The following is a 57,671-nucleotide window of genomic DNA, read 5'->3' as shown; positions in this document are numbered from 1 at the left end:
CTTTAAACCCATTCCGGGTCAGGAAGAAAGAAACCTTGACTTTTTGCTGAATTTCGGCGCCTGTATGAAAATTTCAAAAATCATCCCTGTAGATGAAATTATCGCACAGCTGTTTATGAATGAACAAAAAATTGAAACGATGCTTCATAATATCCGTTTGATTAAAAAACCGAACTCTACCGAACAACTATGTAACCATATTTTTAAACTTGCAGAAAAAAAGGAGAACAAATTATGATAGCAATTGGCAACGATCATGTTGGATTTGAATTAAAGGAAGCTGTATTGGAAGTTTTAAAAGAATACAAGCTAGAATATAAGGATTATGGGGCGTATTCCTCAGACCGTGCAGATTATCCTGTTTATGCTCAAAAAGTAGCATTAGCAATCGCCAATGGTGAATGCGACCGCGGAATTTTATTGTGCGGAACCGGTGTTGGTATTTCTATTGCAGCCAATAAAGTAAAGGGAATCCGTGCAGTTGTATGCACAGAACCCTATTCTGCACAATTAGCCAAAGAACATAATAATGCAAACATTTTAGCAATGGGAGCTCGTGTTGTTGGCCCCGAACTTGCAAAAATGATTGTAAAACATTGGCTGGATGCTGAATTTCAGGGAGAACGTCACGAAAGACGGGTCAATATGATTTCAGCCATTGAAGACGGACAAATATTGGAACCATAATGTTATGTTTTTATTTACATAGAGGAGAAAAATATTGCGTTACCTGATTATTTTAATTCTGATACCATTAATTCAACTGGGATTATCTTTTTTAGGAAAAGAATTTATTGCAATACAACATTCTTTTACCGCAATACATGGATTTTTATTATTACAGCAAATTTGTTCTGTGTTTTTACCCACATATTTATTGTTTCGCAAAAAAAGGTATCTCCCAAAAGAAGAATACACGGGTGTTAATTTCTCTGAAATTTTACATTTTGCTGTTATCGGAATTCTATTGCAATTGATAGGAGTGGCTTTGAATTTACCGCTTAATGTACTTTTGCGTAAACTCGGATGCTCTCCACCTTCAGCTTTACCAATCGCGAAAACTTTTTTACAATTTATGATACAAAGTGTGGTTGTTTGCTTGGTTCCAGCTGTGTTTGAAGAAGTTCTCTTCAGACGAATGATTTTCCTTGAAATCAAAAAAAAATCTTCGATTGCAGCTATTTTATTTTCCGCACTGTTCTTCTCGATGGCTCACATTGACTTTTATAATGTCCCTGCAACCTTGTTTATCGGATGCTTTTTAGGTATTGTGCGTATCACGGGAGCACCGTTAATCCTTTGCATCACAGCTCATTTTTTTGCGAACTTTTCAGCCTGTGTGTTAAATATCCTATTAAAATATCCAAAATTGAAACGTATTTTTTCTCTTTCTCTTCCCTTTTGGGTTTTTCTCTCTTTCATTATCTTTATTAAAATTTTTCCAAAGAAAAAAGAACTATCTGAACACAGTTTCATAAATTCTAAACCTTTTATTCGATATATCAGATCACTTTTAATGAATCCGTTATTTTACGTTTTCTGCATACTCTTTGTAACATTGGGGGTTAACCGATTGTGAAAACACCACACAGACCTACTAGCAGTAGAATAAAAAAAATCAGAAGAAGAAAAAAAATTAAAAAAATTATAAAATTAGTTATTTTTGTGGTAATCCTTACCGTAGTTATGTTTTGTTTTGACATGTTCGGTTGGTCCGGTTCTTCGGATTCGGTTACCATAGCCATATCTGAAAACGATAATGTAACCGTTGTTTGTGAAAAACTTGAAAAGTCCGATGTTATTTTAAATCAAAATTTTTTCAAACTTTATTATAAAATATCTAAATCGGATGTCACAATTCATCCCGGTGACATCAAAGTTTCAAAGAATAGCTCCTACAAAGAAATTGTGAAAGCAATTGCAAAGCCTCAATCAGATACAATCACGGTAACTATTCCGGAAGGATTTGAACTTCGGGAAATTGCCCAGCGCTTATTAGAAAAGAAATTGATTTCCAATGAAGATGAATTCTACACAGCTTTGGATGAATTCACTTTAACGCTCAATCAAGATGTTACCGTATCCGGAAAAGATATGTTAGCAGGATTTTTATTTCCCGATACATACGAATTCAAACAAAATGTATCTTGTGAATCAATTATCCAAAAGATGACCGACAACTTTAAATCAAAATGGACAGACGAACTTGACAAAAAAGCAAAATCATTAGATATGGATGTTGAAGAAGTTATCATTTTATCTTCTATTGTGGAACGAGAAGCACGCGAAGCAGAAGATTTCCCCATTGTAGCTGCTGTCTTCTTAAACAGATTGGAAAATAAAAAGCCCTTAGAATCCTGTGCAACCGTTCAATTTATTTTGCATGAAAGAAAACCTGTTTTATCGGTAGAAGATACTCATATTGAGTCTCCTTATAACACCTATCAAAAAGCAGGGCTTCCGCCAACACCGATTTCGGCTCCCGGTATGAGAGCCATTAACGCCGTTCTTAATCCAACCGAAACCGATTATCTATATTTTTTCACCGATCAAAATGGAGAAAATCATTATTCTAAATCCTATCAGGAACATATTTCTCTCATTCAACAGTTTGGTTTAACCCGATAAAATCCGAACAAAACCACAAAAAACTCCTGCAACTAAATTGGTTTGCAGGAGTTTTTTTCTTAAAAAAACAGTTCAAAAATGTATCAAAATAATCGCTTCTTTTGCTTTGGTTCGTAATTTAACCAATAAATGCCAAAACTAACCAGGACTAAAGCAACATATAATCTCCAGACAGGAAGACTACTGTTTTCCGTTAAGATTAATTGCGATAAAATCACGCCAAATACAGGAATCATAAATCCATACACTGCAACTTTAGACAAAGGATTATACTTTAATAAAATTCCCCATAAAGAATAAGCCACGGCAGATAATAATGCCAGATACAACAAAATATACCAAGAAATAAAATCTGAAAAAATAACTGTACCACCAAATAAAATGCCGATTGCCGTCATAATCAATCCACCGATCAAAAACTGATAACCACTAATCACAACAGGACTTTCTAAATCTGAGTAACGCTTTATCAAAGAAGCGGATACCCCGTAAGCAATTGTTGCCAACAGCACGAAGCCGTCTCCTAAAAAATTCATTGTAAAATCCAATCCGTCAAAATGTACTAACAAAATTCCCAAAAAACCAATCAGACACGCTAAAAGCTTTTTCAAAGTTAATTTTTCGGAACGAAAAATAAGCGTTGTAACCAAAATTGCAGAAAAGCTGCCGCACCCACTGCCCAAAGTCGCTTTTACTGCTGTCGTATTGGCAACTCCAATATAAAAGAATACATACTGAATTACTGTTTGAAACATTGCAACCCATGTAATTTTTCTGATGTTTTTAATTTTCGGAGCCACAAATCTACGACAGGTAATACAACTATATAATATTACCATACACCCTGCTAAAAAGAAACGGATTCCGGCAAATAACATCGTCGATGCAATTTTGTCATCAGGTATCATCAAAGGAGATCCAATTTTAATAAACGGAGTTGCGCTCCCCCATAGTGCACAGCAAAAGCAAGCAATCAGGGCGACACTTATTGGATTAGAAAAAAATGAATTTCTTTCAGAGTTCATACTGTTTCCTCGTATAAAGATTTTTTTATAAAGACTATATAATCAAGAAGCCAATCTTGTTTAGTGATTGCGACACATAAGGTTTAGATGAAACCCTTTTGGGTGTCAAGTTCGTGTTAAGTTAAGAACGAAAAAACTTATATTCTGCTTCTTGTTTCAGTTCGTTTAAGGCATCTTCCAAAGTAGAAAAAATCGACTTGTTTCCATAATCGACATCCTGCCAGAATGCTGGTGTTAAATCAAAACTGCATCTATAACTCCATTCTTCTTCGTCAAGCTGATATATTTTCTCAAGACGATAGCTAAAGAAACCTGTACCACTTTTCAACACTATATATCTCATTGCCTTATCTTTTGAATAAATAACCCTTACAATTTCATCGTCAAAACAATCAAGATTTTTGTCATAAAGCATTTTAACAATCTCGTTCCATTCAGGCATTTGAGGAACTGCCCGTTTTTCTTTTATAAATTTTCTAAAAAACTTTTTCACACTATCGCCTCCTTTCGACAATATTCGACATATCCATATAGCGAGGCATAAGGTTTAGATGCAAACAGCTTGTGCTAAGTTTGGACTAAAATGACTCTTTTTTAGCAAGCATTAAAACGGCATCTTTTAATCTACCATTTTCCAGATTAAGATTATCTATATAATCAGAACCCCATCTTCCCCAAAATGGATACATAATGCATGCCGCTAATTCATCAGCCGACATTCTTTCCATATCTACATTTTGGTCACGAAAAAAAGTGCAGAATTCACTTTTCCATATGTTGCCAATTATGCCGGGTGCATCTTTGCATTGTACATAGTGCATAAACGCTCTGTACCTATACTCAGACATTTCCTCAATCAAAACTTCTATAAAATCAGCTTCATATTTTAGTCTTATTGAGTTATCTCCGGTCGTAAGGCCCCAAACAACTTCACGATAGTTCTCCAGCATCTGGTCAACAACTCTTTCCCCATTCACAATTTTGAAATAAGAAACAGACTCATCCGAAAAATAGCTTAGAAATTCATCCCATATCAATGGTTCATACCATTTCATCATACACACACCTTTCATAAAAACATTTGATATTTTATACTGCAAATATTCATAATAAATTCCTTTTATTACAGTTTATCATATCGAATGTACCAAAAAACGGATATCCTTTTCAATATCTTTCAACAATTTTTGACATTTTGTAATGCATTGTGTTAATCCAAGACCAACAATTTTAATTTTATCTTCCATACGGCCAAATAAACCCATCAGCACTTCCTGTCGTTGAATATACAGTATCATAGGAATCAAAAATCCAATTGCCATCCTCATTTTTTGTAAAGTAATAAAGTAAACCAACTTCATTTATGTCATTTTCAAAAACAGCATATACTTTAGCGTAATCGTTGTTATACTTTAAAACTTTTATCTTGCAATCATCCAAATATCCTTCTCCGCCAATATCGTGTATTTTTATATTTCTAAAAAATTCACCATACTTATATGTATTATATTCACACATAGCAATTGAACCAATCCAAAATAATACAAATGCAGATATTATGATTAAAACAGTTATTTTAAGTTTTTTCATGATCACACTTCCATGATTACCCGATATTTTTCATTTGTAATTCAATTTTATTTATTATATCATAAAAAATAACTGTTGGCAAGTAGCATCCGAAAATACAAAAAAGGTGTTCCCAAGTTGGAAACACCTTTTTTTAAAACAAAGATTTAATTATTTGTTGTCTACGCCGTATGCATAAGCAATCAGGTCAACAACTTTATTGGAGTAACCCCATTCGTTATCGTACCAAGATACTAATTTCACGAATTTATCGTTTAATGCGATACCTGCATCAATATCAAAGATAGAGGTTCTGGAATCGTGGATCATATCGGAAGAAACAACTGCATCGTTAGTATAACCTAAGATACCTTTCATTTCGCCGTCTGCAGCTTCTTTTACAGCAGCTACGATTTCATCGTAGGTTGCAGGTTTTGCTAAAGTACAGGTTAAGTCAACAACAGATACGTCTAAAGTGGGAACACGGAAAGCCATACCGGTTAATTTACCGTTTAATTCAGGAATAACTTTACCTACAGCTTTTGCAGCACCGGTAGAAGAAGGAATGATATTACCAGCTGCTGCTCTACCGCCTCTCCAGTCTTTTTTGGAAGGACCGTCAACGGTTTTCTGAGTAGCGGTGGTGGAATGAACGGTAGTCATTAAACCTTCAACCAGACCGAATTTGTCGTTGATAACTTTAGCTAAAGGAGCTAAACAGTTAGTGGTGCAAGATGCGTTAGAAATGATTTTCATAGAGCTGTCGTAAGAAGTGTTGTTAACACCCATAACAAACATAGGAGCATCCTTAGAAGGAGCAGTGATAACTACTTTTTTAGCACCAGCTTTGATGTGAGCTTCTGCAGTTTCTAAAGTGGTGAATACACCGGTAGCTTCTGCAACGAAGTCTACTTTAGAAGCAGCCCACGGAATTTCTTCGGGTTTCATAGAAGCGTAAACGTCGATTTCTTTACCGTTTACAACTAATTTGTCACCTTTAATTTCGATATCGCCTTTGAACTGACCATGGATAGAGTCATATCTGAGCATATAAACCATGTATTCTAAGTCAATGAACGGGTCATTGATAGCAACAACGTCAACTTTGCCGTTTTCCATTGCAGCTCTGAATACTAATCTACCGATTCTACCGAATCCGTTAATACCAACTCTTGCTTTCATGATTAACACCTGTGCCGATTTTGCGGCACATTCCTTTCTTACATACTTGGCATTTTTGCCATATATAAATTTTTTTAACTGATTTAGATTTGGAATTGGTCACTCATTCCAAACAGCCTATTTATTATACTATATTGTGAAAAGAATATCAAGCTTTTTCTTGGAAATTTTTTGAAAATTTGGATTTTCGTTAAAATTCACAAGTTTTGACTTTTATTTTCCGATAGCTTTGTCTTTTAAGATAACGTCATGTGCGCCACCTTCCACAATACTGGTAGAGGAAACTAAGGTAAGTTTTGCTTTTTCTTGCAATTCTTCGATGGTTAATGCACCACAGTTACACATAGTGGATTTTACTTTTTTTAAGGTAACACTTACGTTGTCTCTTAAGGAACCTGCATAAGGAACATAGGAGTCAACGCCTTCTTCAAAAGATAATTTTGCCTGTCCGCCACTGTCATATCTTTGCCAGTTTCTTGCACGGTTAGAACCTTCGCCCCAATATTCTTTAAAATAGTTACCATTAATATTTACTTTCTGAGTCGGACTTTCATCAAAACGAGAGAAATATCTTCCCAGCATTACAAAGTCAGACCCCATCGCTAATGCTAAAGTAATATGGTAATCATGTACGATACCGCCATCAGAACAAATAGGAACATAAATGCCGGTTTCTTTAAAATATTCGTCTCTTGCTTTTGCAACATCAATCACGCTGGTTGCCTGTCCGCGACCGATACCTTTGGTTTCGCGAGTAATACAAATGGAACCGCCACCGATACCAACTTTAATAAAATCCGCACCTGCTTCTGCTAAGAAACGGAATCCTTCTGCATCTACAACGTTGCCCGCACCAATTTTGATTTTATCTCCGTATTTTGCTCTTGCAAATTCTAAGGTACGTTTCTGCCATTCGGTGTAACCTTCGGAAGAGTCGATACACAACACGTCTGCACCGGCTTCTACCAAAGCGGGAATTCTTTCTTCGTAGTCACGGGTATTAATCCCCGCACCTACAATATAACGTTTATCTGCATCTAATAATTCCAACGGATTTTCCTTATGAGAAGAATAGTCTTTACGGAATACGAAATACATCAGATTACCGTTATCATCCACGATCGGTAAAGAATTTAATTTATTATCCCAAATAATATCATTTGCTTCTTTTAAAGTAGTATTTTTATTACCGGTAATCAGTTTTTCTAATGGAGTCATCAGTTCAGAAACTTTCACATCCATAGAAAGTCTGGATACACGGTAGTCTCTGGAGGTGATCACACCTAACAATTTGCCGTTGGGTTTTCCGTTATCGGTAACTGCCACGGTGGAGTGACCTGTTTTTTCCAAAAGTTCTAAAATATCTGCTAAAGTCTGGTCGGGTTTAATATTAGAATCGCTGTATACAAAACCTGCTTTATGTGCTTTTACACGACGAACCATTTCTGCTTCTTCTTCAATGGTCTGGGATCCGTAAATAAATGAAACGCCGCCTTCCATCGCCAAAGCAACTGCCAGTTTTTCACCGGATACAGACTGCATAATCGCAGAAACCATTGGAATATTCAAACTAATCGGGCATTCTTCCTGCCCTTTTTTATATTTTACCAACGGCGTTTTTAGACTAACCTTATCCGGAATACATTCACAGGAAGAATATCCCGGAACTAACAGATATTCACTGAAAGTGTGAGATTGATTTTCAAAAAAATAAGCCACTGTTCTTCTCCTTCTTTCTCTTTTTGGAATCAAAAATGATTATTGAATCTATTTTACAACATTTCTCGAATCTTGTCAATATTTTTCCTAAGATTTATTCTACAAAGTCAAACTGGGTATCATCAATGATGATGGTATCCCCTTCTTTCGCTCCTTTTTCTTTCAAAGCAGCAATAATTCCTGATTTAATCAATGCTCTCTGGAGATACTGGAGAGATTCATAATCAGTAAAGTTGGTGGAATTAATCAGTTTTTCCGGTAAATCCCCTTCTAAAATGAAGACATCGTTTTCACGAATAATGGTAAAGGGTTCTTCTGATTCACGAATTAAGAGTTCCCTGTCTACTACTTCAACCGCTTCTTCCGGCGGAATCTGAGACAGGCGTTCTCTGGTATATGCCATCAACTCATCCACACCCTCACGGGTAGCACCTGAAATAAAGAATACTTTATATCCATCTGCTTCCATTTTTGCACGAAAATCATCCAACGTTTCTTTATCATAAACCAAATCAATTTTATTTCCTACCACAATCTGTTCCTTTTGGGAAAGACGCTCGGAATACTGTTTTAATTCTTCATTGATAGTCCTAAAATCTTCAATCGGATCACGACCTTCAAAACCGGAAACATCAATTACATGAAGAAGTAATCGTGTGCGTTCGGTGTGCCGCAAGAAAGCATGTCCCAAGCCAACACCTTCACTGGCACCTTCAATAATACCGGGAATATCTGCCATTACAAAGCTTTCCCCTTCTCCGAAATCCACAACGCCTAAATTAGGAATTAAGGTGGTAAAATGATAATTTGCAATTTTAGGTTTGCAGGAACTTACCATTGAAAGCAAAGTGGATTTTCCAACATTCGGGAATCCTAATAAACCAACATCTGCCAGCATCTTAAGCTCCAATTCAATATTTAATTCTTCCCCTTTTCTGCCGGGTTTTGCAAAACGGGGTGCCTGACGTTTGGGAGTTGCAAATTTAGCATTCCCAAAACCGCCTTTTCCGCCTTTCGCAATCACAACACGTTTTCCGTCTTCAGATAAGTCTGCCAGATAAACACCTAAGTCACTATCTTTAATTGCAGTACCAACAGGAACTTTAATGATTAAATCCGCACCGTCTTTTCCGGTACAGTTACCTCCTGCGCCGTTTCCGCCGTGCTCAGCAGCATACTTTCTTTTATAACGAAAATCCATTAAGGTTGATAAATTCCGATCCGCAACAAAAATAACGTCGCCACCTTTTCCTCCGTCACCACCGTCGGGTCCGCCGGATGCCACGTATTTTTCCCGATGAAAGGCAACTGCACCGTTTCCGCCATTACCGGCCTTAACGAAAATTCGCGCCATATCAACAAACATCAGGATTCCTCCCTTCTAATCTCTTCTATAATCTATCCAAAAATTCAAAACTAACTGCGAATCTGACCGTTTCCGTAAATAATATATTTTACCGTGGTCAGTGCTTCTAATCCCATTGGCCCTCTTGCGTGAAGCTTCTGGGTAGAAATACCAATTTCAGCACCGTAACCAAATTCAAATCCATCAGTAAAACGGGTAGAAGCATTTACATAAACCGCTGCCGCGTCTATCGATTTTAAGAATTTTTGTGAATTTTCATAGCTACTTGTTACGATACACTCAGAATGCTTCGTATTATGAGAATTGATGTGAGCAATTGCTTCATCGATCCCGGAAACAATTTTCACCGATAAAATTAAATCATTATATTCGGTGTAGAAATCCTCATCAGTTGCAGGATTTACAGAAATTAACTGCAAGGTTTTTTCGCAACCGCGAAGTTCTACGCCTTTTTCTTCCAATGCTTTTTTCGCCATGGGCAAAAATTTATCAGCAATTTTTTCAGAAACCAATAAACTTTCGCAGGCATTACATACAGACGGACGTTGGGTTTTGGCATTCACTAAAATCGAAAGAGCCATATCTAAATCTGCAGAATCATCCACAAAAGTATGACAGTTCCCTGTTCCTGTTTCAATTACGGGAACTGTTGCATTTTCTACTACAGTCTTAATTAAGCCTGCTCCGCCTCTGGGAATCAGCACATCCACAATGCCGTTTAATTTCATCATTTCCTTGGCAGTTTCACGACTGGTATCGGATAAAAGTTCAACTGTACTTTCAGGAAGTCCTGCCGAAACGATAGCTTCCTTCATCACTTTGGTTAAAGCCAGATTGGAGCAAAGCGCTTCCTTCCCACCGCGAAGCAAGGTAGCATTCCCAGTCTTTAAGGTTAAGCAAACTGCATCCACGGTAACATTAGGACGTGCTTCGTAAATAATACCAACCAAACCGAGGGGAACACGTTTTTTACCGATTACCAATCCGTTGGGACGTTCCGTCATATTGATAACTTCACCAACAGGGTCCTTTAATGCAGCAACCTGCCGAACACCTTTCGCCATATCACAAATACGTTCTTTCGTCAACCGCAGACGGTCAATCATTGTAGGACGAACACCGTTTACTTCTGCATTTGCAATATCTTTTTCATTTTCTTCTAAGATGTAATCAGTGTTGGTAAGTAAATAATCCGCAATCTTCAACAATGCATCATTCTTCTGAGAAATCCCTACAAGAGACAGTTGGTAACTTGCTTCTTTCGCTAACAAAGCTTGTTCTCTTAATTCCATTTATACCGTCTCCTTTCTGCTGTGAAAAGCGGTTCCAACCGGCTCTCCATCAATAATCTGATAAATAATTTCCGGATCATCACCTTGCGCAATTACAGTAGTAATTTCATCTTTTTTTGCAATTTCTGCCGCAAGTATCTTGGTATACATTCCGCCGGTTCCCATTTTTGAACCTGCACCACCTGCTTTTGCTTTTACTTCGTCCGTAATTTCGTAAATATCAGAAATCAGTTTAGCTTCAGGATTCATCTTAGGATTGTCATTATAATAGCCATCAATATCCGTTAAGATAATTAGTAAATCGGCACCTACTAACCGAGCTACATAAGCAGATAAGGTATCATTGTCGCCGAACTCAATCTCTTCGGTAGAAATTACGTCATTTTCATTTACAATAGGAATGACCCCCATTTCCAATAATGCAGAAAATGTGTTTTCTGCATTGTGACGGGAATGTTCATTATCAATTATATATTTGGTGATCAGAATCTGCGCAACATCCTGTCCGTACTGAGCAAAAAACTTATCGTAAATTGCCATTAACTGACATTGACCTACAGCAGCAGTTGCCTGTTTTTCTTTCACTTCGGTAGGACGCTTGGGAAGGTTTAGCTTTGCTACACCAACACCAATCGCACCGGAAGAAACCAGAACAACTTTTTTCCCCTGATTCTGAAGGTCGGATAATACCATTACCAATTTTTCGATTCTTCTGTAATTCATTTTACCGTTATCATAAGTCAAGGAACTTGTTCCGATTTTTATCACCACGGTATTTGAAGTTAACTGTCTCATACTCTAACTCTCTCCACGTGTCATTAAAAAATAAAAGCTTGAGAAATCTCAAATAGGTGGCATCAGGATGCAGCTTCTTCTGCTGTTGTCAAATCACTTTCGATGCCATTTAATTCGTTAATAATCACTTCCAAATCATTCATCGCTTTTCCAAAAGCTTCCCAATCATTGGTTTGAGACGCTTCCTGAACCTTGCGGAATGCATCGGTCACCTTCTGAACATCCGTAATATCTGAATTTTCAGGCTGAATTTGCTCAATTGGATTGATTGGATCCACCGGTTGTATCGGCTGAACGGTATCTTGCGAAGGCGTACCTGATCCAGCTGTCACTGTTTCCGTTTCCGGTGAATTCACAGAACCCTCCACAGGGAATAACGCTGCTACTGCTTCATCTAATGTCGGTCCGATAGCTATTTTACTGTCATAAGCAGCAACTACTTTCTTTAATTCCGGAAACGTATTTTTTCCGGCAGTAACATAAATAGGCTCTACATATAAAATAGAATTTTCAATCGGAACCGTAATTAAATTGCCGCGAATAATAGTAGATTCTCCGGACCCAAAAACAGACATAGCCCCATCAATCTCCGGGTCGGAATTGATACGTTTTTCTATTTGGAGCGGACCGTATACTGTGCTTTCCTGCGGAATCTCATACAATGTAAGTTTTCCATAGCAATCGCCGTCAGATCCGGCAGAAAACCAGGCAACCATATTATCTTTCCCCTCAACGGTAAACGGAATCATCAATTTCAAATTTTGTTTACCATCTGTAGTAACCATCTGATATGATGGCTTAACTGCAGATTTTTGCTGATCTTCAGAAATGCTGTCTTTCCAGGAAGATGTTTCTGAACGTATTTCTTTGGCAATCTCCCAATTATCAGAACGGTTGAAAAATGTAACAGCATCCTGAATATGATATTCTTTTAAAATCTCCGTTTGAATCTTAAAATAAGTTTCGGGATAACGCATACTATATTTTAAATCTTCAGGAAAATCCTCCTTCGTAAATACTTCCGGATATATTTTTTGATATACCGTGATTAACTTATCCGTAGGATCAGTAATGTAAATTTGAACTGTCCCGTCATAGGCATCTACCACCGCTTTTGCGGAATTACGAATATAGTTAAATTCATCCTCGAAGGATTCATTTTCAAGGATTTTTGCATAAGGAAAATAATTGGTGGTGGTATATGCATCCACAATCCATTTTAATCGACCGTTTGCATCTGCTAAAATATAAGGATTCTCATCAAAATTTAAAAAAGGTGCTGCAACTTTAACTCTATCTATTACATTTGTATTAATCAACAGTTTGCTTTCCGGAGTAATGTGCTTCGATGCAAATAACTGATAATCTCCATATCGAAACGCAAAAAGCATCCGATTCATAAACGTCATCGGAATTCCGGATTCACCACTGTATTCAGTTTCCACTTTTTGACCGTTTTTCAAGTGGTCAAACTCTTTAATCGCTGTATTCACAACCGAATAATCATCCCGATATTCACTGTAATAGATTCTGGGCTCTGAAACTTTAATATCTGTAACAGAAGATAAAATCGGCGTATCTTTTACATATAAAACCGGATGTCCCGCTTCGGTGATTTGATTTGCCGGAAAAGCAACTATACCGTAACCGTGAGTAAAATGCATTTTATCGTTACTGTATTGCTGTGATGTGGGAGATTCATCCAGTTTTCTCAATTCTCTGGGAGAAATCATCACAGCCTCTTTCTGTCCATCAATTTTGTAAGCAACAGTATCAACATCAAGGAACTCATAATAATTTCTGATACCCTGCAACTGTCCTAAAATATCTTGAGAAACAACAGGATCCAACAAAGAAATCTGACCGATTTCTTCGTTATGAGAAATCACATCCTGTGCCTGAAAGGTATTATCGATAGGGAAATTTTTTTTCTCAATATCAGCTAATCCATAGGCTGTACGGGTAGCGGTAATATGATGGCTGGTATACGGTGCTTCCACTTGTGCTTCCGCAGGATTTACTTGAAAATGTTGGGTAATCAACGCACTGGCTGTTACCGCAATCACAATTACGGGAAAAATCAATGCAGTATAGACGGAATATTTATATTTTCCTTTATTCACGAAAAAAAGAATACCGCCAACAATCAAAATACTGATATAGGGAACTGCCATATAATATTTTAACCAGATATTAACATGCGTAAAACCGGCACCGGTCATATTGGCAAACTCAGAAAACAGAATATCTTCCGCTCGGAAACGATAAGAAAGCAATCGGATCAAAATAATCATTAACAAGTTAAAAACAATATGAGATACAATCTTTTTATTTTTACCAAGTGCTTTTAAATTGGTAATTCCAAGTCTACCATAAAGCAAAACATAAAAAACTGCAACAAATCCGGCGATAAAAATGGCAAGCCCCATCAAACTGTCCAACACTGATATCAGAAACGGACGAATAAATACATAATAAGAAATATCCTGACCGAAAATCGGATCAGAAATTCCCCATTCGGTGGTATTTGCAAACATCAAAAAATTAGAATAAATGGCTTTATTAATCAGATTGCTTGCAATAATTGCGAAAATAAAGGAAATTAACCAAATAGGAAATACTGGTTCCAAAAAATGAAATGTCTCTTCATCTTCTTTCAGCATTGTTTTGCGAACCCTCATTAAACTAAAGAATATAGCAAACAGCACAATAATAAAGCTTGTAAACTGAACAATCGTCTGCGTCATTACGTTTCTTGAAAAAACAGATCCAAAATTAGATCCAATCTCTTTGATTTGAGTATACTCTACATAATAATTACAACCTGCTAAAACAAGCACCAACAACAATACCACAGAAAAGCCAATTGATAAGCCCACAATTGTTTTCTTCATTCCCTTAGTCACTGATATTCACCTCTTCATCGCAACAAAAAGTTTTTTAATCTGTTAGTCGAATAATTCCTCTGCATACGAAATAGGATCGAAATCCATTAAATCTTCTAACTGCTCCCCTACACCGATCATTTTAACCGGTAATCCTGTTTTCTGAACCAACGGAATAATAACACCGCCTTTTGCAGTTCCGTCAAGCTTTGTTAAAATCAATCCGGTAAGGCCTGCTGCTTCCGAAAAACTTTGCGCTTGAAGCAAAGCATTCTGTCCGGTAGCAGCTTCCACCACCAAAAGGGATTCTATGAATTCTGCTCCGGTCTGCTGTTTTAAAATACGATGCATTTTGGATAACTCATCCATTAAACCTTTTTTGGTCTGAAGGCGTCCGGCGGTATCACAAATTAATACATCTTTTCCTGTCTTTTTCAGATGTTCTGCCGCTTGATAAACCACAGATGCAGGATCTTGCTCAGCTTCTCCGCAGAAGAAATCTGCACCACTTCTTTGTGCCCAAACTTCTAACTGTTCGGTTGCAGCTGCACGGAAGGTGTCTGCTGCTGCCAGAATAACGGATTTTCCCTCTTTGGAAAACTGATGTGCAAGCTTTCCGGCAGTTGTGGTTTTCCCTGCTCCGTTTACACCTACCAAGATCATAATATAAGGTTTATTTTCTTTTTTCAAAGCATGATCCGGTGATAAAATTTCTGCTATAATCGCTTTCATTTCCTTTTTCACTTCATCCGCTTCAGTCAATCGCTTCTGCTTTACCCGTGCGCGCAATTCTTCAATAATATAAGCGGAACTTTCTGCGCTGATATCAGATAAGATTAAAATTTCTTCTAATTCATCATATAATTCTTCATCAATTTTTTTGAAGATTTTAAAGGCATTGTTGATTCCTTCTGACATTGCTTTTTTGGTTTTAGCAATTCCACGTTTAAATTTATCGATAAAAAACATCGCTTTTCTCCTTTAGTTTTCCATAATAACATCTTTCATTTTTAAGGAAACCAATTTGGTAACTCCTTTTTCCTGCATAGTAACTCCATACAAATTATCTGCATTTTCCATAGTACCTCTACGATGAGATACCAAGATGAACTGTGTTTTATTTTTGTAGCTCTTGATATACTCAGCAAAACGATACACATTGACTTCATCCAACGCCGCTTCAATTTCATCAAATACGCAAAACGGCAACGGTTTTAAACTCAATACAGAAAATAATAACGCAATAGCTGTGAATGCTTTTTCACCACCGGACAACAACGAGATACTTTCCAGTTTTTTGCCCGGAGGTTGTACGATAATTTCGATACCGCTTTCCAATACGTTATCAGGTTCAGTTAATTTCAAAGATGCATTTCCACCATTGAAAAGTGCTTGGAAAGTTTCTTTGAAGTTTTCGTGAATCAAATGAAACTGTGTGGTAAAATCTGTTTTCATAATGGAAAGCATATCCGAAATCAAGGTTTCCAATTCTTCCTTGGCATTTTTTAAATCTTCTTCTTGTTTTTTCATAAAGGTGTATCGTTCATTTACTTCACGATACTCTTCCACAGAGGATAAGTTGACATCTCCCAAAGATTTTATTTTGGATTTTAGTTCACTGATTTTTTTGCGTTCGTTTTCACTTTCGCCTTCTTCGGTAGAAACCAGTTCCAATCCTTGAGAATAAGTTAACTCATATTGTTCCCACAAATTCTCCGTGTAAACTTCAATATCATTCTGAATTTTTTCAGTTTTTACAGTTAATTTTGCGAGCTCCTGCTCTAACACCAACAAAGCATCACGAGCCTGCTTCTGCGCGTCTTGTTGCGCAATAAAGGTTTCATCAATAGATTCCTTTTGCAACCGAATCCCTTCCAGTTCCGCTATGGTGTTCTTCAAATATTGCTCTTCTTGCTGAATTTGTTCTTGCTTAAACGCAATATCTTCGGTTAAAGCTTCATTTCTTTGAATTAAATTATCAGCCTCATGATTTTTATGACGGAGCGCAGACTCGTATTCTTCTTTCTCAGTGAGAACCGTTTTCTGATGTTCTATCTCGTCACGAATTCCCTGCTCAATAAAGGTCAAATACGCTTTTTTCTGATTTAATTCTGTGAGTCCCTCAGAAAGAGTTTCTGCCTGAAGTTTTTTGGAATCAATCGAATAAGTAAGATCCGTTTCTTCCTGCACCATTTTTAAAAGGGTTTTATCAATTTGTTTGATTTCGTTTTTTAATTCGGCAATATTGGCGCTTTTTGATAAAAAACCCGCAGATTTTAAAATCTGTCCGCCAACAATAGATCCACCTGCATTAAAAACTTCTCCTGTCAGCGTAACAATTCTGAAACTATGCTGATATTTTCCGGAAATATGTGCTGCTGCCTGATAGTTATCCACGACCAGTGTTTTTCCCAAAAGCCCAGACACAACACCTTTAAATTTGTCCTGATAAGAAACTAATTCAGTGGCTTTTCCCACAACACCGTTTTCCCTTAAAGCCTCACCGAAATTATAATCTCGCTCTTTCACGGTTTTTACAGGTAAGAAGGTAACACGACCAAGTTCATGCTTTTTCAGATAGTTGATTGCCTGTTTGGCATCTCCCTCGTCTTCCACAACAATATTTTGCAAAGAATTTCCTAACACAGCATCAAATGCCAGTGCAGTTTTCTTATCTGCTTTGATAATATCTGCAAGTGTACCGTGAAGTGTAACATCGGGTAACAGTCCATTTTTGGAAGCCGAAAAAATTTCTTTAACGCTTTTTTGATAGCCTTCGTAGTTTTTCTCCATTTCAGAAAGATACATAACCTTTCCCTGCTTGGTATTTCTCTCTACGGTAAGCTCAGAACGTTTTTTACGGTTTTCTTCCAGGTGATTCTGAAGATCAGTAACATCCTGATATAATCCGTCAATTTCCTTCTGAAGATGAGAAAAAGTTTCCATTTCAGATTCAATATTCTGACGATTTTCTTTTAACTGATTAATTTTATCTTCACGGTCTGAAATCAGGGCTTCATACCGAGTTAAACGCATTTTATCGGTTTCTTTTTCGTTATGTAAACGTTCAATATCTCTGATATTACGTTCAATTTCCACCTGATATAAGGTGATCTGATTTTCAAATGCTGCAATATTGTATTCATAATCTTTTTCTTTTTTATGAAACTCTTCGGTCAACAAATCTGCTTCCCGACGCTTTTGGCTTAATTTCAAAGCCGCTTGATCCAAATCTTCAATACGCTTGGTTGCAACATTCATATCCAATGTCAGTTTTTGATTTTTAGCATCCAACTCTGACAACATTTCTCGGTATTTTTTGATATAGCTACACCAATAACGGATTTCTAAAATCCGAAGCTCGTCTTTTAATGCTAAGTAAGTTGCCGCTTTCTTCGAAGACTTTTCTAAACCAGGAAGACGCTGCTCCAGTTCAGACAAAATATCATTTAAACGAAGCAGGTTATCGTTTGTTTGATTCAATTTTCTTTCTGCTTCATCTTTTTTGTGGCGATATTTGGAAATTCCGGCAGCTTCCTCAAAAAAGTTGCGTCTTTCCTGTGGTTTTCCAGATATAATTTCATCAATTTTCCCCTGCCCGACAATGGAGTACCCATCACGTCCCAGACCGGTATCCATAAAAAGCTCATTGATGTCTTTCATTCTGCAAGGCGATTTATTAATGAAATATTCTCCTTCACCGGAACGATAAACCCGACGGGTAACCATAACCTCATCAAAGTCTATCTGTAAAGCGTGGTCAGAGTTATCTATTGTTACAGAAACTTCGGCATAATTCATAGGTTTTCTTCTGGCAGTACCGGAAAAAATAACATCCTGCATATTACCACCACGAAGAGACTTTGCACGGGATTCCCCCAAAACCCAACGAATTGCATCAGAAATATTACTCTTTCCGCTGCCGTTGGGTCCAACAATGGTGGTAACGCCCCCTGTAAAGTCTAATACTGTTTTATCGGGAAAAGATTTGAAGCCGTTTAGTTCAATGGTTTTCAAATACATACCGAAGTTTTCCTTTCCTGATGATCATTTTTTACTCCAAGTTAAATTGAATCATTTTATTATAACAAAAATTCGTGGAAAATGCAAGTGTTTTCCACGAATTTTTCTGTTATTTTTCTATTATTTTTTACCGTTTTTTTCAATAATTTTATATAAATCCTGATAGAGGTATAACGAACCGCACACCACAATCATTTTCCCCGTTTTTTTTGCTTTGGAAATTGCGGTCTGCAAATCCGCAAAGGCTGTTGCAATCACTCCGATGTCTGCACCGATTTTGCATAAATTTTCAGGTGTTTCACTTCGCTCATTATCTGCTACTGCAGTGAAATAAAATGCTTCTCCTGAAAATACAGCCAAACTTTCACGAATGTCTTTATCCTTCATAAATGCGGATACAAAAATCTTTTCGATGTTTGGATAATATCTGTCCAAGCTTTTTTTCAAAGCAAGCATACCATTCAGATTATGAGCACCGTCAAATAAAATGCCGTCTTCTACCAACTCCAGCCTACCAATATGACGTGCTTTTTCCACTCCATCTCGGATGCAATTTTCACTAACACCCAAACGTAAAGCAGTTTCTACAGCAAGACAAGCATTTTCAACTTGATGATAACCTGAAATACCACAAATAAGATTGTCAATTCCATCGTATGAAAAAGTTTCGCAAGCGTTTTGTAAAATTCCGATTTCAGGCGAACTGGTGACGTAAACAGGAGCTTTTTTCTCCTGGGCAACCTGTTTTAATACTGCCATAGTTTCCTCATCCTGAGGCAAAGTTACAAGAGGAATCCCCTCTTTGATAATCCCGGCCTTTTCATATGCAATTTTAGAAATGGTGTCCCCTAAATATGCCACATGGTCAACGGCAATTCTGGTAATCACAGTGCAAAGAGGTTTTGTTACAACATTAGTTGCGTCATAACGACCGCCAAGGCCTGTTTCCAACACGACAACATCACAGTTTTGCTCCAAAAAATAGCAAAATGCAACCGCGGTCCACACTTCAAACTGAGAAGGAATCTCTCCTGTTGCTTCTTTAACTGTGGGAAGATGGCTCTCAATTTTTAATAAAAGACGATTCAAATCTTTATCCGAAATTTCCTCACCGTCGATGGAAATTCGTTCATTCACCCGTAGCATATTGGGGGAAATAAATTTTCCGGTTTTTTTACCTGATTTGGTCAATATCGTTTGCAAAAAAGCACACACAGAACCTTTTCCGTTGGTTCCTGCCACGTGAATTACAGAAAGCTTATCCTGAGGATTCCCAACGCAGTTTAACAATGCTGAAATTCTCTCCAACCCCAAGTTAATAACTGTTTGAAAACTGTTGGCATAACTTACAAAATCTTGTTTGGTTGTCTGTTTCAACTTTTACACCTCTTTTAATTCCCTCACCTGAGGAGACAACACTTTAAAAAATAAATAACCTGTGATAATTTCAATAGGCGCTTTAATCATAAAAACAATGAAACGCTCCCATGCAACCGCATCTATTAAATGTATACCGCCACGGAAAATTGCGCCCCAAATACTTCCCAAAAATAAATCCACGAAAACGCCCTTGATTAACACACATAACAAAACACGAATCAGCGTTTTCTTCTTTTTATAAAGAAACAGTCCGTAAAACACGCCGTGTAAAATTGCATTGAGTGTCCAACCGAAAAAGAATGCCATTCCTTTGGCATTAAAGAGCATTCCGCCAATATCTGCTAAACCGCCTGTAATTCCGCCCCAAACGGGACCAAACATTGCACCTGCCACAGAAATGGGTAAAAAACCAAAATCCAAACGAGATACAGGAGTCTGAAAAGAAAGCACTCTGACCAACACAATGTTGAGTGCAATCAGGAATGCCAAAATGACCATTCTTCTTAAATTTGTAGTTTTAGACATAAAAAAATCCTTTCTTGTACCACACTACAAAAAGGACGCAAATAGCCGAATCAGGCTGAAAGAAACGGCTTGTGTATTCTTTTGTAGCAACGGAATGCGGAAATAACATCGCAGATTTTTTGGTGTTTTCACCACAACAATCTTTCGTAAAAGAGACAACTTCCCGTTCTCTTTTCACTTAACGCATTATTTCCTACTCTGCTTATTTTGGAATCAAATTCCAACGATAATAATCATACACCCAACCATCGATTTTGTCAATAGATAATTCTCTCTTTTCTTCGAAATAATACAATTTTTTCATAAAAAAAACGAATTGTGACACCCAATCACAATTCGCCTTTTCTCTTTATATTTTGCCACGTTTTAAATAGGCTAAGTATTCATCCTGCGTAAATAAGGGATGGAAGTTTTCAATAACTTTTTTTGCAGCTTTGGCACCATCTTTCAATAACTCAACTGCAGTGGCAGCTAAAATTTTAGCTGCTCCGATATAAGCAACATCGGGATTGTTTACCAAAAAATCTTTGGAATGAATGGTTCCCGAAAAACCACCAATGGATGGCTGAACAGTAGGAATCACACAACTTACATCCCCGATATCAGAAGACCCCACTGCAGGCACACCTGGTACTAAAGAATCTTCTCCCAACACCTCTTTGGCAACTTCGTCCATCACATCATTGATTTCATTGCTTTCTTTTAAGGGTAAAAAGCCAAGCATATCTTCAACGGTTGCTTCTGCACCAATCATCTGAGCCGCACCGTATACTGCACGGTTTACTGCATCACTACCTTTTCTGATGGCGTCGAAAGTGGCACCACGAACATAAGTTTCAATGCATACCTCATCAGGAACGGAATTCACCACGTCACCGCCTTTGGTGATAATGGGATGAATACGAATATGTTCTTCCTCGGTAAAGGTGTCACGGTTGGAATGGATCCCCAAAATGGCAAGTGCCGCCGCATTTAAGGCATTTACACCTTCATCGGGACGGCTTCCGTGTGCCGCTTTTCCGCGGAAGGTAATGGTTTTTGCCATAAAGCCAAGATTAGAGGTTCTGGAATAGAATTTTCCTTCGGGAGCTTCTGTTTGAGCGTGAATCATTAAGACGATATCTACATCACGAAAAGCACCTTCCAAAAAAAGCTGTTGCTTACCGCCAAAATATTCAATTTTCCCCTGTGATTTTAATTCCTTACGGGAAGATAAATCAATAAATTCCTCAGCAGGTACCGCCATAAAAGTAATTTTACCGCACAGTTCTTTGTAAACATCGCTTTTTTTGAGTCCAATTGCCGCACCAAGCATTGCCGCAATCTGGGCATGATGTCCGCAGGCATGAGCTTTCCCCTCTTCATCACAGAAAGGATGTCCTTTACAAATCAAAGAATCCATTTCTCCGATAATGCAAACATTAGGCCCTTCTTTTTTGGTATCCAAAGTGGCTTTTACACCGGTTAGGGCTAACGGATATTCATAAGAAATTTCTAAATCCTCAAAGGTTTTTCTTACCAAAGCAGATGTTTTTTCTTCAAAATATCCTATCTCAGGATTTTTCAAGATTTCTTCTGCAATGGATAAAATTTGTTCTTTTTGTTCTTCTATGGTGTTATACAATTTTTGATTGAGTACAGTAATCATAAAAAATTCTCCTGTTTATATGATTGTTATTATTATAACACCATTTATTGCTCTTGTCAATTTTTAAAGTAAAAAGAGTTGCGAATCCTTCGGATTCACAACTCTTTTTTACAACAATCGAAATGTAGTTATATTGTTTATGAATATAGGTTTCCTTACAAACCAATATATTTTCGGGAGTATTACTTTTTGGGCACCAAACCATATAGATAATTATCTTACAAAAAGATGCTTTCTTTTACGAAAATATATAATATTACAAACCAGCAATACACCAGATGCAATAGCACTCGAAGTAAAACTTGAAAGATCCGTTTCTTTTGTAATATAATCAGGTAAAATAGAATCCAAACTCAACATATAACCAAGATTCAATAATGCAACAGATCCGTAAGTCAACGCCAAAAGTACAGGACCAATTTTGCGATATCCGGAAAGTGCAAAACGCGTAACAATGCAAAGTATCGCAATTCCAATGCTAAGGCTTCCGACTATCGTGTCTAAATTTTTCAATCCATCAACCATCTTGTACATTGTATCTGCCTGATCAAAATAGCAAGATCCGGTAATCAATTGGTATCCAGTCAACAAATTTGAAATTGCAGAAGCAAACAGGCTAAAATAAATCAAAAAACTATACCAATTCATTGGTATATCATCTGCATAGGTTGGTACTCCCGACGATTGGGAAGGAACATCATTTTTCACTAAAGCTCCACAAGCAGAACATACAGTTTGACCAAAGCTAATTTCTGCGCCACATTTTTTACAAGTCATAGTTGCATTCTCCTTTTCTTATTGTGAACCGCAACGAAATCAATCTTTAATCCAACGTATGGAATTAAAGATTGAATTTTGCTTAATTATTGAATTTGCTGTCGTTAACATTTTATCACATTGTATCGAATTTGTCTATATTTTTTTAAAAAATACGATAGTTTGTCGCAAAAAAATGTATTATATAATAAAAAAAGGGTTGTGAATCAAATGATTCACAACCCTTTTTACTGATGCTATATTACAACTGATATTGTATTTTAGCCTTTGATTGCAGCCTGAGCAGCAGCCAGTCTTGCAATCGGTACACGGAAGGGAGAACAAGAAACGTAGTCCAAACCGATTTTGTGGCAGAATTCAACGGAAACAGGGTCACCGCCGTGTTCACCACAGATACCGCAATGAATTTCGGGACGAGCTTTTTTACCTAAGGTAACAGCTAATTCCATTAACTGACCAACACCGGTCTGGTCCAGTTTAGCGAAGGGATCGTTTTCAAAGATTTTTGCATCATAGTATGCATCTAAGAATTTACCTGCGTCATCACGGGAGAAACCGTAGGTCATCTGAGTTAAGTCGTTGGTACCGAAGCAGAAGAATTCAGCTTCAGTTGCGATAGCGTCTGCAGTTAATGCAGCTCTGGGGATTTCAATCATAGTACCAACTTCATATTTTAAGTCTGCGCCTGCAGCTGCGATTTCAGCATCAGCAGTAGCAACAACAGCAGATTTCACATATTTTAATTCTTTGATATCGCCAACTAAGGGAATCATGATTTCGGGAACGATGTTCCAATCCGGATGAGCTTTTTTCACATTGATAGCTGCACGGATAACTGCTTTGGTCTGCATTTTAGCAATTTCAGGATAGGTAACTGCTAAACGGCAACCTCTGTGACCCATCATGGGGTTGAATTCGTGTAAGGAAGCAATGATTGCTTTGATATCTTCCACGGTTTTGCCCTGAGCTTTTGCTAAAGCAGCAATGTCAGCTTCTTCGGTGGGAACAAACTCATGCAACGGAGGATCTAAGAAACGGATACATACCGGATTTCCTTCCAGTGCTTCGTACAGAGCTTCAAAGTCACCCTGCTGATAGGGCAGGATTTTTTCTAATGCAACTTCTCTAGCTTCAACGGTGTCGGAGCAAATCATTTCTCTGAATGCAGCGATTCTGTCTGCTTCGAAGAACATATGCTCGGTACGGCACAGACCGATACCTTCAGCACCTAATTCAACAGCTTTTTTCGCATCAGCAGGAGTGTCAGCATTGGTTCTAACTTTTAAGGTTCTGAACTCGTCTGCCCACTGCATGATTCTGCCGAATTCGCCAGCGATTTCAGCGTCAACGGTGGGGATAATACCGTCGTAGATGTTACCGGTGGAACCGTCGATGGAGATTTCATCGCCTTCTACGAAAGTTTTACCTGCTAAGGTGAATTTTTTGTTTTCTTCATCCATGTTGATTTCGCCACAACCGGATACACAGCAGGTACCCATACCACGAGCAACAACTGCTGCGTGAGAGGTCATACCGCCACGAACGGTTAAGATACCCTGGGATGCTTTCATACCGGTGATATCTTCGGGAGAGGTTTCTAAACGAACTAAGATAACTTTTTTGCCCTGGTTATTCCAGTTTTCTGCATCTTCTGCAGTAAATACAACCTGACCGCAAGCAGCACCGGGAGAAGCACCTAAACCTCTACCCATGGGAGTTGCAGCTTTTAATGCTTTTGCATCAAACTGGGGATGTAATAAAGTATCTAAGTTTCTGGGATCGATCATAGCAACAGCCTGTTTTTTATCGATCATGCCTTCGTCTACTAAGTCACAAGCGATTTTTAAAGCAGCTTTTGCAGTTCTCTTACCATTTCTGGTCTGGAGCATATACAGTTTTTTGTTTTCAATGGTAAATTCCATATCCTGCATATCTCTGTAGTGATCTTCTAAGATTGCACAAACTTTGTTGAATTCAGCGAAAGCTTCGGGGAAGGTTTCAGCCATCTGAGCGATGGGCATAGGAGTACGAACACCTGCAACAACGTCTTCACCCTGAGCGTTTACTAAGAATTCACCCATCAAACCTTTTTCACCGGTAGCGGGGTCACGGGTAAATGCAACACCGGTACCACAGTCATCGCCCATGTTACCAAATGCCATCATCTGTACGTTAACAGCGGTACCCCAGGAATAAGGAATATCGTTGTCACGTCTGTAAACGTTAGCACGGGGGTTGTCCCAAGAACGGAATACAGCTTCAACTGCACCCATCAACTGTTCTTTAGGATCAGACGGGAAGTCTTTACCGATTTTGGATTTGTATTCAGCTTTGAACTGACCTGCTAATTCTTTTAAGTCTTCAGCAGTTAATTCAACGTCCTGAGTAACGCCTTTCTTTTCTTTCATTTCGTCGATAAGTTCTTCAAAGTATTTCTTACCAACTTCCATAACTACGTCAGAATACATCTGAATGAATCTTCTGTAGCAGTCCCAAGCCCATCTTGCGTTACCGGTTTTTGCAGAAATTGCTTCAACAACTTCTTCATTTAAACCTAAATTTAAGATGGTATCCATCATACCGGGCATAGAAGCTCTTGCACCGGAACGAACAGAAACTAATAACGGATTTTCCTTATCTCCAAATTTTTTGCCGCAGATTGCTTCCATTTTTGTGATATTTTCCATAATTTCAGCCTGAATTTCTGCGTTGATGGTTCTGCCATCTTCATAGTACTGAGTACAAGCTTCGGTAGAAACAGTGAAGCCCTGAGGAACCGGCAGACCAATTTTGGTCATTTCAGCCAGGTTCGCACCTTTACCACCCAGCAGTTCACGCATTTTTGCGTCACCTTCGGAAAAAAGGTATACAAATTTTTTACCCATTAGTAAAAACCTCCTAAGTATATAATGTTATTTTTTACAATTGGTAGGTCTAATCGGTTATTCAAAAGAATCGTGTCACGCTTTTGAAAACACATTAGACCATAATGCTATATTATATCATAAATCTGTAATTTGTAAAGAGTTTTTGCATAACTTTTTGCGTTTTTTTACCTTTTTTCTCTTTTTTTTCACCACGAATCAAGAAAAAAGTCAGATTACCTCATTTTTTAGATAATCTGACTTAATTTTTATACAGAAAATAACCTTTGAAAAAATTCCACAATTTTAAATTTACAAACAATTTGCTTCTTGTTTCCTGTGATGACGGACGCTTCTTTATCAGTTAAAATATAATTTATTGATTGACAATCGACATCGACCGATTCCGTAACTCCTTCGATTTTACATAATGACGGATACATTACACAAAAAAAATTCTCTCCGCCTCCATCCCCCAATGTGATAGAAACTGCGTCATAGCATCCGGCTGGTAATACAAAATCGGAGTATTCACGTACCGGAAATTCCTTTTTGCCAACAAAAACATCAGCTTCATAAGAAAAACCGTTTTCCCTTAGCACCCTATCCGCAATATTTTTCAGTTCTTTTTGATGATTCTTAAAATAAGCCAGCGCTTCCTCTTTCGAAGAAATTTCCGAAAAATCCATTTCAGAAAAAATTGTTTCCCGCACTTTCATTTTAACACCTTGATCTTCCATCGAGTTACTGTTTGCAACAATATGAAAGCGAAGAAACTTTTCTGAAATTTGTTCTGCCTCCGCCACCATTCCCAACAATGTACCAATTAAAAACACAACCAATACTGCAATAATGACTGCTTTGTTATCATTCAAGAATTTCTTGATGCAATTTGTTTTTTGATATAGTTGTTTCATGCACATTCTCCTCACTATAAAAATAAGAACCGTATCATTTTGATACGATTCTTATCATTTTTGAATAAAATTATACTTCCATTAAAAAAACTTGATCATCATAAGCAATAAGGCGATCTTTTGCTTTTTGGGCATTATCCAAAGAATCAAAAATTCCAAAAACGGATGGACCGCTTCCGCTCATCACACTGCCCATCGCACCTTCTTCCAGCATCACGGATTTCAATTCCGAGATTAAGGGATGCTTTTTCACGGTAACTTCCTCCAAAACGTTATACATTCTGCGAGAAATTCCTTGAAGGTCTCCGGATTCCAATGCACTGATTGCCCCTTGGGTATCCGGATGAAGCTCTAATTTAGACGCTTGAAGGGATGTGAAAACTTCTTTCGTGGAAACATTAATATGTTTGGGTTTAATCAAAACAATCCAACAAGAAGGCAACTTCGGAAGTACTGATAAACACTCTCCCGTTCCTTCTGCTAACGCTACCCCGCCCTGTAAACAAAACGGAATATCTTTCCCAATGGTATTTCCAAGTTTCTGAAGTTTTTCAAGCGGTAAATTCGCTTCATACAACTCGTTCAGTCCCAGAAAAACTGATGCTGCATCGGTACTGCCACCGGCAAGTCCTGCGCTAACCGGAATTTTTTTTTCGATTTCAATGGAAACACCACCCTGAATCCCGGTTGCTTCAAAAAATAATTTTGCAGCGCGAAATGCAATATTTTTTTCATTATTGGGTAAAAAAGTTAAATTGGTATTGACTGAAATACCCTCTTGTTTGGTAAGCGTTACGGTATCTGCCAGAGGAATCTCTACCATAATCATTTTAAGATCATGATAACCATCCTCTCGCTTACCTAAAACATCCAGTGTTAAATTTATTTTAGCTTTCGCATGCTTTACAAGTTTATTCATAATTTTCCAGCTCCTCAATTGCTTTTTGCAGCTGTGTATCCCGAGAACGTTCCATTAAGAAAACACTCATGGTCTGATCTTCAATTGCAACTTCAATATCCGGCTTTAATCCAACTTTGTGAATGTTTTCACCACACGGCAGGAAATACTCACCGACCGTCAACAAAACTGCACTATCGGAATCAATATAAAAATTCTGCCCAACAACGCCTTTTCCGTATGAATTTTGGCCAATCAGTTTTGCCGCATTATTATCTCGCAAACCACCTGCCAAAAGCTCTGCAGCACTGGCTGATCCCTCATCAATCAATACACAAATGGGAACATCCACTGCATTTTCAGCATCGGAGTGTTCTTTCGTTTCTGAACCGTCTGTATACTTGATGGAAACAATGGTACCTTCCGGCATCAGATAATCAGCAACACCTACTACACTTTCCAACGTACCACCGGAATTTGATCGTAAATCAATCACTAATCCCTTTAATTGAGATTGATCCAATTCTTCAAACTTCTGAATAAATTCTGCATCAGTTCCGATATCAAAGCTGGAAATACGCACATAACCGATACCATTTTCAAGCATCTCTGCACGAACTGTCTCTACAGAAACTTCTGTACGTACAAGTTCAATTTGTTTTGTTTCACCGTCCGGAGTGAGAATTTCCAATGCAACAGATTCACCAATAGGGCCACGAATCATATCCACAGCTTCGTCAAGCAAATCACCGGTAACAGGGGTATCTTCCACTTTAATAATACGATCTCCGGTTTTAATACCTGCTTCCTGTGCCGCAGAACCGTCAAAAGAATTCATAACAGTGATAAAATTACTGTCATCTACAGTAACCTCAATCCCGATTCCTACATAATTCCCTTCAATTTCTTCATTAAAGCTTGCTAAATCTTCCTGAGAAATGTAACCCGAAAAAGGATCACCCAAATGATTTACATAACCTGACATCGCATAATCAAAAGCTTCTTCATCATCAATATCGTCCTGAAAATAATAATTTTCGTGAATCAACTCATTCAATTTTTGCAGCTTAAGAGCCTGCATGGTATAATTGCCTGCATTGGTTCCGCTTCTTTCTTGCAAAACACCACTGAAATACCCAATTAAGCCAATTGCTATCGCAATTATAACATAAAGAACTGACTGAAGAATTTTTTTTAAATTCGGTCCTTTTTTCGAAGAATTATTATTTTCCATATCAATGCCTCGCTTTATCTGTAATTTGAGGGTACCACATTCGTGGTACCCTCGTTACAAGTATATGTAAGAAGAACGGATTTCATATCTTAAAATCTACAATCTCCTTTTTAAGGACTAACATAATTCAACGGATTCTGTACTGCACCGTTTACCTGAACTTCAAAATGCAGATGAGGCCCAGTTGACCAACCGGTACTACCTACATTTGCAATTTTCTGTCCTTTCTTAACAACAGCACCCTTTGAAACTACGTTAGAAGAATGATGACCGTATAAAGTAGAAATACCTCCACCATGATTAATAACGATATAGTTACCATATGCGCCGGAATATCCGGATATAATTACCGTACCGCTATCTGCTGCCACAACAGATGCACCGCTGGGAGCACCAATATCAATACCTGTATGTAATTTCTGTACCTTCAATACAGGATGGAATCTGGAGCCGAAATATGAAGTAACAGTCGGATAACCAGGAGCCGGCCATGTCATACCGCTACCGGAAGTAGAGGATGAGCTTCCTGATGAAGAATCGGAAGAAGATGAGCCAGAAGAATCCCCGGAAGATGTATCTGACGATTCACTTTGCTGAGCTGCCTCTGCTTCCGCTTTTGCTTTTTCTGCAGCTTCCCGCTCAGCAGCAGCTATAGCAGCAATCTGCGCCTGAATAGAAGCACTTTCTGTTTCGAATTTTTCATATTCCGCTGTATAGCTCTCTATATCCGCTTCTAACTGAGCAATCATTGTTGCATTTTCGTCGATTAAGGTTTGTAAATTTGCTTTTTCGGTATCTGCCGCTGTTTTTACAACCTGAAGTTCACCTTCTTTTTCACCCAGGACAACTTTTGCAGCCTCAACCAGAGACTTACGTCCAACGATATCGGTAATTACCTTTTGGTCAAATGCAGCAACCTGCTCTACAACGTCCATCCGATAAAAAAGATCAGACAAACTGGAACTGGACAGTAAAACATCTAAATAAGACGCCGTGTTTTCTTCATAAAGCGCTCTCATACGAAGCTTGAACAGTTCTCGATTTTTGTCTTCGTCCTCAGTCAAATGTAAGATTTCTGCTTCTTTATCATCGATTTGTGTTTGTAACGCAGCAACCTGGTTGTCCAATGCTTCTACTTTTGCGGCAGCATCAATCATTTGTTGGTCCAAAACCAACTTGGTTTCTTCGTAAGTCGCTTTTGATTCTTCAGCCTCATCAGCTTTTTCCTTCGCTTCTTCAGCTTTCTGCTGAACTTCCTGATTTTGCTGTTCTAATTCAGCACGTTCGTCCGCCATAACAACGGAAGACAAACCACAAGAAAGCAGTAATATAAAAGCTAAAAGTAATGTAATGATTCTATTACGCTTCACAAATTTCATTCCTTTCTTTCAAGAACAATCCCGATATCATCCATTCTGTTAGTTCTAATTGAAAAAATTAGTTATCAACGGAATTAGCACTACCATTAAAAATACAGCAATGGCTGACCACATCAACATAATGCGAAACTCTTGAGCATTATAAGATTGTCTTTCTGCGGAATATCGCCGTTTGTAACGGCGATGCCGTCTATATTGGTGTTGCAAACGGTATTTTCGCGTAGAAAAACGCGTATTCTCTTGTTGTTTTTCTTTCATAACATTCTCCAAGTAAAACGCTAATTTCAGTTTTAAAAACCTTAGGGATTATACCTTCAAATGTTTATTTACAGCAAATCCGGCACCTAATCCTCCGATACAAATTCCGTAAGCACTATTAATTAAGAATAACTGATAAAATATGTTTAAAGGTTTAATCAAATAAATACCATTCATTACCTGATGAATTTTCGGGAAAATCAAATGATATCCGTAAGCTAATAATAGACTGGAAATTAATGCCCCTATAATACCTACCAAAATTCCCTCGAACACGAACGGTGTTTTAACGAAACCGTTGGTTGCACCAACATATTTCATAATATTGATATGTTTTCTGCGAGAATAAATAGACACATTGATAATATTGGTGATAATGCTTAAACAAAGCACTGCCAAACCTAAGTAAATAACAATACTGTATATATTGATTTTTCCTCTTGCATCAGATAATTTCTGAGAAGTTTCCAAATTATCAGAAATCGCATCAACCTCGTCTAACAGACGAATTTCATCCATCACATAATCAGCTTGATCCAGATTAGTGATCGTAACAATGAAACGATTTCGGAACGGATTATCTTCTTCAGAAAGTCCCTGAAGAACAGGATCATCAGCCATCTTGGTTTTAAACTCCGCAAACGCCTCAGATTTGGTCATTAAAGTTGCACTATCAACCATTGCAATCGACATAAGTTTCTCATGTACTGCATCCAATTCTTCATCTAAAACAGTATCTTTAATGTAAATATTAAATTCAAAATTATTGCTGAGCTGATTGGAGACATGCACCAGATTTACGGATATCAGCTGAATAAAGCCGGTAACCAGCAAAGATACCACGATGGTAATCATTGTCATAAAAGTTACGGTTTTATTTGTGCTCAAATTACCGAAGGATTCTTTAATGAAATAACTAAAATTCTTCATCTTCGCTGTAGCCTCCTCTTTCATCATCTCTGACAATAGTTCCGCCATCCACAGCAATAACACGTTTATGCATACTGTCTACGATATCTTTATCATGAGTTGCAACAATAATGGTGGTGCCGCTACGGTTAATTTCTTCTAAATACTCCATAATTTCCTTGGATGTATCAGGATCAAGATTACCTGTGGGTTCATCCGCGATAATCAAATTCGGGTTATTTGCCAAGGCTCTTGCAATGGCAACACGCTGCTGTTCCCCACCGGATAACTGCTCCGGCAGAAAATGTGCTTTCTGAGACAACCCAACTCTCCCCAAAACATCAGGAGCACGTCTTCTGATCTGGCGGTTTGTTGCACCAACAACCTTCATGGCAAATGCAACATTTTCAAGCACAGTTTTATTATCCAACAAACGGAAATCCTGGAATACCATACCCAAAGTTCTTCTGTAATACGGAATTTCTCTTCTTTTCAGTTTATTTACCTGAATATCATTGATAATGATTTCGCCGGAGGTTGCCTGTTCTTCCGCGGTAATCAATTTGATTAAGGTTGATTTTCCGGCACCACTATGTCCTACTAAAAAGACAAATTCACCTTTTTCAATATCTAAATTAACATTTTCCAATGCAGTTACATTGGTATCTTCATATGTTTTTGAAACATTTTTAAATTGTAACACTGTTTAGCACCTCAAATTTTCATCACATTTGCTGAGAGATATTTTTTTACCATCATCGCCACTTTGAAGATTATTGCATCATCAAATTCTCTTAAATCCAGCCCTGTTAATTTCTGAATTTTATCCAAGCGATACACCAATGTATTTCTGTGGATGAAAAGCTTTCTGGAGGTTTCGGAAATGTTTAAGCTGTTATCAAAGAATTTCTGAATTGTCATCAAGGTTTCAGAATCTAGTTTATCAATAGAATCTTTTTTAAAAACCTCATCCAAAAACATCTGACAAAGTTTTACGGGGAGCTGATAAATCAATCTGCCGATTCCCAAAGATTCATAATTTAAAATTTCTTTATCAGCATCAAATACACGACCGATTTCCAATGCTACCTGTGCTTCACGGTAAGAAGCTGCAATATCTCGCAACGTAACTGCAACAGAACCGATGCCCACACAAATATTAACCATTGCTTCAGCGCGAACGGTATCAATAATGGTAGAAACCAAAGATTCCTGTTTCTTTGCAGAACGTTCCGTTTCTGAAACTTCACAAATAACAGCAATATTCTTTTCATCTAAGGAAATTACAAACTGTTTCCCTTTTTCCGGGAACATACCGTTTAAAATTTCGGCAACATTTCCTTCATCCTGAACAGGAAGATTCACAAGATATACTGCTCTGGGTACTTCATAGGCAAGTTTTAATTCCTTGGAACGAGCGTAAACCTCACCGGGAAGGATGCTGTCTAAGAGTATATTTTTCAAGAAATTGCCTGCATCATACTTTTCTTCATAAAAGTGTTTGATATTAGAAAAAGTTGCCGCAAGCATCTGAGCATACTTTTTCGCTATTTCGGAATCAGATTCCACATAGATACAAAATTCAAGCTTGGATCTTACAAAAATCGGTTTATAGGTCACTCCATTTTCTACCACAACTGAACCGTCATTGAGTAAATCCAGATCAATTGGAAAATGTTTTCCTAAGGTCATATTGTTGGAGCCTGCAATTACGATACTGTTATCATCAAGTACCCCGAATTGATATTCAATGATTCCTACAAACTGATATACGGCATTTTGAAAATGTTTATGAATCATACTGTACCACCTTACTGTGTTTGATTGTACGTGTTTTAAACAAATTAAGAACCCGTACATACTTTCCAATAATATTTCACATATTATCATAACATAAAAATGTGAAGATTTCAAGTATTTTTTACATTTATTTGTAATTTTATATGAATTTATACATATTTTTTCAGTTCTGTAATTGCTTTGCAAAGCTGCGGATCCTGGTTTTCGCCACCACGAGCTTCCAAGATCTTTTGAAAACGAGCCAACTCTCTTTTCAAATATTGCTGAATAAAGCTGTCATTGCTTTCCAACAGTTTTCTACCGAGCAGCAAACTCATTTCATCGGAATTTGGTTCAACCCCTTTGGAAACAGACATTATCACATAAAACCGTCTGTCTTCCACGGCAATTCTCTCTTCCGTAATCAAAAATCCGTTTTCTGCCAAAAACTTTCTTAGTACGGGAATTTCGCTTTGCGGCTGTAACACCATATACTTTGCACGCTTTGCTATCTCCAATGAAGCTTCCAATATTTCCGCAATCAAACGACCGCCCATTCCGCAAATAGAAATGACATCAAAATCAATGCCGCCTAATTCTTTCAAACCGTCGCTTTTTATAGTTTGGATCATATCTTTCATATGAAAAGCAGCAATATTTTTCAATGCGGTTTTTAATGGACCATCTCGCAAATCGCACGCATAAGCCTTTTTTATTTTATTTTGCTGCAATAAATAGATGGGAAGATAACCATGATCACAGCCGATATCGCAAAGTACATCAGTCTCCCCTATCATTTCAGCCACAGTTTTTAAACGCTCAGTAATCGGAATTTGCATATTTATAATCTCCAAAATATTCTCATTTTCATTTAACATATTATATCATACCTGCTTAAATTTGTCAAATTACGATAAAAATTTATAAAAATGCAAATTAACAGTTGATTTTTTTTAAAGAATATGCTAGAATAATTAGGCATATTTATGTAAATAAAATTTTTTATATTATTTTTATTTCAAAGGAGATTTTTCAAAATGAAAAAACTTATGCAACTGATGGCACTGGTTCTTTGTATGTTATTACTCTTCACCGGCTGCCAGAAAGCTACTACTAATGAATCCAAAACCGACTCCGATGACACTTTAGTTATCGGCTACACCATCTATGAACCCATGAACTATTTAGATGAAAATGGTAACTTAACCGGTTTTGACACTGAATTTGCGGAAGCTGTTTGTAAAAAACTGAACAAAACTCCCGAATTTGTTGAAATCAACTGGGACACTAAATTTGTGACCTTAGATTCTGACCAGATTGACTGTATCTGGAACGGTATGACTATTTCTGATGAAGTAAAAACCAACTGTTTAGTTTCTACTCCTTACGTAAAAAATGCGCAGGTTGTTGTAATGGCAAAAGATAAAATCGAAGATTACACCACTGTGGAAAGCTTAAAAGGATTAACCTTTACCGCTGAAGCAGGCTCTGCAGGTGAAGAAGCAATCAAAACCAATGGTTTAGACGAAAACTACAATCCTGTAAATGTGCAGACTGATGCTTTAATGGCTGTTGCAGCAGGTCAGGCTGATGCTTGTGTTATCGATATCACTATGGCTAAAGCATCCACCGCAGAAGGAACCAGCTACGAAGACTATGCATATGGTCTCGAACTGACCACCGAAGAATACGGCATTGGTTTCAGACTGGATGATACCGAACTTCAGGAATCTGTTAACACTGCAATTTCTGAATTATACGAAGACGGTACTTTAACCGCTTTAGCTGAAAAATACAATCTGAACTTAGCGTTCTAATTTTAAAAGACAAAATATAAAAAGGGTTGTGGTAAAATGAAGCTATTCTCTTTTGCAACAACCCTTTTTCAATCATTATGAGGTTACTATGCAACTTTTTTTAAAGGTTACAAAAAGCCTTTTGGAAGGCTTTGTAACAACATTTAAAATTTTCGGATTAACACTGGTTATGGCGTTACCCTTAGGGCTGATTATTTCATTCGGTTCCATGAGTAAATCAAAACTGATTAAATATCCTGTGAAAACTTTGATTTGGATTATACGTGGAACTCCGTTGATGCTTCAACTTATTGCATTCGGATTTGGTCCCGGTTTAATGGGAATCAAAGGAACCGATATGTTTACTGCGGTAATATTTGCCTTTGTTCTCAATTATTCTTGCTATTTCGCAGAAATTTTCCGTGGCAGTATTGAAAGTATTCCCAAAGGACAATACGAAGCAGGTGCTGTTCTCGGTCTCACTAAGCGACAGGTATTTTTCAAGATTATTTTAATGCAAGTGGTAAAGAGAATTATTGCTCCTATGAGCAACGAATTTTTAACATTGGTAAAAGACACTTCTCTTGCCAACACCATCATGATTTATGAAATCACTTGGAATGCAAAACGAATGATGAACAGCGAACATATTCTTTGGCCCCTGTTCTACTCCGGTGCATTTTATCTCGCATTCTGCGGTATTTTAACCCTACTCTTCGGATACATCGAAAAGAAACTCAGCTATTATAAAGTGTAACGAGGTAAATCCACTATGTTAGAAGTTAAAAATCTTATGAAAAGCTTTGGCAAAACCGAAGTATTAAAAGGCGTAAATTTCTCCATCAAAAAAGGTGAGGTACTCTCCATTATCGGTTCTTCCGGCGGCGGTAAAACTACTCTTTTACGTTGCTTGAATTTTTTAGAATTTGCAGAAAAAGGAACAATTTCCGTCAATGGAAAAGTGATTTATGATGGCGAACAAAAAGATAAAATGAAAGAACAGTATATCCGCGAAATGAGACTTCATTTCGGGTTGGTTTTCCAATCCTTCAACTTGTTTCCGCAATATACAGTACTAAAAAATGTTACATTAGCGCCCAATCTTTTAAAAGTGGATACTCCGGAAAACATTGAAAAAAAGGCAAAAGATTTACTTGCAAAAGTAGGTTTATCCAACAAAATTAACAATTATCCTTGCGAGCTTTCCGGTGGTCAACAGCAACGTGTTGCCATTGCCAGAGCGTTAGCATTAAATCCCGATATTCTCTGTTTTGATGAACCCACTTCTGCATTAGACCCTGAATTAACCGGAGAGGTGCTTAAGGTAATCAAACAACTGGCTGACCAAAAAACAACGATGGTAATTGTTACCCACGAAATGGCATTTGCAAGAGATGTTTCTGATAAAGTGATTTTTATTGATAACGGAATTATTGTAGAACAAGGTACTCCCGAAGAAGTGTTTGATCATCCGAAAAGCGAACGTTTACATGCGTTCTTACAAAGCTATCATACTTAAAAATAAAAAGGGTATACGCTGTATATCCTTTTTCTTCTAATTAAATTTTGAAAGGTCTCTCTTTTTATGAACAGCAAACTTTCACAACTACTGGATAAAATGGAATATGCCATTTTTGATATGGACGGAACTCTCTTAGATTCTATGCCAATCTGGGTAAATCTTGGTGAGACTGTTTTGAAATCTTTGGATATCATTCCTGACGAAGAAACAAACAGACGATTTAAAACAATGACACTAACCCAGTCTTCTCACTATATCAAAGAGCATTTCCCCTTAAAAATAAGTGCCGAAGAACTTCTGCAAATTTTTACAGATACAGTAAAAAAAGGATACGAAGAAGAAGCTCCCCTAAAACCTGGCGTGATGGATTTTCTAAAATTATTAAAATCCAAAAACATTAAAATGTGTGTAGCAACTGCATCTGAAAGACATCTTACAGAAGCAGCCCTGAAACGAACCGGGGTTCTCCCCTATTTAGAATTTGTCATTACCTGCTCTGATATCGGCAAAACAAAAGAAACTCCCGACATTTATTTGGAAGCGATGCAACGTATGGGCGGAAACTTAACGAATACCGTAGTATTTGAAGATGCATATTTTTCAATTATTTCGGCAAAAAACGGCGGCTTCCCCGTTGTAGCAATATTTGATGAATGTGCAAAAAGCGACAAGAAATCCATTAATCTGCTTGCAGATGCATACATAGATTCATTCGAAGAAGTACTTTTGAAATAAGAACCCGACCCGATGACGCAATCAAAGATTGCGGTCGGGTGCCCCGGAACCTTGTTGTATTCACAATAAAAAAAAATCCATTTACTGAAAAACAGTAAATGGATTTTTTTTATTAATTAATGAATATCTAATTTTAAAAATTCCTGATATGCTTTTTCCCAAACTTTCACATCTTTGGGAGAATATGTTGTGGTAGTTTCAGAATTTTTGATAATCTGACGTGCTTCTTTTAAATCTTTGATATCACCACCTGCAATCAACTGTGCTGCCACATTCCCCAATGCAGTTGCTTCGATAGGACCTGCTACAACATCAACGCCACAGGAATTTGCGGTCATTTGGCAAAGCAGATTATCTTTGGTACCGCCACCAACAATATGAATTACTTCATATTTTTTGCCGGTAACATCCTGAATATTTTCAAACGCATAACGATATTTTAATGCTAAGCTTTCATAGATACAACGCATTACTTCCCCGCGTCTTTCAGGAACATACTGGTTGGTATCTTTGCAGTAATCTTTGATATACTGAGGCAGGTTACCGGGTTTACCGAATTTAGGATAATCAGAATCAATAAAGCATTTGAATGCTTCTTCTGCCAACGCTTCTTTTTCTAAGTCTCCATAAGTTACGGCAAAACCTTCCCGAATCCACTGACGTCTGGATTCCTGAATGAGCCATAGACCCATAATATTTTTTAAGAAACGGATGGTATCGTTGTATCCGCCTTCATTGGTCAAATTATATTTCTGAGATTTTTCATTGATATAAGGCTGTTTTGATTCGGTACCAAATAAGGACCAAGTACCACAACTGATATAAATGAAATCTTCTTTTTCAGAAGGAACTGCCATAACTGCAGAAGCGGTATCGTGGGAGCCTACTGCACAAACAGGTACAGAAGGTACACCCAATTCATCGCAAATTTCTTTGGAAAGCATTCCTTTTTGGGTGCCCGGTTTAACAATTTGCGGGAATAAACGTCTGGGAATACCCAACTTATCAATCAAATCAAAATCCCATTCTCTGGTTTCGGCATTGATCAGCTGAGTGGTGGAAGCGTGGGTATATTCCACGGTCTTTTCACCGGTTAAAAAGTATGCCAATAAATCAGGGAACAATAAGAAACAGTCTGCACGATCCAATAAATCTTTTCTGTATTTTGCTAAATAATACAGCTGGAAGATAGTATTGAAATTCATAAACTGAGTTCCGGTTTTCTGATAAATTTCTTCTTTAGGAACAATCTGGAATACTTCTTCCATAATGGTGTCGGTTCTGGAATCACGATAGTGAACAGGATTTTCCAAAAGTCTTCCGTCTTTATCGATTAAACCGAAATCAACACCCCAGGTATCAATACCGATGCTGTCAAAACCGCCGTTATGATGTGCTGCTAAAATCCCCTGTTTGATTTCAAACAGCAAACGGAGTACGTCCCAATACAAGGTTCCGCCAACATAAACGGGATCATTTGGGAAACGGTGTACTTCTTTTAGTGAAATTTTATTGTCATCATAGCTACCGATAATGGCTCTTCCGCTAGAAGCACCAAAATCGAATGCTAACACATTTTTACTCATAGCAAATTCCTCCTATTGTTTATTTTTACAATTTATTCTACGGTCACTTTATGTTTTTTAAATACTTTTTTCCAATCATCAGATAATTCTTCATCGGTAAATAACATATCAATTTCTGAAAAATTGCTGAGCTTAATGAAACCAACTTTTTCAAATTTGGATTTATCCAACAGCAAGAATTTATTCATAGCATTATTAAGCATTGCCCGTTTAATCTGAAATTCCACGTCATTGGATTCTAAAACACCCTGCTCCATGGTCATCCCTTTACTGCTGAAAAACATTTTGTTGGCACAAAAGTTTTTATTGATATTATCCACGGCAACCTCACCAACAAAAGACTGGTTATTCACATCCAGTACACCACCGGTAGAAATTACTTTGATTTTTTCGCAGTTGGATAATTCTTCTAAAATCTGAAGGTTATTGGTGATTACTGTGATATTTTTCATATCTTTTAACTGTTTGGATAAGTAATAAGACGTAGTGGAACCGTCCAAAAAAATAGTATCGCCGGGACGAATATGATTTACCGCTTTTTTTGCAATAGCAATTTTCCCTTCAATATTTAAACCTCGGCGTTTTTCCAATGATAAATCCAGTGTGGCTTCTTCATACGGAACTGCTCCCCCATGAGTACGAGTCAACTGCTCCATCTGCTCTAATTTTTCCAAGTCACGACGGATTGTTTCTACTGTAACCTCCAAATCACGTGCCAGATCATTTACCAAAACACTGCCGTTTTGATTCAAAAGTTCTAAGATGCGTTTTCTTCGTTCTAATGCAAACAAAAGAACACCTCCGTATCTCACAAATAGTTTATGATAAGGAAATAGGCCTTAAAAGAACAACTATCATTTTAAAGCCTAATTTCAAAATTCTTATTGCAAATATTGCCACAAATCCTCGTGAGGAGATGCAATTACAACAGTATCATTGAGCACACCGTTATCAATGGCAGATTGTGCTCCTGCTTCAACACCTGCAGTTACTGCTGCAACAGTTCCGGACAAAGCCACATAGGATTTACCGCCCATCCCTCTTGCAACGCGAAGTTCACAAATTTCCACAGCAGCAGCTTTTAAGGCAGCATCCGCAGCCAAAATACAAGATGCAACGGAAAATGTTTCGATAATGCCGAGTGCACCGTTTGTTTCACCACTTGCTGCACCATTCAATGCATCAAATACACGAACATCAATATTACCAAATTCAGAAATATCTAAAATTTTATCGGCAAAATTTTCCTGTGCGTATTCACAAGCCAAGTGCACAGAAGACACACTTCCGCCAAAAATCATCACAAACTTACCGGGGCAGATAGGCTGTGCCATTACCATAGAAACTTGTGTTTTCTTCAAAATATTGTCGCAAATGAAGTAACCTTTTGCAATGTTACTCACTTCAATAATTCCAATGGATACCATCATGATTATTTACCGCCTTATTTTTAGAGAAACCGTTAAGAAACGGTAATCACAATACTGGATTCACTTACAGAAAATACGGTGCCGTTCACAGAACTGTGAATATTTGCACCCAGTGCATTTTCCTTGGGTTTAATAATTAACTGACCAACTGCTACGCTATCTCCCGCTTTTACAATCGCTTCCCCGGGAGCACCAATGTGCATTTTTAAGGGAATAGTTACCTGTTTGGGTTCAGGAATTGTAACGAATTCATATTCGTCACGATAATATTTTAAAACACCCAACCTGTTTACCAAACGTTTGGAGGGAACTCTGCGATATATCCGTTCTGCAACCGGCTTGGATTCTTCAGCCATCACAGGTTTCACACCGTTTTTTAAAAGTTCTGCTTTCACCCGTGCAAACAAACGGTTGGGACTAATATTCTGCGGACAAGCAATGGTCTGACAAACACCGCAATTGGAGCAATAAAATGCTCCCATAAAGGTTTTTGTGTCAGTTGCTTTGGCAGATAACCTCTGCACAATTTTATGAGGTTCAATGGGATATCCCATTAAATATCTGGGACACATATCGGTACACATTCTGCATCCGCAACAATTTCCGGAAGAACGGTTTAGTGCATCAGCCAAGCTTCTGGTTTTTAAACGGATACAAAGCGTGTGATCATCAATAATGAGTAAACTTTTCGTTGTCTTGGTAACAATTGCTGTGTTAGGATTCACGATACTCCCCATCATAGGGCCGCCATCCAACACAGTACAATTTTGGGGAACTTCAATCTTCAAGCTCTCAAAAATATGAGAAACAGGTGTTCCCACAGGAACTTTTATTACATAAGTTTTGTCGGTTTTTCCGCCAACAGTTAAATACTTATGCGTAACAGGAGTTTCTTCCAATGCATTGGCAACATTATAAAGTGTTTCCACATTCATAACCACAACGCCAACTGAAATGGGAAGACGTCCTGCCGGTACAGTTTTTCCCAAAGTTTCCTGAATCAATACCACTTCATCGCCGGAAGGATAAATATCCCCGGTAAAACGGTAAGAAATATTACCGTGGGTAACTTCTTCTTTCATACCAAGTAATTCGGCTGTGTGTTTTTTGATCCCAATTACACCATTTTTGGCACCCGTTTTTTCAATCAATGTGGCTAAAGCGGATTCTAATCGTTCCCGTTCTTCACACAGCAAATAAAAGTCAGTTTTTAAAAGAGGCTCGCATTCTGTTCCATTAATTAAAATGGTTTCAATATTGTCAGCCAATTTTACGTGAGTGGGAAACCCAGCTCCACCGGCACCAACCACGCCGGCTTTTTGTATCAAATTTTTTAAGGTTTGCATCTTAAGTTCAATTCCTTCTATGAAGCGCAATTAAACGCTTTTTGAAAACGAATTACAGATTATAATTAGATTGGTCAACAATTCCCACGATTACTGCATCAATGGGAGTTTTTTCGTTCTGGCAAGCAAATCTTGCACTGTCTCCTAAGGTAACTAAAACCACATCGCCAATGCCGGCACCTAAAGTATCCATGGCAACAACAAAATCATCCTTACCCTTGCCAATGTTAACTACCATCAATTTAAATCCGGTTAAGCTATCTAACTTGCGGGTGGAGAAAATAGAACCTGTAACTTTTCCTACTACCATAACAATACATTCCCTTTTCTTTTACTAAATTTTTGGTGTATGCTATTTTGAAATAATTCTTACGTTGTCTCCGTTTTTTAACCCTGCGGAGTTTGCATCGTCGGTATCAATATGCATTTCGGTGTTGAAATCATCACGTACCCGAACCTGCACATCAAAAAATCTGGTGGGTTTTACACCGTCGATTTCCACATCTACCAAAGAATTGTCGGTCACGCCGAATTTTCTTGCGGTATCCGGAGTCATATGAATATGACGGTTTGCAATAATAACGCCTTCATCCAGGTAGATGGCTCCCTTCGGCCCTACCACAACTAGACGTTCAGAACCCTTGATTTCGCCGGAAGGACGAACCGGAGGACTCACTTTTAATACAAAAGTATCCGTTCTGGAGATTTCAACCTGTGTATTTTTTCTAACAGGCCCCAAAACACGAACATTTTCGATGGATTTTAAGGATTTGCCAACCAAAGTAACCACTTCTTTTGCAGCAAATTCTTTTCCCATCAAAGGCTTTAACATGGTTAATTCATAACCTTTACCAAACAGTTTTTCCAAATCAGTCTGAGATAAATGGATATGACGTTGCGATACCCCAACCTTAATTTCGGAATCATCTGCAGTGTTTGCAGGTGCACTGTCATTTTGTTTATACATTGCTAACACTTGTTTTACAACTTCACTAACGATTTTTTCACGTTCCAAAATGTTCACAACCTTTCTAAATGGAACTTTCCCAAACTCAGTTCATTCTTTTGGGTTCAAGGGTGCAACCAAAAAGAACAAACTGAATTTTTCTTTTTGCTTTTCTTTTTCTGCGTTGCGGTACACGGCCTAAAAAAGACCGTGCACCACCTGCATCAATGTTCAAAAATGCAATTATTTAATCTGGGGCAGAATTTTTTCTACATCACCGTGCGGTCTCGGAATAACGTGAACAGCAACGATTTCGCCCAGTCTTGCAGCAGCTTCAGCGCCAGCTTCGGTTGCAGATTTAACCGCACCAACGTCGCCTCTAACCATAACGCTTACTAAACCGGAACCGATTTTTTCAGTACCAATTAAGGAAACGTTAGCTGCTTTTACCATTGCATCAGCTGCTTCGATTGCAGCTACTAAACCTCTGGTTTCAACCATTCCTAAAGCTTCAAAGTTCATTACGAATACCTCCATAATTTATATTTTTGTTTTTTACGAAATTGGATTTAGAAATCTGTGAGGAATTTGGTAACCTCTTCATGAGGTCTTGCAATTACTTCACAACATTTCACATTACCGATCCGGGCAGCCGCCACACGACCGGCTTCCACTGCAGAAGTTACAGCGGATACAGTACCTGCAACAACCATAGTCACCAAACGGCCACCAAGACGACGTTCAATATGAACCAATCTTACATTTGCGGCCTTTAACATAGCGTCTAAGCCTTCGATGGCTGCGGCTAATGCCTGCACTTCCAATAAGCCGATTGCTTCCATTTGTTCGTTCTCCTTTCACTACGGGATTATCTCTCACTCCAAACGGAGCGAGAGACATCCGTTCGATAGAGTCAAGGATTTATCTTACTTCAGTTCGGGTAAGATTTTTTCAACGTCGCCATGGGGTCTGGGAATTACGTGTACAGCAACGATTTCGCCTAATCTAGCAGCTGCCTGAGAACCAGCTTCGGTAGCAGCTTTTACTGCACCAACGTCGCCTCTAACCATAACGCTTACCAAACCGGAACCGATTTTTTCGGTACCAACTAAGGTAACGTTTGCTGCTTTTACCATTGCATCAGCTGCTTCGATTGCAGCTACTAAACCTCTGGTTTCAACCATACCTAATGCTTCAAAATTCATTTTTAAATCCTCCTGGCCTTTGGCCTTTTATAATAATTTTTATTAACAATTGTTATTCCCCGATTGTTTGCTGTTCGGGATCTTCAGCAGGTTTCGCCTTTGCAGGACGTCCTCTTTTTTTCGGTGCATTTGCTACCGGTTGGGATGTTTCTGCTTTTGCTTCCGAAACAACCGGTGCGATTGTTTCAGAAGTTTTTTCAATTTTCGACTCTGCTTTTTTTGCGGATTTTTTTCCGATAGGTTCATTTCCCACCTTGCACAGATAAGCCAGTTTGTCAATATCCGGTCCGGGACGGGAAATGATGTGTGATACAATGTAGAGTCCTCGTTGTTCTGCCTGCGCTTTTGCAGCCGCAACACCTGCGGTTACTGCAGAAACGGAACCTTCCATTTTCACAATCATTACCAAGGGAACTTCCGCGCTATCGCCATTGGCAGGTTTTGTGGTATCCAGCGCAATAATTTTTACCGCAGCTGCTTTGGCAGCAGCATCAGCACAAACGATTGCGGTAGTGAACCCAAAAACCTCAACCATTCCCAATGCATTCATTGTAAATCCTCCTTATATTCAGATTCACTCTGATTATTCATTGATGATGGCGATTTTTAAGCCTTCCATCTTCAGATTGGTCTGATGAGCTTCATTAATCTGGGAAAGCGGATATTTGTGAGTAATCAGCTTTTTAATCGGTAAACCGATGCCCTGAGCTCTCTTTAAGAAATCGAAGGTGGTTGCATAATCGCGTAAAGTATATACCCAGGAACCAACAACAGTCAGTTCTTTTGCGCAAATATCGAAGTGAGGGTTAATAGTAGCATCTCCACCATTGATGAAGAAACCAAGTTCGCACAGTCCGCCGCCTTTTCTTACGAATTTATATACATTGGAATGAGCGATGGGAGAACCGGTACACTGGAATGCAAAATCAGCATAGTAACCGCCGAATGCATCTTTCACAGCGTTGGTTAACTCATCAATACCTTTATGGTTTTTAAAGTTAACGGATTTAGTTGCACCCATTTCTTTTGCAAATTGTAATCTCTTTTCTTCACCGTCTACTGCAACGATGTTTTCAACACCCATGGTACGCAAGATTGCGATACATAACAAACCGATGGGTCCGCAACCCTGAACAACCACGCGGCTGTTGAATCTTAAGATACCAACAGTTTTTGCACGTTCTACTGCATGGATTAAAACGGCAGCAGGCTCGATTAAGATTCTGCTTTCTAAATCTAAGTCAGATACATTGAATACGGTGGAACCGCCTCTGATTACCATATAGTCAGCAAACCAACCATTCAGGTGAATATCATCGTCGGGAATTAAACCGTAAACGTCTGCACCGTCACCAACGTTCTGTTTGTTTAAGTCAAACATAGTGATGTTGGGGTCATCTTTAAAAATCATACAGGTAACAACTTTGTCACCGATGTTTAAAGCTTTGCCTGCGCTGTCTTTTTTCACATTTTTACCCATTTTCACGATTTCGCCGGTACCTTCGTGACCTAATACCACGGGAATTAAGCCGAAGGGGTCACGTTTGAACTCGTGAGCGTCAGTTCCGCAGATACCGCAGCCTTCTACTTTGACTAAGATATCGTCGTCACCAAGTTCAGGAATGGGAAACTCTTTGATATCGTAATGCTCCAAAGAGGTGAGCATTGCGGCTTTTGCAGTTTTGGGAATGGGACCTGCAGATTTTCCGCAAGTGCAATTTCCGCCACAGCTGCAATCAGAACCGCCGTTTAAGTTGTTTAAAACTTGTTTTACGATTGATTCAATCGCTTTTTCGTTCATTTCCATCTTAACGATCCCTCTTTCTATATATACTGAATTTTTAAACTAAATAATTCTGAAGCCGTCCACCAGAACACATCTTCTCTGACGGGTGAAGCTTCTTGCGGAGGTAATACCTTCGCCGGTGGGTCCTGCGATGGTAAAGGTGGTGTGACCTTCACCGCCTGCACCGATACCTGCATAGGAAGGTGCATTTTTTACAAAGATAGTGGTTTCCACTTCTCTTGCAAATTTGGTTAAGTTATCAATGTTTTTGGAATGCATATGAGCACTGTGACGGTTGCCGTGTTCGTATTTCACGCCCAAACGGATTGCTTCGTCAACATCCTTTACAGACACGATGGGTAAAATCGGCATCATCAATTCTTCGGATACAAAGGGATGATCTTCGGTGGTTTCCATAATGATCAGGCGGGTATCTTTGGGAGCATCGGTAATACCAATTGCTTCTAAGAACAGGTTTGCATCTTTACCAACCCAATCTTTATTGAGCATCAATTTACGTTTCGGTCTGTCGGAGCATCCTTCGCCCTGTTTGCATTCTTCCACAGTTAATGCAACATTTACTAATTTATCAATATCGGATTTATTTTTCAGCAAGTATGCACCATTCTGAGTCATATAGTGAATCAGCTCGTCTTTGATACTTTCTACAGCAAAACACTCTTTTTCTGCAATACAGGGCAGATTGTTATCAAAGCTTGCACCTGCAACGATATCTTTTGCCGCTTTTCTGATGTCGGCAGTTTCGTCTACAATTACGGGCGGGTTTCCTGCACCTGCACCGATTGCTTTTTTACCGGAGGAAAGCAGTGTTCTAACAACACCGGGGCCACCGGTTGCCACCAACAATTTAATGTCGGGGCATTTAATCATAGCGTCAGCAGTTTTCAAGGTAGGTTTGGTAACAGATACTACCACATTTTCAGGACCACCTGCTTCTAATACTGCACGGTTGATTAAGTCTACCGCATAGTTGGAAGTGTTGATTGCTCTCGGATGAGGATTAAATACAACACAGTTACCGCCTGCCAACATCCCAATGGAGTTACAAAGAACAGTTTCAGAAGGGTTGGTAGTAGGAGTGATACTTCCGATTAATCCAAAGGGAGCCATTTCCACTAAGGTTAAGCCCGTATCACCACTGTATGCTCTAGGCTGTAAATCTTCGGTGCCGGGAGTTTTTTCTGCAACCAGAGTGTGTTTGATGATTTTATCAGTCACTCTGCCCATACCGGTTTCTTCCACGCCCATTTTAGCCATGGTTTCGGCTTCTGCCATAATTTTTTCTCTGATTTTGGTAATCATGTTTTCTCTCTGTTCTACAGAGTAGCCACGAAACAGTTTATAAGCTGTTTTTGCTGCTTCCAATGCTTCTTCCATGGTGGAGAAAACACCTTTATATTTACCGGATGCTTTCGGAGCGGCACCTTTGGCAGCCATTCCTTTAATTACCTGTTCAACAATGCTTGCAATCTGTTGTTCGTTCATTTTGAACACATCCTTTCTTTATTCATTCACTTTCGTAATGTTCTGAAAAACTTCTTTGGCGTAAGCTGCCAATGCGGTATCTTGTTCTAAACTTCCGCCACTGACACCAAAACCACCTACGATCACATCATTTATGATGAGAGGAATTCCCCCACCAAACACTACCAATCGGCTGTCTTGATGCTGGATTCCATAGAGAGAATCACCGGGTTTGGTGAGTCCCGCCAATGTTTCTGTGGGCATTTTCAAGCTGACTGCTGTGTATGCTTTATTCTGAGCCACATTGATACTTGCAATATATGCATCATCATCACGTAGCATCGCCATCAGGTTTCCACCACCGTCACAAACGGCACAGACAACCTTAACGCCCATTTCTCTGGCACGACTGATTACCGTCTGGCAAAGATTTTCTGCCAGTTTCATATTGAACGTGCCATCATTTGGCTTATCATATATAATGATTTTTTCATCCTTTGGTACATAGAGCTGATCCTGATACCTTGCTAACACATAAAGCAAATCGGATAATCTGTTAAAATAAGATAACTCCTCTTTTTTCACCAAAAACAATTTGGAAGCTCTTACCGCTTCTCGTTCTACTCGGCGGGCAACGGTTCGTGCCACATCTAAGTGAGCACCACCTTTTGTCTGTCCGCTGATGGTGAATTTACCATCACGAGTAATTTTTGCCGAAAAGGCATCAATCAATTTTTCCAGTCGCAGAGTTGCCTGCTTGGTGTCAAATGGTTGACTACCTGCAATCGAACCCATCAGTAAAATGAATTCTTTTTGCAGAGCGGTGATTGTATCACCAACCACTTCAATAGATTCGGTTTTGGCAAGTCCTAAGTGGGATGAAAGCTCGTCGATCGTACCAAGCAAATCAAATAAGACGTAATCCTTCGGATATCTGGTATTTTTAAAATTTCCGGAGTATCCTTCGTCTCCTTTTTTGGTATAAATCAAACGCTCTCACCTCCCAATCTCATCTGTTTGGAATACTGACCTAACACAAGGCCAGCTGCAACTGCGGCTCTGGGACCGAATTTTCCTAACACATTTCCCCGGCCTGCCACAATATTATATTTGGAAAGTGCCTCATTGATGAGGTCGGGCACTTCAAAATCCAAAGCACTACCGCCTACCATAACCACAAACTGAATGTTTCTTAAGTTTCCGTCAGGTGCGATTTTAGTTAAAGCTTTCAGTGCGTTTTGCACAAATACTTTTCGTTTTGCTTCCTTTCGGATTACTGTAATCTGTTCCATTGTCAGATTCTTTTTCCGAATGGGAATCATTTTATCTTCGGTGAGAATTACAACTCTTTTATAAAGTTCGGGAGGTAACTGCTCCTTGGTGAATTTTACCGTCTGGTCTTCAAAACGGAGCATATTGAAGGTTTCTACCCTTGCTAAGGGGTACCTCTTAATCAGTTCCGCCGTGTCTCGGTCAGACAAAGCAAGTTCCAAATCAATGATGGTGGTAACCATCTCTCCTGCCCCTGCAGTATGCACGCTTTTGATGTTTCCTTGTTGATCCATCAAAGCAGCATCGGTAGAGCCGCCGCCCAAATCTAAAATCGCTAATGGTGTATCTGCACCGGAAGTTGTTAATGCACCGATAATTGCATTATCTGCCTCTTTTCCCATAATAGAAACGTTTACACCGATTTCATCGGTTACCACGTCTGCAATCTGCTTCATGGGAAGATGTGAGGTTTTTACCATAGAGGAAAGCATCACTACACTTTCCATGGCATATTCATTTGCCAAACCGCCGGACACCTTCATCGGTGCTAAGGTATCGGTTGCGGAAAGGTCAGATATTTTAATGGAATCTGCCATTTGACCGGTTAAGTCTGCCATACGGCGTTTAATCCGTTCAAAGGAGTTTCCCGTGTTTGTGTTTTTTTCACCGGCAATATCAAAAATATCGCCACTTTTTAAAACGGTTTCTGTAATCTTATCTGCTCCCTGAGAAACAGGAACACTGAAATCACCGCCGGTTCCGTAAATATAAATATTACCAACCGGAATTTCCTGAGTTTTTACGCCGCCTTCATCATTATTGATGACAACGCCGGACCGAAGTCCGATTAAACTCTTGGAAATGGGAATGACGCTTTTGGTTTCTTCCGGCGTCAATTTGAAGATTCCTGCAATTCCGTAAGGATTAGATAACACTTTGATGGTGCCTGATTCGGATGCAACTTCAACGGCTGCCAATTTTCCAAAGGGAATTTTTTCAATCTGCATCACCTCATCCACAATCGGTAAGGTTACACTAAGACGGTTTGCAATCAACACGCCGTCATCTTTTTTACAGATAATTCCTGTTACGGAAATTCCGTCATCAAAAGCACGGTTAATCAATTTTGCCGCTTCTTCAAAGTCCACAGATGCATCTACCACTGCGATGTAATCGTCAGTTTTATTGCAAAGATGCAACGACTTTACATCGTGAGTATACCCTACGCCAATTCCATTACCGCCAGGAGTATCAGGATTATGCCCAATCATCACGGAACCAATAATGGTGGTCTGGGAAATCACGTCTGTGGATAATTCAGAAATAACGGGAGTTGCTTCGTTAATGAGCACTTCGTCAATTTCCGAAAGCGATAAACCTGCATCTTTTGCTCCTTGCTTTAAGGCAGCAATCACACCCGTTTTATTTTCTCGTGTTCCTTTCACACCTGTGGTGGGAATCATAGCATAGGAGAGAAAATCACAGTGGCCGTCACGTACTCTCATCAGCACCGCTTCGGTTGTGGAGTTTCCGATGTCAACACCGGCAACAACGTCACGATTAGCCATGATTTTTTCTCCTTTCTTTTTGCTATTTTATAATAAAATGTTGCGTTTTTCGTAAACCTTAGCGGTTTCTTCCACCAAATCGGCGGTAATATTTGCCTGATATTTGGTACGAAGCTCATTTGCAATATCTAAGAGTTCCTGCTTAGTGGCACGGTTGGGACGAAGCTTGTCATAAATCCTTAACACTTCTTCATCGGGAACACGAGTCAGCTCAGCAGCTCTTCTCATATTACCTGCAAACTGTTTTTTGCCTGCTTTTTCAGCAATTTCTGCCTGCATCAGCAAGGTGTCCGCATTGGTTTTAAAATCCTCATGGATTACTTTTCCCTGAATCACATTATCAAAGGTAATTTCGGAAAAAGGTTTCCCGGTTTTGGATTTTAATAAGTCAGGATGATTTTTTGCCAAGGGATAGGTGTAACCACCACTTGAAGAAACGTTTCCGCCTTTCATATCCTGAAGGACTTTTTTAGTCAATTCATTAGCAATTTCATCCGCAGTTTTTTCTGTTTTTTTCGGCTGAGGAGTTTCAATCTTTTTGAGAATTTCATTGACCTCAGAGCTTGAAATCCCACCGTTTCCTGTTTCTGCCTGAATTTTTTCGGCAACAGCTTTTACAATTTCAGAAATATTTACATCCATCACTGTCACCCCTTAAAATTCAATGTTTAAAGCGACCGGCGGTTTCTTATCTACCACATTTTCGGTTTCCTTAATGTGTAAAAGTGCCGCTTTCGCCTGGAATTTAGGACGTACCATACAATCATTCATCACGCTGATGGGTTCCGGAGACTGTCCTTTTGCATATCTTGCCGCATTTTTACCGATTTTACGGTAAATTTCTAAAGTAATGAGCGGCGCCTGAGGGAATAATTCCAGATTGGTCAGCGGGAATAAATCCTTCTGATGAATGGTGGTGGTCCCTTTGGACTGAATCCCAACGCCAATGCCGGAGCCGGAATATTTAGCCGCGGTCAACGCGATAAAGGCAACGTCGGAAGTGTGATACACCCGGATAAATCTGGGGGTCATTCCCTCTTCTTCTACCCCTGCCGCAATTTCACGGACCAAATCATAATGGCTCACGCCTGACATGGTTTCAAACATATCTTTGGAAAAGGAAGCACCCAGACCGATTACCACTTCGGAAGGGCTTACTCCTTTGGGAGCATCGCCGTTTTCGGTGATGGTCAGTCGTTTTCCGTTTGATTTGGAAACAGTTTTCGGCTGCTCAGATACAACTTCCGCATTCTGAATCGCTGCCATAACCTGTCTGGTAACTTCTTTTATGAGTTGTTCATTATATTCCATACTGATACCACATACATTTTTATTTGATTTTGAAAACTTAAAAATGCACTAATCCTTTCTTTTTATTTTCTAAATAACGGTAGGATCTAAGGTATCCTTAATGTTTTTGATTTCTTCCCAACGTTCACCGGAAACACGGTAGCCGGTACCGGGTCCGTTGTAATCGTTCGGATGGTTCACGGAGCTTAATACACCGAAATCCTTATCTAAAATGGATGCAGTTTGCAGATAGTCGGCAGATAAACGTTGTTTTAACATGTTAAATACCGATACTGCCACATCGTGGAAGCCTGAATTGTTCAGTGCCTGCACAATGTCTACACCTGTGATATCGCCATCTACTAATTTCTGAGCAGCGGCTAAATCTTCATTGACATTACGTTTTGCAGTAATATCTTTGCTGCCGTGAGCATAAACGGCTTGTTCTACCTGTTCGTCAGTTACTTTGGGGAATCCCAAACAAGCAAATACTGCTTGTACTGCTTTTGCAGCTTTCATACGAACTTTGATGACATCTTCTTCCGATACAGGACGAAGACCGCCGTCAACTTTCAAGTCACGCTGCAGGACATTATAATCATCAAAGTCTTCCGCATCAAAGTTTGCACCTGCAAACATATTGTCATAGTTGGGAATGGAGCTGTATCCGGAGAAAATGAAGTCAGTTCCGGGAAGCATCTGCATTAACATTCTTGCAGTTCTTCTGATATCACTGTGAGAGAAGGTCTGGTCATTACCGGAAGCAACTTCCAAACCAAGCTGAGCAGCAACCAAGTTTTCTGCCAGCACACAACGGATACCGGAAGGCACAGAGCCCGTGATACCGATACAACTGATTGCACCATTCTGAGTGCCCTGTACCCCTGCTCCCTTGATAACCAGAAGACAACGGATTTCCAGATAAAGCATAGATTTCTTTTCTGCATTTCCCATCAGAACTTCGGAGCCTGTACCGGAGGTACAACGCATCTTCATTCCGCGAGAAGCATAGGCAGATGCTAAAAATGCTTTAGAATAAGGGGTGTCGTCCCCGTCAATAAATACTTTCTCGGTTCCATATACGGAAATGGTTTCCGCATAGGTGGTAAACCCTTTCATACCAAGCTTCAATTCCACAGCTTCTTCTACCCCACACTGGGATAAAACGCCGGGACGTCCAACCTGAGATCCGATGAAAAGACCAACTGCGCAAAGGGGTGCATACCGGGCAATCCCTACGGTGGTTTCGGTTTCGTCAAAGCCTCGGAAGGTTGCTTCTGCGGCATCGCAGGCAATCTGCACCGGGTTATCGTCTAAGTTGGTGACGTGACATTGGTTAGAAGGAGTTTTTCTTTCTCTCATTTTCTGCATTGCCATCATCATTTCAACCACGTTCATGTGGTTCATGATTTCTTTTAGCTTTGCAGCGGTCAAACCGGAGAACAATTTTTTTAGCTCTTTATTATCGGTATTGATATCGCACAAATCTCTGGCATACTGCAAACTATCAATCGCCATGGCTTTTTCTGCAACAGATAAGTCAATGGCATGATCTGCAATAAAACTGTCGATAAAGTCAAACTCTTCACGACGTTTACCATCCATTTCCACGATGATACCGTTTTCGATTTTCAAAGAGGGCTTGGGATCATATTTGGAATCCATGGCAACAAAGCCAACTTCTTCCCATTCCTTCATAAACCCATCTTGATGGACAGGTCTTTGCCCCAGCACTTTAAATCGATTGGATTTCATAAGTGTTCACCATATTCGTCCTACGAAAATACAAACGGTATTCCGGTCAGACCTTTCCTTTCTATTATATATAATAGTATAGCGAATGAATCAAATGGATTATTTGCCCATTGCTGCCAGAACTTTCTGGGTGATTTCTGCAACCAGAGCTGCATCCGGGTTATCTTCTTTTTTCGCCAGTCTCTGTGCTTCTTTACATTCAGGAGTTCCGTTCTTTTCACATTTTTTGCAACCGGGATGTTTGCCGGGTACTTTAAACTGTGCTCTCACCTGCATTAATTTATCAATCTGGTCACAGGTTAATTCCTGTTCGCCACCTAATAATCTTGCATTTAAGGAAATCTTAGCATAGAATTCCAAGGTTTCCATTTTGAAGTATGCGTTCATTAAGGAGTTACCAACGGTTAATGCACCGTGGTTTTCCAGTAAGAATGCATCGTAGCTCTGTAAATGTTCGGAAACTGCATCCGGAATTTCATCGGTAGAAGGAGTACCGTATTTTGCAATCGGAACAGTACCTAAGAAAATGATTGCTTCGGGCATGGTGTATTTATCCAGCGGAACACCTGCGATAGCAAAACCGGTAGCCGTGGGAGGATGAGCGTGAACAACTGCTCTTACGTCCGGTCTTTCTTTATATACTCTTAAATGCATTTTTAATTCGCTGGAGGGTTTTAATTTTCCTTCCAGAACTTTACCTTCTCCGTCAACCTTGATGATCATATCAGGAGTCATATAACCCTTGGATACACCGGTGGGAGTTGCAAAAAATACATTGTCGGAAATTTTCACTGTAATATTACCGTCGTTAGCGGCAACGAAGCCGTTCATATAAATTCTTCTGCCGACTTCACACATTTCTTTTTTGATTTCGTACTCGTTCATCATAGCCATAATCAAAAACCCCTTTTTCTGTGTTTATTTTTGTTTTTGTCTGTATTATACTCTTTTTTTTTGTTTTTGTCAATAGCTTTCCACATTTTTTTTCGGATTTTGAACAGTTTTTTTCAAACCTAAATAAACCATTGGAAATACAGCATTTTCACAATATGGAAGCAAACCTTCTTTTTGGTTGGTTTCTTAAAATTTTCCACATATATTTATGCATTCAAACAGAACCTCTGCTTTATTTTGTTTTCTGTCCGTTTTCAACAAAGAAAAATCCATAATTTACAGCTAATTTGCTAAAAAAAGAAAAACAGAAGCAGAAATAACATCCATAGTATTTCCAAAATCCACAAAATTCATAATATAAAATCCAACAAAGGTATATTATTTCGCTTTTTGGAAACAATGAAACAAAGGAAGTGATATAATGTTTCCGCCTTACTATTATGAATACCGAAAAAAAAGAAAAAAAAAGCGCATAATGATCTGTTCCATCGTATGTTTATTGTTACTGTTGACACTGGTTATATGTTTTACTCCATTTCCCATGCCTGCAACCGAAGTTTCAAAATCCACATCATCCACTAAGTTGTTACGAACCGCCACTCTTAAGCTCACCACCTTATATTCTTGTGGACATCAGCAGAGCAGATTACTCCCCATCCCGGAACAATTACGAGGGAAAACACAAAAAGATTGTCACTCGTTTCATCCAAATTGGCATATCATTCGATTTGAAGAGAATGTAATTGAAGCGGAAGAAAAATCAGATTCAGAATGTGATGAACATTTTCTGTTAACTCTCGCAGACAATAAAATTACAGTAACCAGAAAAAACACACCCGATGAAATCATAATGGAAGAAAAAATCAACTCTACTGTGCTGACCGAAGAAGATAAAAAAATCCTCTCTTCCGGAATTTCCGTAAACTCAGAATATGAACTTTTAGAGATTTTAGAGTCCTTCCGATAAGCACTTTGGTGATTATCATCATATTTTTTGTCGGAATTTGTAAAAATATCACAATGCGAAACTTTTATTCGAATATTTTTTTGTAAATCTTGGAGAAAAATACTTGACATTTTTATAAATTTATGCAATAATAACTGTATAATTTATAAAAGGGATTATTCTGTCTTATGGAAATGGATTCAACACTCATCGAAAAAGCGAAACAATTAGACGAAAAGGCGTTGGAAGAAATTTTCCTGGAACTAAAACCTTTTATTCGCACAATGGCATTCAAATATTTTTTAAGCGGAGCTGACAGAGATGACCTGATGCAAGAAGGTATGATCGGTTTGTTTCAAGCAGTAAAAAGCTACGATGCAAACAAGGAAGTCCCCTTTGAAATATTTGCTAAACGTTGCATTGTGCTTCGTTTAAAAACAGTTATCAAAAACTCTCTCAGAAAAAAGCATGCACCTCTGAATCAGTCTGTTTCCATTGAAGCTGATGAAACTATATGGAAAGAGCTGAAAACAGGTGGCCCTGAAGAAGCCTTTTTTGACAACGAAGACTTTCATATGCTCAATGAAAAACTGAGAGAAGTGTTAAGTAAATTTGAACTTTCGGTACTTTATCTTGTAAGTTCCGGTATGACCTACAAAGAAATTGCAACTGTCCTTGGTAAAACGCCAAAATCAATTGACAATGCTTTGCAGAGAATTAAAAAGAAGGCAGCGCCCCTGTTTCTCTAAACTGCCCCCGCAACGTCAAAAGGTCCGGTTCAATCCCGCAAAGGCTAAAAAAAATTTTTATATATTTACTAAGGAGAGTATCCCCATGTATCAAGACGAAACTTTAATCTGTAAAGACTGTGGTGCAGAATTTGTATTCACTGCAGGTGAACAGGAATTCTACGCTGAGAAAGGTTTCCAGAACAAACCTTCCAGATGTAAAGATTGCAGAACTGCAAGAAAAGGAGCAAAAAGAGAACTGCACACCGCTGTTTGCGCAAAATGTGGCGGCGAAGCAAAAGTTCCCTTCATCCCCAGAGATGATAAACCTGTATATTGCAGCGCATGTTTTGAAGAAATCAAAGCTGCTGAATAATTTCATAAACGAAAAACCCGAATGCAAAAGCATTCGGGTTTTTGTTTCTAATGATATGATACCTTGTGCTTACGTTAATAATAACAAGCTATTTCACCACTAATATCAACAGCAATTTTTGTGAACAATTCTTCTGTATTATTAGAATATATAAGATAGTTCATATGGTGATGTGGGTTAATAATAATCTCTAATTCCGGTATAACAATTACATATTCTGATACCCCTGAAAAAGCACCAATACTAATTCTATCACACCAATTTAAAATTTCTGTTTTGTCCATCTCTATTGCACAACTTGTATTAATTTTTAAGCCTAAGGAATTCAGTAATTTTTTAAACTCATCATAGATATCTTTGCACACATCATCATCAATAAATTTAAGCTTATACCTTCCATTATAGCGGGATGCAACATAACACTTCTCAAATTTTCCTTTTTCTATAAAAGTTTTTAAAAAGTCTACCATTTCTTTTGCGTCAAAGAAAAAATCAATATATGATGGACATTTATTCTCTGTCTCTTCACAAAAATGCATAGTGAATCTATCCCAATTGTTTTTATGATACACATCAATACATTTTTCCTCCGAATCCATCGATATATTTAAACTTTTTATCACTTTTTCATAATCATTTCTGGTTGTAGCATTCATGTTATCCCTCCATTCCCTTTCGCAGAATTATTGCGACACACAAGGTTTAGATGCAGCCCTTTTTCGAGGTAGCTCGTGTCAAGTCAGGAGAACAGTGAATAATAGGACCTACTAACTTTCCTCTATTTTTTCACTGGATTTTTCTTAAACACTTTTCCTTAGAACCTACAGGAATAAAAGATTTTCCTGCTCCCGATATGTAAATATTATTTATCGGCAAACTATTATATTAAATTTAGCAATTATCTACAGTGCAGAATTTATGTCCATAATTAGCTTCTGCGCATATTCTATATACTTATCTTTGAGTTTCCCATTTTCAAAAGTTATTCCTACCTTTCCTTTAATACTCCTATCTTTTTTGTCTCTAATATCATCCTCTACTAATGTTATAAACTTATAATTGTTTTCCGAAAATTTCTTAGACAACATTTCAGCTTCATTGCTTTTGTCACCATCTAAAATTACAACAACACGTTTATATCCTAAATCTTTAAACAGATATAAAAAGGCTTCCATCTTTGGAGCACCACCAACGCCCCACCCAAAAAATGTCCCTTCTATTTTTATTTCCAATTCTTTTGATATTCTATCTAAAATCACAACATCCTCTTGTCCCTCAACAAGTATTATACCATCATCAAGAAAGAATACTTCATTTGCATCCAATCCAAGAGTATGAGGATTGTTTATATCATTTAATATCCCCTTAAATTGTTTTCGACAGTTTTCAGAAATACTAAAACAAACTGAATTTTGATTATCTTTTGTTACACGGATAAGATTTGCATTATTCGTAATCACATTCCAATTTATAAAATATGGAGAATGCGTACTTATAATTATTTGTCGCGTTGTAGAATACTCCAGAAATATCTCCATTAATTTTTTCTGTAATCTTGGGTGTACCGAAAGCTCTGGTTCATCAACAACTATAGTTTCATTACTCTTCGAATCGAAAAGTGCTGCGCAGATTGTAAAAATACTCCATATACCATCGCCAACACCTTCGCTACTATGCGAAATACCATTTGTAGAATATTTTATATAATATTGCCCACTATCTCTCTGTTCTATTGTCCAGGAAAAATCGTTTCCTAACACTTTAGACAAAATAAGATCGAATTCATCTTTTTGTTTTTCTATTTGAAAGATGCGAGCTTCAAAATGTTTTAATGATGAACTTCTTTGATTATCCAACATCTGAGAGTGTGAAATAAACAAGTCTTTATCCCAAGTGGATTTTGAAAACTCGAAAGGAACTGACCTTCTAGATTGCAAAACATAGTATTGTAGA

General features: G+C 38.4%; 57 protein-coding genes (1 of these 57 running past the window's edge). 11 read left to right on the top strand and 46 right to left on the bottom strand.

The features are described from left to right. The 4 genes from E7413_00285 to mltG form a co-directional block, all read left to right on the top strand. Positions 1-238, top strand: the end of a protein-coding gene (locus E7413_00285) for a glycosyltransferase (GenBank protein ID MBE7018304.1). 884 nt of this gene lie to the left of the window's left edge; 238 of the gene's 1,122 nt are visible here — the last part of the coding sequence; its start codon lies beyond the left edge, outside the window; the stop codon is at positions 236-238. After that, the gene (gene rpiB / locus E7413_00280) at positions 232-687 is read left to right on the top strand and encodes a ribose 5-phosphate isomerase B (protein MBE7018303.1); all 456 of its coding nucleotides are present in this window, start codon (positions 232-234) and stop codon (positions 685-687) included. The genes E7413_00285 and rpiB overlap by 7 nt, the downstream gene beginning before the upstream one ends. Positions 688-721: 34 nt before the next feature. Beyond that, positions 722-1,579, top strand: coding sequence for a CPBP family intramembrane metalloprotease (locus E7413_00275; GenBank protein ID MBE7018302.1), 858 nt, complete (start codon positions 722-724; stop codon positions 1,577-1,579). 107 nt (positions 1,580-1,686) lie between these two features. After that, positions 1,687-2,628 (top strand): endolytic transglycosylase MltG, encoded by a 942-nt coding sequence (mltG, locus tag E7413_00270; GenBank protein MBE7018301.1) that lies wholly within the window; start codon positions 1,687-1,689, stop codon positions 2,626-2,628. 83 nt (positions 2,629-2,711) lie between these two features. Here the strand turns inward: mltG and E7413_00265 are convergent, their stop codons facing one another. The 26 genes from E7413_00265 to E7413_00140 form a co-directional block, all read right to left on the bottom strand. Then, positions 2,712-3,653 (bottom strand): DMT family transporter, encoded by a 942-nt coding sequence (locus tag E7413_00265; protein ID MBE7018300.1) that lies wholly within the window; start codon positions 3,651-3,653, stop codon positions 2,712-2,714. A 121-nt stretch (positions 3,654-3,774) separates the two neighbouring features. Continuing rightward, positions 3,775-4,146: a hypothetical protein gene (locus E7413_00260; protein ID MBE7018299.1), complete on the bottom strand. Its 372-nt coding sequence runs from the start codon at positions 4,144-4,146 to the stop codon at positions 3,775-3,777. Positions 4,147-4,231: 85 nt separating this feature from the next. Beyond that, positions 4,232-4,708 (bottom strand): hypothetical protein, encoded by a 477-nt coding sequence (locus E7413_00255; GenBank protein ID MBE7018298.1) that lies wholly within the window; start codon positions 4,706-4,708, stop codon positions 4,232-4,234. A gap of 181 nt (positions 4,709-4,889) precedes the next feature. Beyond that, a complete protein-coding gene (locus E7413_00250) occupies positions 4,890-5,243 on the bottom strand; it encodes a hypothetical protein (protein MBE7018297.1) in 354 nt (117 codons plus the stop codon). 150 nt (positions 5,244-5,393) lie between these two features. Further along, positions 5,394-6,404, bottom strand: coding sequence for a type I glyceraldehyde-3-phosphate dehydrogenase (gene gap / locus E7413_00245; protein MBE7018296.1), 1,011 nt, complete (start codon positions 6,402-6,404; stop codon positions 5,394-5,396). Positions 6,405-6,617: 213 nt separating this feature from the next. After that, a complete protein-coding gene (locus E7413_00240) occupies positions 6,618-8,123 on the bottom strand; it encodes an IMP dehydrogenase (protein MBE7018295.1) in 1,506 nt (501 codons plus the stop codon). A gap of 94 nt (positions 8,124-8,217) precedes the next feature. Next, the gene (gene obgE, locus E7413_00235) at positions 8,218-9,489 is read right to left on the bottom strand and encodes a GTPase ObgE (GenBank protein ID MBE7018294.1); all 1,272 of its coding nucleotides are present in this window, start codon (positions 9,487-9,489) and stop codon (positions 8,218-8,220) included. 50 nt (positions 9,490-9,539) lie between these two features. Further along, positions 9,540-10,781 carry a glutamate-5-semialdehyde dehydrogenase gene (locus tag E7413_00230; protein ID MBE7018293.1) on the bottom strand — a complete coding sequence of 414 codons (1,242 nt, stop codon included), beginning with the start codon at positions 10,779-10,781 and terminating at the stop codon, positions 9,540-9,542. Beyond that, positions 10,782-11,576, bottom strand: a complete 795-nt coding sequence (gene proB / locus E7413_00225) for a glutamate 5-kinase (GenBank protein MBE7018292.1) — start codon at positions 11,574-11,576, stop codon at positions 10,782-10,784. A 62-nt stretch (positions 11,577-11,638) separates the two neighbouring features. After that, positions 11,639-14,470 (bottom strand): hypothetical protein, encoded by a 2,832-nt coding sequence (locus E7413_00220; protein ID MBE7018291.1) that lies wholly within the window; start codon positions 14,468-14,470, stop codon positions 11,639-11,641. 54 nt (positions 14,471-14,524) lie between these two features. Next, the gene (gene ftsY / locus E7413_00215; GenBank protein ID MBE7018290.1) at positions 14,525-15,430 is read right to left on the bottom strand and encodes a signal recognition particle-docking protein FtsY; all 906 of its coding nucleotides are present in this window, start codon (positions 15,428-15,430) and stop codon (positions 14,525-14,527) included. A 12-nt stretch (positions 15,431-15,442) separates the two neighbouring features. Continuing rightward, on the bottom strand, positions 15,443-18,484 hold the full coding sequence (locus E7413_00210; GenBank protein ID MBE7018289.1) for a chromosome segregation protein SMC: 3,042 nt from the start codon (positions 18,482-18,484) through the stop codon (positions 15,443-15,445). A 120-nt stretch (positions 18,485-18,604) separates the two neighbouring features. Continuing rightward, positions 18,605-19,861 carry a bifunctional folylpolyglutamate synthase/dihydrofolate synthase gene (locus E7413_00205; protein ID MBE7018288.1) on the bottom strand — a complete coding sequence of 419 codons (1,257 nt, stop codon included), beginning with the start codon at positions 19,859-19,861 and terminating at the stop codon, positions 18,605-18,607. Between the two features lie 3 nt (positions 19,862-19,864). Beyond that, positions 19,865-20,389, bottom strand: a complete 525-nt coding sequence (locus E7413_00200) for a folate family ECF transporter S component (protein ID MBE7018287.1) — start codon at positions 20,387-20,389, stop codon at positions 19,865-19,867. Positions 20,390-20,738: 349 nt separating this feature from the next. Then, positions 20,739-22,037 (bottom strand): amidohydrolase, encoded by a 1,299-nt coding sequence (locus E7413_00195; GenBank protein ID MBE7018286.1) that lies wholly within the window; start codon positions 22,035-22,037, stop codon positions 20,739-20,741. A gap of 213 nt (positions 22,038-22,250) precedes the next feature. After that, the gene (locus E7413_00190; protein ID MBE7018285.1) at positions 22,251-22,814 is read right to left on the bottom strand and encodes a hypothetical protein; all 564 of its coding nucleotides are present in this window, start codon (positions 22,812-22,814) and stop codon (positions 22,251-22,253) included. A 260-nt stretch (positions 22,815-23,074) separates the two neighbouring features. Beyond that, positions 23,075-25,699 carry a pyruvate, phosphate dikinase gene (locus E7413_00185; GenBank protein MBE7018284.1) on the bottom strand — a complete coding sequence of 875 codons (2,625 nt, stop codon included), beginning with the start codon at positions 25,697-25,699 and terminating at the stop codon, positions 23,075-23,077. Between the two features lie 248 nt (positions 25,700-25,947). Then, a complete protein-coding gene (locus E7413_00180) occupies positions 25,948-26,601 on the bottom strand; it encodes a hypothetical protein (GenBank protein MBE7018283.1) in 654 nt (217 codons plus the stop codon). Between the two features lie 64 nt (positions 26,602-26,665). Next, the gene (locus E7413_00175; GenBank protein ID MBE7018282.1) at positions 26,666-27,514 is read right to left on the bottom strand and encodes a 4-(cytidine 5'-diphospho)-2-C-methyl-D-erythritol kinase; all 849 of its coding nucleotides are present in this window, start codon (positions 27,512-27,514) and stop codon (positions 26,666-26,668) included. Beyond that, a complete protein-coding gene (locus tag E7413_00170) occupies positions 27,507-28,727 on the bottom strand; it encodes a S41 family peptidase (GenBank protein MBE7018281.1) in 1,221 nt (406 codons plus the stop codon). Before E7413_00170 ends, E7413_00175 begins: the two co-directional genes overlap by 8 nt. A gap of 110 nt (positions 28,728-28,837) precedes the next feature. Then, entirely contained in the window at positions 28,838-30,106 is a 1,269-nt protein-coding gene (locus tag E7413_00165; protein MBE7018280.1) for a hypothetical protein, read from the bottom strand. Positions 30,107-30,151: 45 nt separating this feature from the next. Next, a complete protein-coding gene (locus E7413_00160) occupies positions 30,152-30,364 on the bottom strand; it encodes a hypothetical protein (GenBank protein MBE7018279.1) in 213 nt (70 codons plus the stop codon). A gap of 48 nt (positions 30,365-30,412) precedes the next feature. Continuing rightward, complete coding sequence (locus E7413_00155) at positions 30,413-31,342, bottom strand: ABC transporter permease (GenBank protein MBE7018278.1); 930 nt, start codon at positions 31,340-31,342, stop codon at positions 30,413-30,415. Beyond that, entirely contained in the window at positions 31,281-31,976 is a 696-nt protein-coding gene (gene ftsE / locus E7413_00150; GenBank protein ID MBE7018277.1) for a cell division ATP-binding protein FtsE, read from the bottom strand. Before ftsE ends, E7413_00155 begins: the two co-directional genes overlap by 62 nt. A gap of 11 nt (positions 31,977-31,987) precedes the next feature. Beyond that, positions 31,988-33,073 (bottom strand): PucR family transcriptional regulator, encoded by a 1,086-nt coding sequence (locus tag E7413_00145; GenBank protein ID MBE7018276.1) that lies wholly within the window; start codon positions 33,071-33,073, stop codon positions 31,988-31,990. Between the two features lie 149 nt (positions 33,074-33,222). Beyond that, positions 33,223-33,930: an SAM-dependent methyltransferase gene (locus E7413_00140; GenBank protein ID MBE7018275.1), complete on the bottom strand. Its 708-nt coding sequence runs from the start codon at positions 33,928-33,930 to the stop codon at positions 33,223-33,225. A 159-nt stretch (positions 33,931-34,089) separates the two neighbouring features. Here E7413_00140 and E7413_00135 point away from each other — a divergent pair, with 159 nt between their 5' ends. The 4 genes from E7413_00135 (at position 34,090) to E7413_00120 (ending at position 37,105) form a co-directional block, all read left to right on the top strand. After that, positions 34,090-34,869 carry a transporter substrate-binding domain-containing protein gene (locus E7413_00135; GenBank protein MBE7018274.1) on the top strand — a complete coding sequence of 260 codons (780 nt, stop codon included), beginning with the start codon at positions 34,090-34,092 and terminating at the stop codon, positions 34,867-34,869. An 88-nt stretch (positions 34,870-34,957) separates the two neighbouring features. Next, on the top strand, positions 34,958-35,605 hold the full coding sequence (locus tag E7413_00130) for an amino acid ABC transporter permease (GenBank protein MBE7018273.1): 648 nt from the start codon (positions 34,958-34,960) through the stop codon (positions 35,603-35,605). Positions 35,606-35,620: 15 nt separating this feature from the next. Continuing rightward, on the top strand, positions 35,621-36,367 hold the full coding sequence (locus tag E7413_00125; GenBank protein ID MBE7018272.1) for an amino acid ABC transporter ATP-binding protein: 747 nt from the start codon (positions 35,621-35,623) through the stop codon (positions 36,365-36,367). A gap of 66 nt (positions 36,368-36,433) precedes the next feature. Continuing rightward, positions 36,434-37,105, top strand: coding sequence for an HAD family phosphatase (locus E7413_00120; GenBank protein MBE7018271.1), 672 nt, complete (start codon positions 36,434-36,436; stop codon positions 37,103-37,105). A gap of 116 nt (positions 37,106-37,221) precedes the next feature. Here the strand turns inward: E7413_00120 and E7413_00115 are convergent, their stop codons facing one another. From E7413_00115 to E7413_00030, 18 genes are all read right to left on the bottom strand, one after another. After that, the gene (locus E7413_00115) at positions 37,222-38,691 is read right to left on the bottom strand and encodes a rhamnulokinase (GenBank protein MBE7018270.1); all 1,470 of its coding nucleotides are present in this window, start codon (positions 38,689-38,691) and stop codon (positions 37,222-37,224) included. A 32-nt stretch (positions 38,692-38,723) separates the two neighbouring features. Next, the gene (locus E7413_00110; GenBank protein ID MBE7018269.1) at positions 38,724-39,503 is read right to left on the bottom strand and encodes a DeoR/GlpR transcriptional regulator; all 780 of its coding nucleotides are present in this window, start codon (positions 39,501-39,503) and stop codon (positions 38,724-38,726) included. Between the two features lie 69 nt (positions 39,504-39,572). After that, a complete protein-coding gene (locus E7413_00105) occupies positions 39,573-40,121 on the bottom strand; it encodes a BMC domain-containing protein (protein ID MBE7018268.1) in 549 nt (182 codons plus the stop codon). A gap of 32 nt (positions 40,122-40,153) precedes the next feature. After that, positions 40,154-41,467 (bottom strand): electron transport complex protein RnfC, encoded by a 1,314-nt coding sequence (locus E7413_00100; protein MBE7018267.1) that lies wholly within the window; start codon positions 41,465-41,467, stop codon positions 40,154-40,156. A 52-nt stretch (positions 41,468-41,519) separates the two neighbouring features. Continuing rightward, positions 41,520-41,777, bottom strand: a complete 258-nt coding sequence (locus E7413_00095) for an ethanolamine utilization protein EutN (GenBank protein MBE7018266.1) — start codon at positions 41,775-41,777, stop codon at positions 41,520-41,522. A 42-nt stretch (positions 41,778-41,819) separates the two neighbouring features. After that, on the bottom strand, positions 41,820-42,434 hold the full coding sequence (gene pduL / locus E7413_00090) for a phosphate propanoyltransferase (GenBank protein MBE7018265.1): 615 nt from the start codon (positions 42,432-42,434) through the stop codon (positions 41,820-41,822). A gap of 222 nt (positions 42,435-42,656) precedes the next feature. Then, positions 42,657-42,935 (bottom strand): BMC domain-containing protein, encoded by a 279-nt coding sequence (locus tag E7413_00085; GenBank protein MBE7018264.1) that lies wholly within the window; start codon positions 42,933-42,935, stop codon positions 42,657-42,659. 47 nt (positions 42,936-42,982) lie between these two features. Next, on the bottom strand, positions 42,983-43,255 hold the full coding sequence (locus tag E7413_00080) for a BMC domain-containing protein (protein ID MBE7018263.1): 273 nt from the start codon (positions 43,253-43,255) through the stop codon (positions 42,983-42,985). Positions 43,256-43,339: 84 nt separating this feature from the next. Continuing rightward, on the bottom strand, positions 43,340-43,618 hold the full coding sequence (locus tag E7413_00075; GenBank protein ID MBE7018262.1) for a BMC domain-containing protein: 279 nt from the start codon (positions 43,616-43,618) through the stop codon (positions 43,340-43,342). 52 nt (positions 43,619-43,670) lie between these two features. After that, complete coding sequence (locus tag E7413_00070; GenBank protein ID MBE7018261.1) at positions 43,671-44,168, bottom strand: BMC domain-containing protein; 498 nt, start codon at positions 44,166-44,168, stop codon at positions 43,671-43,673. A 33-nt stretch (positions 44,169-44,201) separates the two neighbouring features. Continuing rightward, a complete protein-coding gene (locus tag E7413_00065) occupies positions 44,202-45,425 on the bottom strand; it encodes a theronine dehydrogenase (GenBank protein MBE7018260.1) in 1,224 nt (407 codons plus the stop codon). A 39-nt stretch (positions 45,426-45,464) separates the two neighbouring features. Beyond that, the gene (locus E7413_00060; GenBank protein MBE7018259.1) at positions 45,465-46,910 is read right to left on the bottom strand and encodes an aldehyde dehydrogenase EutE; all 1,446 of its coding nucleotides are present in this window, start codon (positions 46,908-46,910) and stop codon (positions 45,465-45,467) included. An 18-nt stretch (positions 46,911-46,928) separates the two neighbouring features. After that, the gene (locus E7413_00055; GenBank protein MBE7018258.1) at positions 46,929-47,879 is read right to left on the bottom strand and encodes a cob(I)yrinic acid a,c-diamide adenosyltransferase; all 951 of its coding nucleotides are present in this window, start codon (positions 47,877-47,879) and stop codon (positions 46,929-46,931) included. Beyond that, positions 47,876-49,729 (bottom strand): diol dehydratase reactivase subunit alpha, encoded by a 1,854-nt coding sequence (locus tag E7413_00050; GenBank protein ID MBE7018257.1) that lies wholly within the window; start codon positions 49,727-49,729, stop codon positions 47,876-47,878. Before E7413_00050 ends, E7413_00055 begins: the two co-directional genes overlap by 4 nt. Before the next feature lie 27 nt (positions 49,730-49,756). Continuing rightward, on the bottom strand, positions 49,757-50,371 hold the full coding sequence (locus E7413_00045) for a diol dehydratase small subunit (GenBank protein MBE7018256.1): 615 nt from the start codon (positions 50,369-50,371) through the stop codon (positions 49,757-49,759). A gap of 12 nt (positions 50,372-50,383) precedes the next feature. Next, positions 50,384-51,040, bottom strand: a complete 657-nt coding sequence (locus E7413_00040; GenBank protein ID MBE7018255.1) for a propanediol/glycerol family dehydratase medium subunit — start codon at positions 51,038-51,040, stop codon at positions 50,384-50,386. 69 nt (positions 51,041-51,109) lie between these two features. Further along, positions 51,110-52,774, bottom strand: a complete 1,665-nt coding sequence (locus E7413_00035) for a propanediol/glycerol family dehydratase large subunit (protein ID MBE7018254.1) — start codon at positions 52,772-52,774, stop codon at positions 51,110-51,112. Positions 52,775-52,873: 99 nt separating this feature from the next. Beyond that, entirely contained in the window at positions 52,874-53,662 is a 789-nt protein-coding gene (locus tag E7413_00030; GenBank protein ID MBE7018253.1) for a class II aldolase/adducin family protein, read from the bottom strand. A gap of 427 nt (positions 53,663-54,089) precedes the next feature. Between E7413_00030 and E7413_00025 the strand changes: the two genes are divergently transcribed. The 3 genes from E7413_00025 (at position 54,090) to E7413_00015 (ending at position 55,718) form a co-directional block, all read left to right on the top strand. Then, positions 54,090-54,635, top strand: a complete 546-nt coding sequence (locus E7413_00025; GenBank protein MBE7018252.1) for a hypothetical protein — start codon at positions 54,090-54,092, stop codon at positions 54,633-54,635. A 167-nt stretch (positions 54,636-54,802) separates the two neighbouring features. Next, complete coding sequence (locus tag E7413_00020) at positions 54,803-55,363, top strand: sigma-70 family RNA polymerase sigma factor (protein MBE7018251.1); 561 nt, start codon at positions 54,803-54,805, stop codon at positions 55,361-55,363. An 85-nt stretch (positions 55,364-55,448) separates the two neighbouring features. Continuing rightward, on the top strand, positions 55,449-55,718 hold the full coding sequence (locus E7413_00015; protein MBE7018250.1) for a zinc-binding protein: 270 nt from the start codon (positions 55,449-55,451) through the stop codon (positions 55,716-55,718). Positions 55,719-55,792: 74 nt separating this feature from the next. On the opposite strand, the gene E7413_00010 is transcribed toward E7413_00015, so the two are convergent. Next, a complete protein-coding gene (locus E7413_00010) occupies positions 55,793-56,374 on the bottom strand; it encodes a hypothetical protein (GenBank protein ID MBE7018249.1) in 582 nt (193 codons plus the stop codon). A 246-nt stretch (positions 56,375-56,620) separates the two neighbouring features. Next, positions 56,621-57,671, bottom strand: a 1,051-nt coding sequence (locus E7413_00005; protein MBE7018248.1) for a hypothetical protein, incomplete at its 5' end; no start/stop codon positions are given.

This window comes from Oscillospiraceae bacterium, from assembly GCA_015068645.1.
In the GTDB taxonomy this organism is placed as follows: domain Bacteria; phylum Bacillota; class Clostridia; order UMGS1840; family UMGS1840; genus SIG452.
Note: the sequence above shows the minus strand (reverse complement) of the source record. Positions and strands in the feature narration are given on the sequence as shown.

Excerpts from the sequence above, each read along its gene's own strand:
- E7413_00015 (MBE7018250.1), top strand. The coding sequence starts at position 55,449 with ATGTATCAAGACGAAACTTTAATCTGTAAAGACTGTGGTGCAGAATTT.
- E7413_00155 (MBE7018278.1), bottom strand. The coding sequence starts at position 31,342 with ATGGCGGAACTATTGTCAGAGATGATGAAAGAGGAGGCTACAGCGAAG.
- E7413_00120 (MBE7018271.1), top strand. The coding sequence starts at position 36,434 with ATGAACAGCAAACTTTCACAACTACTGGATAAAATGGAATATGCCATT.
- E7413_00115 (MBE7018270.1), bottom strand. The coding sequence starts at position 38,691 with ATGAGTAAAAATGTGTTAGCATTCGATTTTGGTGCTTCTAGCGGAAGA.
- proB (MBE7018292.1), bottom strand. The coding sequence starts at position 11,576 with ATGAGACAGTTAACTTCAAATACCGTGGTGATAAAAATCGGAACAAGT.
- E7413_00100 (MBE7018267.1), bottom strand. The coding sequence starts at position 41,467 with ATGCAAACCTTAAAAAATTTGATACAAAAAGCCGGCGTGGTTGGTGCC.
- E7413_00020 (MBE7018251.1), top strand. The coding sequence starts at position 54,803 with ATGGAAATGGATTCAACACTCATCGAAAAAGCGAAACAATTAGACGAA.
- E7413_00045 (MBE7018256.1), bottom strand. The coding sequence starts at position 50,371 with ATGGATGTAAATATTTCTGAAATTGTAAAAGCTGTTGCCGAAAAAATT.
- E7413_00170 (MBE7018281.1), bottom strand. The coding sequence starts at position 28,727 with ATGGAAAATAATAATTCTTCGAAAAAAGGACCGAATTTAAAAAAAATT.
- E7413_00220 (MBE7018291.1), bottom strand. The coding sequence starts at position 14,470 with ATGAAGAAAACAATTGTGGGCTTATCAATTGGCTTTTCTGTGGTATTG.
- E7413_00210 (MBE7018289.1), bottom strand. The coding sequence starts at position 18,484 with ATGTATTTGAAAACCATTGAACTAAACGGCTTCAAATCTTTTCCCGAT.
- E7413_00070 (MBE7018261.1), bottom strand. The coding sequence starts at position 44,168 with ATGAATGCATTGGGAATGGTTGAGGTTTTTGGGTTCACTACCGCAATC.
- E7413_00135 (MBE7018274.1), top strand. The coding sequence starts at position 34,090 with ATGAAAAAACTTATGCAACTGATGGCACTGGTTCTTTGTATGTTATTA.
- E7413_00130 (MBE7018273.1), top strand. The coding sequence starts at position 34,958 with ATGCAACTTTTTTTAAAGGTTACAAAAAGCCTTTTGGAAGGCTTTGTA.
- mltG (MBE7018301.1), top strand. The coding sequence starts at position 1,687 with ATGTTTTGTTTTGACATGTTCGGTTGGTCCGGTTCTTCGGATTCGGTT.
- pduL (MBE7018265.1), bottom strand. The coding sequence starts at position 42,434 with ATGTATAAACAAAATGACAGTGCACCTGCAAACACTGCAGATGATTCC.
- E7413_00160 (MBE7018279.1), bottom strand. The coding sequence starts at position 30,364 with ATGAAAGAAAAACAACAAGAGAATACGCGTTTTTCTACGCGAAAATAC.
- E7413_00185 (MBE7018284.1), bottom strand. The coding sequence starts at position 25,699 with ATGGGTAAAAAATTTGTATACCTTTTTTCCGAAGGTGACGCAAAAATG.
- E7413_00265 (MBE7018300.1), bottom strand. The coding sequence starts at position 3,653 with ATGAACTCTGAAAGAAATTCATTTTTTTCTAATCCAATAAGTGTCGCC.
- E7413_00255 (MBE7018298.1), bottom strand. The coding sequence starts at position 4,708 with ATGAAATGGTATGAACCATTGATATGGGATGAATTTCTAAGCTATTTT.
- E7413_00250 (MBE7018297.1), bottom strand. The coding sequence starts at position 5,243 with ATGAAAAAACTTAAAATAACTGTTTTAATCATAATATCTGCATTTGTA.
- E7413_00200 (MBE7018287.1), bottom strand. The coding sequence starts at position 20,389 with ATGTCTAAAACTACAAATTTAAGAAGAATGGTCATTTTGGCATTCCTG.
- E7413_00095 (MBE7018266.1), bottom strand. The coding sequence starts at position 41,777 with ATGGTAGTAGGAAAAGTTACAGGTTCTATTTTCTCCACCCGCAAGTTA.
- E7413_00085 (MBE7018264.1), bottom strand. The coding sequence starts at position 42,935 with ATGAACTTTGAAGCTTTAGGAATGGTTGAAACCAGAGGTTTAGTAGCT.
- E7413_00230 (MBE7018293.1), bottom strand. The coding sequence starts at position 10,781 with ATGGAATTAAGAGAACAAGCTTTGTTAGCGAAAGAAGCAAGTTACCAA.
- E7413_00050 (MBE7018257.1), bottom strand. The coding sequence starts at position 49,729 with ATGGCTAATCGTGACGTTGTTGCCGGTGTTGACATCGGAAACTCCACA.
- E7413_00025 (MBE7018252.1), top strand. The coding sequence starts at position 54,090 with ATGTTTCCGCCTTACTATTATGAATACCGAAAAAAAAGAAAAAAAAAG.
- E7413_00180 (MBE7018283.1), bottom strand. The coding sequence starts at position 26,601 with ATGTGCATGAAACAACTATATCAAAAAACAAATTGCATCAAGAAATTC.
- E7413_00065 (MBE7018260.1), bottom strand. The coding sequence starts at position 45,425 with ATGGAAATGAACGAAAAAGCGATTGAATCAATCGTAAAACAAGTTTTA.
- E7413_00165 (MBE7018280.1), bottom strand. The coding sequence starts at position 30,106 with ATGAAATTTGTGAAGCGTAATAGAATCATTACATTACTTTTAGCTTTT.
- E7413_00035 (MBE7018254.1), bottom strand. The coding sequence starts at position 52,774 with ATGAAATCCAATCGATTTAAAGTGCTGGGGCAAAGACCTGTCCATCAA.
- E7413_00145 (MBE7018276.1), bottom strand. The coding sequence starts at position 33,073 with ATGATTCATAAACATTTTCAAAATGCCGTATATCAGTTTGTAGGAATC.
- E7413_00075 (MBE7018262.1), bottom strand. The coding sequence starts at position 43,618 with ATGAATTTTGAAGCATTAGGTATGGTTGAAACCAGAGGTTTAGTAGCT.
- E7413_00030 (MBE7018253.1), bottom strand. The coding sequence starts at position 53,662 with ATGATGAACGAGTACGAAATCAAAAAAGAAATGTGTGAAGTCGGCAGA.
- E7413_00125 (MBE7018272.1), top strand. The coding sequence starts at position 35,621 with ATGTTAGAAGTTAAAAATCTTATGAAAAGCTTTGGCAAAACCGAAGTA.
- E7413_00175 (MBE7018282.1), bottom strand. The coding sequence starts at position 27,514 with ATGAATAAACTTGTAAAGCATGCGAAAGCTAAAATAAATTTAACACTG.
- E7413_00040 (MBE7018255.1), bottom strand. The coding sequence starts at position 51,040 with ATGGAATATAATGAACAACTCATAAAAGAAGTTACCAGACAGGTTATG.
- E7413_00105 (MBE7018268.1), bottom strand. The coding sequence starts at position 40,121 with ATGATGGTATCCATTGGAATTATTGAAGTGAGTAACATTGCAAAAGGT.
- E7413_00080 (MBE7018263.1), bottom strand. The coding sequence starts at position 43,255 with ATGGAAGCAATCGGCTTATTGGAAGTGCAGGCATTAGCCGCAGCCATC.
- E7413_00060 (MBE7018259.1), bottom strand. The coding sequence starts at position 46,910 with ATGAACGAACAACAGATTGCAAGCATTGTTGAACAGGTAATTAAAGGA.
- E7413_00190 (MBE7018285.1), bottom strand. The coding sequence starts at position 22,814 with ATGACTTGTAAAAAATGTGGCGCAGAAATTAGCTTTGGTCAAACTGTA.
- E7413_00010 (MBE7018249.1), bottom strand. The coding sequence starts at position 56,374 with ATGAATGCTACAACCAGAAATGATTATGAAAAAGTGATAAAAAGTTTA.
- E7413_00195 (MBE7018286.1), bottom strand. The coding sequence starts at position 22,037 with ATGATTACTGTACTCAATCAAAAATTGTATAACACCATAGAAGAACAA.
- E7413_00140 (MBE7018275.1), bottom strand. The coding sequence starts at position 33,930 with ATGTTAAATGAAAATGAGAATATTTTGGAGATTATAAATATGCAAATT.
- gap (MBE7018296.1), bottom strand. The coding sequence starts at position 6,404 with ATGAAAGCAAGAGTTGGTATTAACGGATTCGGTAGAATCGGTAGATTA.
- ftsY (MBE7018290.1), bottom strand. The coding sequence starts at position 15,430 with ATGTTTTTTATCGATAAATTTAAACGTGGAATTGCTAAAACCAAAAAA.
- obgE (MBE7018294.1), bottom strand. The coding sequence starts at position 9,489 with ATGTTTGTTGATATGGCGCGAATTTTCGTTAAGGCCGGTAATGGCGGA.